At 61.3% G+C, this 57,671-nt stretch carries 48 protein-coding genes and 2 pseudogenes (1 of these 50 running past the window's edge); 27 read left to right on the plus strand and 23 right to left on the minus strand.

Annotated features, from left to right (window positions below; genetic code table 11):
- The coding region (locus tag OES25_11055) for a hypothetical protein (protein MDH3628177.1) at window positions 1–621 on the minus strand (621 nt) is incomplete at its 3' end.
- 122 nt (window positions 622–743) lie between these two features.
- On the opposite strand from OES25_11055, the gene OES25_11060 reads away from it, so the two are divergent.
- Together OES25_11060 and OES25_11065 are read left to right on the plus strand one after the other, a co-directional pair.
- The gene (locus OES25_11060) at window positions 744–1,904 is read left to right on the plus strand and encodes a PAS domain S-box protein (GenBank protein MDH3628178.1); all 1,161 of its coding nucleotides are present in this window, start codon (window positions 744–746) and stop codon (window positions 1,902–1,904) included.
- A gap of 13 nt (window positions 1,905–1,917) precedes the next feature.
- Window positions 1,918–2,520: a response regulator transcription factor gene (locus tag OES25_11065; GenBank protein ID MDH3628179.1), complete on the plus strand. Its 603-nt coding sequence runs from the start codon at window positions 1,918–1,920 to the stop codon at window positions 2,518–2,520.
- Here OES25_11065 and OES25_11070 read toward each other — a convergent pair.
- Window positions 2,517–3,797 (minus strand): radical SAM protein, encoded by a 1,281-nt coding sequence (locus OES25_11070; GenBank protein ID MDH3628180.1) that lies wholly within the window; start codon window positions 3,795–3,797, stop codon window positions 2,517–2,519. The two genes, OES25_11065 and OES25_11070, sit on opposite strands and share 4 nt — an antisense overlap.
- Before the next feature lie 123 nt (window positions 3,798–3,920).
- Between OES25_11070 and OES25_11075 the strand changes: the two genes are divergently transcribed.
- Entirely contained in the window at window positions 3,921–4,643 is a 723-nt protein-coding gene (locus OES25_11075; GenBank protein MDH3628181.1) for a hypothetical protein, read from the plus strand.
- On the opposite strand, the gene OES25_11080 is transcribed toward OES25_11075, so the two are convergent.
- Window positions 4,640–5,113, minus strand: a complete 474-nt coding sequence (locus OES25_11080; protein MDH3628182.1) for an isoprenylcysteine carboxylmethyltransferase family protein — start codon at window positions 5,111–5,113, stop codon at window positions 4,640–4,642. The genes OES25_11075 and OES25_11080 overlap by 4 nt on opposite strands.
- Before the next feature lie 72 nt (window positions 5,114–5,185).
- Here OES25_11080 and OES25_11085 point away from each other — a divergent pair, with 72 nt between their 5' ends.
- On the plus strand, window positions 5,186–6,661 hold the full coding sequence (locus tag OES25_11085) for a nitronate monooxygenase (GenBank protein ID MDH3628183.1): 1,476 nt from the start codon (window positions 5,186–5,188) through the stop codon (window positions 6,659–6,661).
- On the opposite strand, the gene rocD is transcribed toward OES25_11085, so the two are convergent.
- Window positions 6,653–7,852 carry an ornithine--oxo-acid transaminase gene (gene rocD / locus OES25_11090; GenBank protein ID MDH3628184.1) on the minus strand — a complete coding sequence of 400 codons (1,200 nt, stop codon included), beginning with the start codon at window positions 7,850–7,852 and terminating at the stop codon, window positions 6,653–6,655. The two genes, OES25_11085 and rocD, sit on opposite strands and share 9 nt — an antisense overlap.
- Window positions 7,853–8,007: 155 nt before the next feature.
- Entirely contained in the window at window positions 8,008–8,781 is a 774-nt protein-coding gene (locus OES25_11095; protein ID MDH3628185.1) for a serine protease, read from the minus strand.
- A 102-nt stretch (window positions 8,782–8,883) separates the two neighbouring features.
- Here OES25_11095 and OES25_11100 point away from each other — a divergent pair, with 102 nt between their 5' ends.
- Both OES25_11100 and OES25_11105 read left to right on the plus strand, forming a co-directional pair.
- Entirely contained in the window at window positions 8,884–9,405 is a 522-nt protein-coding gene (locus OES25_11100) for a hypothetical protein (protein ID MDH3628186.1), read from the plus strand.
- A 32-nt stretch (window positions 9,406–9,437) separates the two neighbouring features.
- On the plus strand, window positions 9,438–9,848 hold the full coding sequence (locus OES25_11105; protein ID MDH3628187.1) for a CBS domain-containing protein: 411 nt from the start codon (window positions 9,438–9,440) through the stop codon (window positions 9,846–9,848).
- A 5-nt stretch (window positions 9,849–9,853) separates the two neighbouring features.
- Here the strand turns inward: OES25_11105 and OES25_11110 are convergent, their stop codons facing one another.
- Entirely contained in the window at window positions 9,854–10,966 is a 1,113-nt protein-coding gene (locus OES25_11110; protein MDH3628188.1) for a putative porin, read from the minus strand.
- A 201-nt stretch (window positions 10,967–11,167) separates the two neighbouring features.
- Between OES25_11110 and OES25_11115 the strand changes: the two genes are divergently transcribed.
- From OES25_11115 to OES25_11185, 15 genes and pseudogenes are all read left to right on the plus strand, one after another.
- Window positions 11,168–11,743: a hypothetical protein gene (locus tag OES25_11115; GenBank protein ID MDH3628189.1), complete on the plus strand. Its 576-nt coding sequence runs from the start codon at window positions 11,168–11,170 to the stop codon at window positions 11,741–11,743.
- Window positions 11,733–12,128, plus strand: a complete 396-nt coding sequence (locus OES25_11120; protein MDH3628190.1) for a transcriptional regulator — start codon at window positions 11,733–11,735, stop codon at window positions 12,126–12,128. Before OES25_11115 ends, OES25_11120 begins: the two co-directional genes overlap by 11 nt.
- Before the next feature lie 26 nt (window positions 12,129–12,154).
- The gene (locus tag OES25_11125; GenBank protein MDH3628191.1) at window positions 12,155–12,880 is read left to right on the plus strand and encodes a di-trans,poly-cis-decaprenylcistransferase; all 726 of its coding nucleotides are present in this window, start codon (window positions 12,155–12,157) and stop codon (window positions 12,878–12,880) included.
- On the plus strand, window positions 12,877–14,385 hold the full coding sequence (locus OES25_11130) for a B12-binding domain-containing radical SAM protein (GenBank protein MDH3628192.1): 1,509 nt from the start codon (window positions 12,877–12,879) through the stop codon (window positions 14,383–14,385). Before OES25_11125 ends, OES25_11130 begins: the two co-directional genes overlap by 4 nt.
- Window positions 14,386–14,529: 144 nt before the next feature.
- The gene (locus tag OES25_11135) at window positions 14,530–14,892 is read left to right on the plus strand and encodes a helix-turn-helix domain-containing protein (GenBank protein ID MDH3628193.1); all 363 of its coding nucleotides are present in this window, start codon (window positions 14,530–14,532) and stop codon (window positions 14,890–14,892) included.
- Window positions 14,889–16,181: a type II toxin-antitoxin system HipA family toxin gene (locus OES25_11140; protein ID MDH3628194.1), complete on the plus strand. Its 1,293-nt coding sequence runs from the start codon at window positions 14,889–14,891 to the stop codon at window positions 16,179–16,181. Before OES25_11135 ends, OES25_11140 begins: the two co-directional genes overlap by 4 nt.
- A 190-nt stretch (window positions 16,182–16,371) precedes the next feature.
- A complete protein-coding gene (locus OES25_11145; GenBank protein ID MDH3628195.1) occupies window positions 16,372–17,184 on the plus strand; it encodes a hypothetical protein in 813 nt (270 codons plus the stop codon).
- Between the two features lie 623 nt (window positions 17,185–17,807).
- Window positions 17,808–18,005 (plus strand): annotated as a pseudogene (locus OES25_11150) (thrombospondin type 3 repeat-containing protein).
- A gap of 105 nt (window positions 18,006–18,110) precedes the next feature.
- Window positions 18,111–18,311 (plus strand): annotated as a pseudogene (locus OES25_11155) (thrombospondin type 3 repeat-containing protein).
- The gene (locus OES25_11160) at window positions 18,291–18,761 is read left to right on the plus strand and encodes an OmpA family protein (GenBank protein ID MDH3628196.1); all 471 of its coding nucleotides are present in this window, start codon (window positions 18,291–18,293) and stop codon (window positions 18,759–18,761) included. Before OES25_11155 ends, OES25_11160 begins: the two are co-directional and overlap by 21 nt.
- A gap of 150 nt (window positions 18,762–18,911) precedes the next feature.
- The gene (locus OES25_11165; protein MDH3628197.1) at window positions 18,912–19,097 is read left to right on the plus strand and encodes a hypothetical protein; all 186 of its coding nucleotides are present in this window, start codon (window positions 18,912–18,914) and stop codon (window positions 19,095–19,097) included.
- Complete coding sequence (locus tag OES25_11170) at window positions 19,094–20,332, plus strand: CsgG/HfaB family protein (GenBank protein MDH3628198.1); 1,239 nt, start codon at window positions 19,094–19,096, stop codon at window positions 20,330–20,332. Before OES25_11165 ends, OES25_11170 begins: the two co-directional genes overlap by 4 nt.
- Window positions 20,333–20,383: 51 nt before the next feature.
- The gene (locus OES25_11175; protein MDH3628199.1) at window positions 20,384–22,249 is read left to right on the plus strand and encodes an FG-GAP-like repeat-containing protein; all 1,866 of its coding nucleotides are present in this window, start codon (window positions 20,384–20,386) and stop codon (window positions 22,247–22,249) included.
- Window positions 22,249–22,722, plus strand: coding sequence for a TlpA family protein disulfide reductase (locus tag OES25_11180; GenBank protein ID MDH3628200.1), 474 nt, complete (start codon window positions 22,249–22,251; stop codon window positions 22,720–22,722). Before OES25_11175 ends, OES25_11180 begins: the two co-directional genes overlap by 1 nt.
- Before the next feature lie 31 nt (window positions 22,723–22,753).
- On the plus strand, window positions 22,754–24,913 hold the full coding sequence (locus OES25_11185; GenBank protein MDH3628201.1) for a redoxin domain-containing protein: 2,160 nt from the start codon (window positions 22,754–22,756) through the stop codon (window positions 24,911–24,913).
- Between the two features lie 57 nt (window positions 24,914–24,970).
- On the opposite strand, the gene OES25_11190 is transcribed toward OES25_11185, so the two are convergent.
- Window positions 24,971–26,128, minus strand: a complete 1,158-nt coding sequence (locus OES25_11190) for a hypothetical protein (GenBank protein MDH3628202.1) — start codon at window positions 26,126–26,128, stop codon at window positions 24,971–24,973.
- Window positions 26,129–26,287: 159 nt separating this feature from the next.
- Here OES25_11190 and OES25_11195 point away from each other — a divergent pair, with 159 nt between their 5' ends.
- Window positions 26,288–26,836: a hypothetical protein gene (locus OES25_11195; protein ID MDH3628203.1), complete on the plus strand. Its 549-nt coding sequence runs from the start codon at window positions 26,288–26,290 to the stop codon at window positions 26,834–26,836.
- Window positions 26,837–26,892: 56 nt separating this feature from the next.
- On the opposite strand, the gene OES25_11200 is transcribed toward OES25_11195, so the two are convergent.
- The 8 genes from OES25_11200 to OES25_11235 form a co-directional block, all read right to left on the minus strand.
- Window positions 26,893–27,414: an outer membrane beta-barrel protein gene (locus OES25_11200; protein MDH3628204.1), complete on the minus strand. Its 522-nt coding sequence runs from the start codon at window positions 27,412–27,414 to the stop codon at window positions 26,893–26,895.
- A 111-nt stretch (window positions 27,415–27,525) separates the two neighbouring features.
- A complete protein-coding gene (locus OES25_11205) occupies window positions 27,526–29,163 on the minus strand; it encodes a hypothetical protein (GenBank protein ID MDH3628205.1) in 1,638 nt (545 codons plus the stop codon).
- Window positions 29,154–32,843: a malectin domain-containing carbohydrate-binding protein gene (locus OES25_11210; protein ID MDH3628206.1), complete on the minus strand. Its 3,690-nt coding sequence runs from the start codon at window positions 32,841–32,843 to the stop codon at window positions 29,154–29,156. Before OES25_11210 ends, OES25_11205 begins: the two co-directional genes overlap by 10 nt.
- A 77-nt stretch (window positions 32,844–32,920) precedes the next feature.
- On the minus strand, window positions 32,921–34,780 hold the full coding sequence (locus OES25_11215; GenBank protein ID MDH3628207.1) for a metallophosphoesterase: 1,860 nt from the start codon (window positions 34,778–34,780) through the stop codon (window positions 32,921–32,923).
- Entirely contained in the window at window positions 34,780–35,184 is a 405-nt protein-coding gene (locus OES25_11220) for a cyclic nucleotide-binding domain-containing protein (protein MDH3628208.1), read from the minus strand. Before OES25_11220 ends, OES25_11215 begins: the two co-directional genes overlap by 1 nt.
- A gap of 16 nt (window positions 35,185–35,200) precedes the next feature.
- Window positions 35,201–38,044 carry a HEAT repeat domain-containing protein gene (locus tag OES25_11225; protein MDH3628209.1) on the minus strand — a complete coding sequence of 948 codons (2,844 nt, stop codon included), beginning with the start codon at window positions 38,042–38,044 and terminating at the stop codon, window positions 35,201–35,203.
- 19 nt (window positions 38,045–38,063) lie between these two features.
- Window positions 38,064–39,107, minus strand: coding sequence for a hypothetical protein (locus OES25_11230; GenBank protein MDH3628210.1), 1,044 nt, complete (start codon window positions 39,105–39,107; stop codon window positions 38,064–38,066).
- 10 nt (window positions 39,108–39,117) lie between these two features.
- Entirely contained in the window at window positions 39,118–41,703 is a 2,586-nt protein-coding gene (locus OES25_11235; GenBank protein MDH3628211.1) for a serine/threonine-protein kinase, read from the minus strand.
- 222 nt (window positions 41,704–41,925) lie between these two features.
- Here OES25_11235 and OES25_11240 point away from each other — a divergent pair, with 222 nt between their 5' ends.
- Window positions 41,926–42,264 (plus strand): hypothetical protein, encoded by a 339-nt coding sequence (locus tag OES25_11240; GenBank protein MDH3628212.1) that lies wholly within the window; start codon window positions 41,926–41,928, stop codon window positions 42,262–42,264.
- Here the strand turns inward: OES25_11240 and OES25_11245 are convergent.
- Complete coding sequence (locus OES25_11245; protein ID MDH3628213.1) at window positions 42,218–43,435, minus strand: SGNH/GDSL hydrolase family protein; 1,218 nt, start codon at window positions 43,433–43,435, stop codon at window positions 42,218–42,220. The two genes, OES25_11240 and OES25_11245, sit on opposite strands and share 47 nt — an antisense overlap.
- A 57-nt stretch (window positions 43,436–43,492) precedes the next feature.
- A complete protein-coding gene (locus OES25_11250) occupies window positions 43,493–44,785 on the minus strand; it encodes an FAD-binding oxidoreductase (GenBank protein ID MDH3628214.1) in 1,293 nt (430 codons plus the stop codon).
- 131 nt (window positions 44,786–44,916) lie between these two features.
- Between OES25_11250 and OES25_11255 the strand changes: the two genes are divergently transcribed.
- Window positions 44,917–46,623 (plus strand): PQQ-binding-like beta-propeller repeat protein, encoded by a 1,707-nt coding sequence (locus tag OES25_11255; GenBank protein MDH3628215.1) that lies wholly within the window; start codon window positions 44,917–44,919, stop codon window positions 46,621–46,623.
- Here the strand turns inward: OES25_11255 and OES25_11260 are convergent.
- From OES25_11260 to OES25_11280, 5 genes are all read right to left on the minus strand, one after another.
- Window positions 46,588–48,297, minus strand: coding sequence for a Na(+)/H(+) antiporter subunit D (locus OES25_11260; GenBank protein MDH3628216.1), 1,710 nt, complete (start codon window positions 48,295–48,297; stop codon window positions 46,588–46,590). The two genes, OES25_11255 and OES25_11260, sit on opposite strands and share 36 nt — an antisense overlap.
- On the minus strand, window positions 48,287–48,493 hold the full coding sequence (locus tag OES25_11265) for a hypothetical protein (protein ID MDH3628217.1): 207 nt from the start codon (window positions 48,491–48,493) through the stop codon (window positions 48,287–48,289). The genes OES25_11260 and OES25_11265 overlap by 11 nt, the downstream gene beginning before the upstream one ends.
- Before the next feature lie 4 nt (window positions 48,494–48,497).
- Window positions 48,498–49,244, minus strand: coding sequence for an SAM-dependent methyltransferase (locus OES25_11270; protein MDH3628218.1), 747 nt, complete (start codon window positions 49,242–49,244; stop codon window positions 48,498–48,500).
- A gap of 60 nt (window positions 49,245–49,304) precedes the next feature.
- On the minus strand, window positions 49,305–51,284 hold the full coding sequence (locus OES25_11275) for a CRTAC1 family protein (GenBank protein MDH3628219.1): 1,980 nt from the start codon (window positions 51,282–51,284) through the stop codon (window positions 49,305–49,307).
- A 103-nt stretch (window positions 51,285–51,387) separates the two neighbouring features.
- Window positions 51,388–54,192: a S8 family serine peptidase gene (locus OES25_11280; protein ID MDH3628220.1), complete on the minus strand. Its 2,805-nt coding sequence runs from the start codon at window positions 54,190–54,192 to the stop codon at window positions 51,388–51,390.
- A 69-nt stretch (window positions 54,193–54,261) separates the two neighbouring features.
- Here OES25_11280 and OES25_11285 point away from each other — a divergent pair, with 69 nt between their 5' ends.
- The 3 genes from OES25_11285 to OES25_11295 all read left to right on the plus strand — a co-directional run bounded on the left by OES25_11285 (window position 54,262) and on the right by OES25_11295 (window position 57,586).
- On the plus strand, window positions 54,262–55,545 hold the full coding sequence (locus OES25_11285) for an NAD(P)/FAD-dependent oxidoreductase (GenBank protein ID MDH3628221.1): 1,284 nt from the start codon (window positions 54,262–54,264) through the stop codon (window positions 55,543–55,545).
- Window positions 55,546–55,799: 254 nt separating this feature from the next.
- On the plus strand, window positions 55,800–55,952 hold the full coding sequence (locus tag OES25_11290; protein MDH3628222.1) for a hypothetical protein: 153 nt from the start codon (window positions 55,800–55,802) through the stop codon (window positions 55,950–55,952).
- Between the two features lie 59 nt (window positions 55,953–56,011).
- Window positions 56,012–57,586, plus strand: coding sequence for a beta-lactamase family protein (locus tag OES25_11295; GenBank protein ID MDH3628223.1), 1,575 nt, complete (start codon window positions 56,012–56,014; stop codon window positions 57,584–57,586).
- A 55-nt stretch (window positions 57,587–57,641) separates the two neighbouring features.
- On the opposite strand, the gene OES25_11300 is transcribed toward OES25_11295, so the two are convergent.
- Window positions 57,642–57,671, minus strand: partial view of an RNA-binding protein gene (locus OES25_11300; GenBank protein MDH3628224.1) — the 3' end only. 279 nt of this gene lie beyond the right edge of the window; only the last 30 of its 309 coding nucleotides appear in the window; the start codon falls outside the window, past its right edge; the stop codon is at window positions 57,642–57,644.

A 57,671-nucleotide genomic window follows, 5' to 3' on the forward strand; every position in this document is an offset into this window, starting at 1 on the left:
ATCATCCGAACGGGGCCAGATGTCATGGGCACCGTGGCAGTCGCTACAGGACGGTGCACTGACCAGTCCTTTCACCAGCAGTGCCCGTGCATGGACACTCCCCATGTATTCGTCGAGGACCGGTCCGAAATGGCAACTGCCACAGGACTGGAGTTGTCGGAGCTTCGAGACCGGCGAGTCACTCTCGTCCAACGGAATAATGGTATGCGGGTCGCCGTGGCACTCCTGGCACTGGACCAACTCGCCGTGGATACTCTCTGCCACGAGACCCTGTTCCGCGTCGTGGCAGTCGGCACAGACCGCACCGCTGGCCGCTGTCATTTCGTGCGCCGACTCGTGACAGGTGTCACAACTCAGGCCCTCATGGACCGAGCCCTCGAGATAGGCCGGCATCTCGTGACAGTTGGCGCAGCCCTCGTCACCCTGCAATCCGGCGAGGGTTCCCTCCGGGTGTGGGTAATCTTCGATCCCCTCGTGGCAGGCGGCGCAGGGCACGTCACCATGGATCGGAGACGGGATCGCATCATGGCAATCGCCACAATCGACGTCCTGGGCATAGGCCGGTAGGAACGAAGCCACACAGCAGAGGAGTAGGAAGGGGACTATCGTGGCGAATCGCATTGTGGATGCCTCGGGATTTGGACGGCTCAGCGGACAGCGTAGCGCACCCGACAGGCAATCGGGAATTCGGATTTCCCTTACGATCGACCTATACTTCGACGCTGAAGACCGTGGAGAGTCCGGTGCCCGAAGATCGATCCAGATCGGAGCAAGAGGATGCGGCCCGCTGGGCGGCCGTCTTCCACGCCGCTCTCCGGGGCGTGGTGACGATCGACTCCAATGGACGAATCCAGTCCATCAATCCTGCGTGCCTGAATATGTTCGGTTACGACGAGGGCGAACTGGACGGCCGCAACGTCCGCTGTCTGATGCCGTCTCCGGACGCCGACCACCACGACGACTACCTGAAGCGGTACCTCAGTTCCGGTAAGGGCAAGATCATCGGAATCGGTCGAGACGTGGTGGCCATGAAGAAGGATGGGACGACATTCCCGATCCATCTCTCGGTCGGAGAATATCGGTTCGAGGGCAACGTCGGTTTCGTCGCCCTGTTGCATGACATGACGGACCAGCGACGGGCCGAGGAGCAGCTCGCCGAGAGCGATCAGATCGTCCGGGCCACGACCGCCGAAGCGAAGATGCATCGCGAACGTCTGGAGCGCATGGACCGAATCAGCCTGGCGGGAGAGATGGCCAGCGGGATCGCCCACGAGGTGAATCAGCCGCTGAGTGCCATCGCCAACTACACCCGGGCGCTCCTTCACATGCTCGAGGTGGAGCAGCTGGGGTCCGAGGACTTACGCAGCACCGTCGAGAAGGTGCGTCTGCAATCTCAGCGAGCCGGCGAGATCGTGGGTCGGATGCGCGATTTCGTCTCCCGGCACCCGTCGGAGCCGGGGCCGACATCGCTCAACGAGGTGATCCAGGAGGTCTTGTCCTTCGCGGAACTGTCGGCCCACGGCCGCAGGGTGACGGTCGAGACCGACCTGTGCGAGGATCTTCCGGAAGTCCTCTTCGATCGCGTTCAGTTGCAGCAGGTTATCCTGAATCTGGTCAACAACGCCGTGGAAGCCTGCACGCTCGTGGGGCCGGAAAAGATCGTGATCCGGAGTTTAAGTGTGGACGGATCGACGATCGCGTTGCATGTCATCGATAACGGCGCAGGAATCGATCCGGTGACGGAGAGTCGTCTGTTCGAGCCGTTCTTCAGCAGCAAACGTAACGGCACGGGGATGGGGCTGGCAATTTCGCACTCGATCGTGGAGTCCCAGGGCGGGACGCTAGGGTTCACCCGCAACGCCGATCGGGGCGTCACATTCTTCGTGGAACTACCGATTCTATGAACCGGGGAGGCCGATGACGGAAGAGCCAATAGTCTGGATCGTTGACGATGACGAGGCGGTCTGCGACAGCCTGCAGCTTCTGTTGAAGACGGTCGGGTTGAACGCCCGCACGTTTCCCGACGGCAAGTCGTTTCTCGATCAGTTCGACGACAGCAACCCCGGTTGTGTCGTGGTCGACCTGCGGATGCCCGGCATGAGCGGCCTCGAGCTTCAGGATGCGCTCCATCAGAAACAGTCGTTGCTTCCCGTGATCTTCATTACCGGGCACGGCACCGTGGACTCCGCCGTCCACGCGATGCGCGCCGGTGCCATCGATTTTCTTCAGAAGCCGTTCAACGACGATGAGCTGTTGGAGACCATCCAGCGAGTTGTGGGGCAGGATCGCGACTCCAGACAGTCGCTTGGCGAACGGGAAAAGATCGTGGAACGCTACGCCACGCTGACCAACCGCGAGCGCGAGGTGATGGCGCTCGTCGTCGAGGGCAGTGCCAACAAGGTGATCGCATTCGACCTGGATGTCAGCGAACGAACGGTCGAGATCCACCGCTCACGCGTGATGAAGAAGATGGAAGCCGCATCCCTGCCGCATCTGGTGCGGATGGCCCTCAGTCTCTAGGAGGGAGTACTTGCGGCCTGCGACGCCTTCCGTTTCCGGAGCAACAGGTTCTGTTCCGTCATGAACTTGGCCCGGAACAGCTTCTTCTTGACGGCAAGTTTGAACTCCTTGCCTCGATACTGGTCGGGGTTATCCAACAGGTACCGTCCTTCCTCGGGAAGCATCACGAGGCTGACGTTGATGTTGGGTGCCAGTCCGATCGGGAGATCGTTCTCCATGCAGGCTTCGTAGAGGCGTCGGAACACCGGGACCATATCCTCGGTCGATGGAGGCGCCGTCTCGGCCAGATCGGTCCCAAGCAGCGGTCGAAAGACACAGACCGTTGGAATCGCGCCGTGGTCCGTGATCCAGTCGATGGCCTTGATCGAACTCTCGGGGCTCTCGAGGCCGGCGATGATCTCTCCGTTCGAGACCCACGGCTGATCCAGCAACGACTGTCCCATGCCCAGCTGCGCGCAGTAATCCACGGCCTTCAGGTAGGTATCCAGGCCGTACTCGCGGTGCTTACCGGGGCAGATCTCCTCGAAGCGTTGTTGATCGAAGATCTCGAAGCAGAACGAGACCCGATTGACACCCAGCTCCTTCAGTCGATCGTATCGCGACAGATCGGGATGCGGAGGCGTCTGCACACCGATCAGGACGCCGGTCTCTTCCTTGACCCGACGGATGTACGGCTCGAGGATGTCGAGGAACGTATGGCCATCGTAGTGACCGGTGTTGAAGTCCACGTAGGTCACGCCACTCTCGCGCCAGGCCGCGATGGCCACCTCGACGACCTCCTCCACCTGCTTCTCGTCGCCGTCGTCCTTGCCGAGATTCAACCCGACCGAACAGAACTTGCAGTTGTCCGTATCGAGGTGACCGGGGTACGAGAGCCAGTACTCACAGACACGCGCCGGATAGACCCCCAGGTAGGTTCCCTGCAGCGTACCGATGCGACGCATCAGGCGGCCATTGGTGGTCTTCCACTCGTACCACTCGGGTTGCGGCGAGAGCTCGACGCCGGCGACGAACGCGCCATCCCGATGGATCTCGTACTGGCCGCGGTTCTTCTTCAGTGTGTACGGAGATTTCTCGGTGAAGGACTCGGTGACGGGAACGTTGGTCCAGAGACCATCGGGGAGGATCAGCTCCAGGCCCGACCCCAGGCCGGCGCGGGTACGAAGGATCGGACGCCCGCCGTCGTCTGCGATGAAACACGACTCGTCGATCTGCATGCCCTTGCAATAGAGGTCGAGTTTCAGCAGCCCCGGGTTGCGCGCAGGATCGTCTATCATGGGAACGATCGTACGCCGTTGGGTTTCTCGGGTCCGTAAGAGATTCCCCCTATGTGGGCAAATAGGCCCGTGTTGCAACCTCAGAACGCTGCACGACGTAGGCAGAGGGTGAGGGGGCAGAACATGCGAAGCACGGTCCTGATTGCGAGCGCCGGCGTGATCGTCTGGAGAGTGGTCGCCTGGCTGCTGGTCTTCACGCAGGAGGGCGTCAGTTCCGGGGCGCTTCTGATGCAGTCGCTGCTCGCGACTCTGGGACTGGCGTTTCTCGTCTGTGGGTGGTGGGTGTTCTCGAAGATCCCCGGGACCGCCGGCCTGCTGTTTGCCGGCTTCTGCCTTTGTTCGGGGCTCCACTGGGGCGGACCCCTGGAGTTGGACGGCGGTTCGCTACGCACCGCGCTGATCCTGTTCTACATTCTGGTGAGCAGCATCTTGGGCGCGACGCTTTTACTGCAGTTCGCGTTGTGGTTCCCCCGCGAGTCGACCCTGGCGCGTAAGCGGTTCGTTATCGGGTTGCTCTACGCCCCACTCGTCCTGGCAACGCTGTTGGCTGTAGGCGCCCTTATAGGAGGAAGCGCGGACCTCGTCCTGCTGGTCCATGCCGTCGTATCGAACCTGTTTTCGGTCGTCGCCCTCGGGATCATTGCGTCTCATCTTTTCCGGTCCGCTCTCACGGGAGCCGGCAAGAAGTATGTCGGCTTGATGGTGCTCGGCATGCTCCTCGCGTGGCTCCCGTTCCTCATCGCTTCATCCATCGGTGTCGCGGCAGACCCATGGAACCTGACCGTCGTGGCGCTTCCCATCACCTTCGCAGTTGCGATATCTGCGGCCGATCGTGGTTTGATCTAGAGCCAGCGCCGCACGCTGCGCTTGTAGCTCAGGTAGGTCTCGCCGAACTTCCGCTCGAGGTAGACCTCCTCGTGCCGGATCGCCGTGTAGTAGACGAGCCACAGAACCGGTGGGATCAGGACGAGGATCCAGCCGTTCAGTAAGGCGATCCCGACGCAGGCCTGCAGCAGCGCCATGCTGACGTACATCGGATTCCGCGAGTAGCCGTAGATCCCCGTCGAGATGATCGCCGGGGTTGGCTTCCAGGGCTTGGGGTCCTGTTCGGTCTTCTTGAACGGCCCGGCGGCGGCCGCCATGATTCCGACCCCCAGCGCTGCGACGATCCCCGCGCCGGCGATACGAAGCTCCCGGCCGATCGCCATCGATAGCGGCGTGACAAAGGACTGCAGGAGCGCACCGATCGCGATTCCGGAAAGATAGGCGAACGGCGGTGGAAATCGAACGGCTGCGCCGTCTTTTTCATCACTCATCCAGCAATTATGCCAGACGCGAGGCGAGTAAGAGCCATCGACCTTTTTGTCCCGGGTCGCTATCCTGCAACCATGGAATCAGCGAGATCATCGCCGCTGGTCATCCAGGGCGGAATGGGTGTCGGCATCTCCGGCTGGGAGCTTGCCCACGCGGTTTCCCGTGCGGGCCAACTGGGTGTCGTCTCGGGGACCGCGTCGGATGTTTTGATGACCCGGCGACTCGAAGACGGTGACCCCGGGGGGCATCTGCGTCGCGCTCTCAAGACCTTCCCGATTCCCAGCGTCGCCGAGCGCTTGCTGACGCGCTACTTCCGACCTGACGGCCGCCCCGCGGGGACGCCCTATCGCGCGGTGCCGATGCTCCGTCAGCGCACCCGGATCGAACGAGAGCAGATGATCCTGGCCGCAGCCTTCGCCGAGGTGACCCTCGCCCGCGAAGGTCATGACGGTGTCGTCGGCATCAACCTGCTGACCAAGGTTCAGTTGCCGACGCTTGCCGTGCTCTACGGGGCGATGCTTGCCGGTGTCGACTACGTGATCATGGGCGCAGGCATCCCGCGCGAGATTCCCGGTGCCCTCGACCGGCTCGCCAAGCACGAGCCGGCGACTTTGCGTCTTGATGTCGCGGGAGCGGACGCCTCCGCCGTCAACGAGATCCGTTTCGACCCTCGTCGTCACGGTGTGGCCGTTTCGCAGCCACTCACGCGCCCGCGCTTTCTCGCCATCGTCTCCTCGAACTCCCTCGCGACCCTGCTGGCTCGCAAGGCGACCGGCCGCATCGACGGATTCGTCGTCGAGGGACCGACCGCGGGCGGACACAACGCGCCGCCGAGAGGAGAGGCCCGCCGTAACGAACGGGGCGAGCCGATCTACGGCAAGCGCGACGCGGTGGATCTCGCGGCCCTGCGTCGGCTTGGACTGCCATTCTGGCTGGCAGGTGGGACCGGATCTCCCGAGGCCCTCACCGCAGCGCTCGATGCGGGAGCCACGGGAATCCAGGTCGGCACGCTGTTCGCCTTCTGCGACGAGTCGGGGTTTGCGCCGGAACTGCGTCACGAGGTGATCGACGCCGCCCGCGCGGGCTCGCTCGATGTGGTGACGGATGCGTTGGCCTCGCCGACGGGCTATCCGTTCAAGGTCGCCGTCTGCGGCGACACGCCGGTCGAGGCGACGGAGCGCAAACGGGTCTGTGACCTCGGTTACCTCCGGACCGCCTATCGCAAGCGTGACGGGGGCGTCGGTTATCGCTGCCCCGGTGAACCGGTCGAGCAGTATGTCGCCAAGGGCGGCCTGGAGTGCGACACAATCGGACGACGCTGCGTGTGCAACGCGCTGCTTGCCAACACCGGTCACGGCCAGCTGCGTTCGGATGGCACGACCGAAGCTCCGTTGATCACGGCCGGCGACCAGGCGAAAACACTCGGCGCGTTCCTTGGCAGTCGAAAGTCCTACACGGCGGACGATGTGCTGGCTTATCTGCTTGCCGACGCTGATAGCACGACGGTCCCGAGAGACCGGGTGCCCACGATCGTTCCGGGATCAGGTTAGGACCTTCCGGATCCGCTCCAGCGCCCACTGTAGCTCCGACTTCTCGATCGTCAGCGGCGGTGCAAAGCGGATCACGTCGATGTGGGTCTCCTTGCAGAGCATGCCCTCTTCCTGGAGCCGTTCGCAGAAGCTGCGGGCCCCGCCGGCCTCGGACTTCAGCCGGACACCGATCAGCAGACCCTTGCCACGGACCTCGGCAACATGCGGGCTATTGAGGGCACGGAGTTCGTCCATGAACCAGTCGCCAAGCTCTGCGGCCCGCTGGACCAGCTTCTCGTCCTTCAGGATCTGCATCGCCTCCCGCGCGACCGCAGCCGCCAGCGGGTTGCCACCGAAGGTCGAGCCGTGGGAGCCGGGATCGAAGACGTTCATGATTTCCCGGTCGGCGACGATCGCCGAGACCGGGTACATGCCCCCGCCCATCGCCTTGCCCAGGATCAGCATGTCCGGCTTCACCCCTTCGTGATCGCAGCAGAACATCTTGCCGGTGCGGCCGAAGCCGACCTGGATCTCGTCGGCGACGAACAGCACATTGTTGGCTGCACAGAGTTCGCGGGTCTTGCGCAGGTAACCCTCGGGCGGGACGACGACGCCTGCCTCGCCCTGGATCGGCTCGACCAGGAAGGCGGCGGTGTTCGGAGTGATCGCCTTCTCGAGAGCGGCGGCATCGCCGTAAGGGATCGCCTTGAATCCAGGTGTGAAGGGACCGAAGCCGACCTTGTAGTCCTCGTCCGTCGAGAAGCCGACGATCGTCGTGGTGCGGCCGTGGAAGTTGTCGGAACAGACGATGATCTCGGCCTTGTCGGTGGGGATCTTCTTGACCTGGTAGCCCCAACGACGGACCGCCTTGATCGCAGTCTCCACGGCCTCGGCGCCGGAGTTCATCGGCAACGCCATCTCGAAGCCCGTGAGTTCGCAGAGGTCTTTAAGGAAGGGGCCGAGCTTGTCGTTGTGAAACGCGCGGGAGGTGAGTGTCAGTCGGCCGGCCTGCTCGGACATGACCTTGACGAGCCGCGGATGACAGTGCCCCTGATTGACGGCCGAGTAGCTGGCGAGGAAGTCGAGATACTTGTTGCCCTCGACATCCCAGACCCAGATACCCTCGCCTTTGGCCAGAACGACCGGCAACGGATGGTAGTTGTGTGCGCCGTAGTTGTCGCCGATTTCGATAAGAGTCTTGCTGTTGGCCACGGTTCGTCTCCTTGTCCTTGGGGTCCTGACCGACGGTCGGTCGGCGAGGTATCTTAGCGATTCCTCGCCGCGATTGCCTCCAGGGACGGGAGGTCGGCCAACGTCCGCGAAACCGTCGCTCAGGAGGCGTTTTCTTCGCCGTCCGCCGATGCACTTCAGGTGCTCCGAAGACAGTTCCTCAGCGAGCCCGCCGGCACGCATTGTTTCAGGACCATCTGCAATCGGGGTGGCGTGTCGTCTTCAGAGTGGTGGTAAACCGACTTCGTCTGCCGTGCCACGCCGACCACCGCGCCGTGTGCATCCAGGACCGGAGCCCCGCTCGATCCACGGGCAAAATCCGCGGTGACGGCCATGAGCCGGGTCCGGCCGTGGGACACGTAGCGCGACACGATGCCCTCGGTGAACGTGAACAACCTGCCCGCGGGGTGACTCAACACGTAGATCGGCGCACCGACCGGTGGCTCGTCTCCAAGGGGAAGCGGGACGAGATCGTCGATCGGCAGCTGGAGGATGGCCAGATCGCTGGACCGGTCCGCGCGTACGATGGACTGCACAGGATGGACCGAGCCGTCCAGGGTCATGATCCCCAGGGCCAGTTTCTCCGGATCGTCGGCGACGTGGAAGTTCGTGACGACCAGGCCGGACTTCGCGATTGCGAAGCCGCTGGCGATGTGGGTGTGTCGCTTCCCACACCGCGAACAGAGATAGAGCTTGCCGACCGCCACGACGCTTTGACATGCGGAACGGTAGATCTCCTCGGGGGCAGTCTTCTTCAACGGCGCCGCGGCCACGTCCACGCCGTGCCAGGTTTCCGGGATGCGCTGTAGGAGTTCTCCCGGCGGCGGCGCTTCGCCGGATTCCGCCAGCCATATGAGCCCCTCATTCAGCAGACGCTTCATCCGGCGGTCGTCGATCTCGATGGGTGGCATGCGGACACCGTAGCCGAGTCACTCCCGGACGGTCCAGTCCGGGGAATCTGATCTCGTAACCAGGAAGGGGACTATCCCGTATGATCGTGTGAGGAGGCACCCATGAAACGATCCGCGCTTGCCCTGCTGATGCTCGTCCTGTGTTTGACCCCACTCCATGCCGAGGACACCGTCGAACTGAAGAACGCCGGCGAGCTGAACGCCAACCTGGAACGCATCGCTCGCTCACTCGAATCGCTGCAGTCCGATCAGAGGATTCTGATGACCCTGCGTCGGGTAGAACTGGCAGAGCGTCGTCTGGCTCCGCTCCGTTCCCGGCTGAACAGTGCCGAGAGCGACGTGCGCAACACGCAGACTGAGATCGAGCAACTGAAGAGCTACGCGACCCAGCTCGAGAAGGAGATGGAGGAGGCGGTGCGCAAGGGAGCGGATCCGGCGACCATCCCCAACAGCGACCAGCTGGAACAGATCAAGAACATGATCTTGTTGGCGGAAGACCGGCTGGCCGAGGCCGAGCGACGGGTGATCGAGGCGGAAGACGACCTGACCAAACGGCGACGTCAGATCGACATCCTCGACGAGCAACTAGAGACGTTATTCGAGGGGCTCGACACGGGGCGCTGACGGCGGTAGCCTCTCCCTGGAGGAATTCAACGATGAAACACTTGGCAGTCCGCGATCTGATGACCGCGACGCCATTCTCGCTCACGGGAGATGCAACACTCTTCGAGCTCGGCGAGCTGATGGACGACAAGGGTATCCGGCATGTGCCCGTCGTCGACGACGACGGCGAGGTCATCGGTCTGGTCTCCCAGCGTGATTTCGTCCGCATGGCCCTGGCGCCGGCAGAATCGCTTCCGGTCAGCTTGCAGGTTGACGCGCTTCATGTCGGCACGGTGGCCGACGTGATGGTGAACGACGTCGAGACCGTGGATCCTGACACCAACATCGCCAGTGCGGCTCGAGTGATGCTGGAAAACAAGTTCGGCTGTCTGCCGGTGGTGGAAGGCTCACGACTGGTGGGCATCCTCACCGAGGCCGACTTCGTTCGTCGGTTCGCCGGCTGACGGCCCTAGAACCGCTTGTTGTAGTCGACACGCAGCCGACTGCCGTCCTCGACGCTGCTCAGCGCCTCTACCAGATAGAGCCGCGCGACGAGGTTGCTGCCCTCCCCCAACCCGTAGGCGAAGCGGAGTTCGTGTCCGCGGAAGTCACTTGCACGGGTCTGCGGCCCGTTGCCCCAACGCACCCAGTCGTCCTGAGAGAACGAGCTGTTGACGGCCAATCGCTCGATCCGGGCGACGTACCAGGCCAGCAGCCAGTCGCCCCGTTCCTTCGTCGCGCCCCAGTGGAGTGAGCCGACCCAGCCCGACGTCCGGTCGGCGTCGGGATCACCGGGGTAGTCCTGGCTGTTCTCGATCAGGTCGCCACCGACTCGCAGGGGACGACCGCCGGCCTTCAACTTGAGTTGGGCGCTGACGACCTGAAGACGGTAGTCACGCATGTCGTTGCCGTTCAGGAGGATCGTTCCCGAGCCGATTGGATCGGCGTCCAGATTCAGCAGACCGGCAGCGACGGTGACGTCGAGCCGCTCCCCGTCGTGGCTGTAGACCCCCTGGGCGCTGAGCAGGCTCCCGAAGAACTCGTTCATCCCCTCGGGAAGCGTGAAGTAGCCCCCCTGAAATCCGAGCGTGCCACGCTTGCCGATCGTCTGTTGATGACCGACACCCACGCCGGCCGGGGTCACGTCGTCGTCCCAGACCAACTCGTTTTGCTTCCAGAACGGAAGCGAGTTGCGGCCGGCCGACGCCCAGACGCCGTTCTTGAAGGTCGACTTCACGTACCAGCGGTCGAAGTTGAAATCGGTGGGACCGGTGTCGTTGTCGTCGAAGTCCAGCAGCGTCACGTGGGGCGACTGCTGGCTTAACTCGTTACCGCTGCGGAGTCGCATACCGAACTCCCAACGATCGTCGGGCTGATGGACGAATCCGACCCGAACCCGCACACGGAATCGTGTGCGGTCATCCCGCTCGACACCCATCGCGTCCTGCGAGTCCCAATCGGCCTCCAGCCGGGCCCGGAAGTCGGCGAAGATGCGAAACGTGTCGTTCTTGTAGAGGTCGGCGTGGGCCGGGGAGGCGAGAAGGATGAGAACCCACAATCCCAGTAAGCAGCGTCTTGCCATCAGTCTTCCTCGAGGCGGTAGTGAGCCAACATCCGGCCGACTCTAATCACTCGCGCATCCTTATTAACGGGACTGAATTGTAGCGCCTCCCGAGGGAATGACCAACGGTGGAGCGTGGGTTTGAGGGGGTTGATGGGTTGGGCTACTTTGTATTGAAAAGTACTTGACATAGTGCGGGTTCGGGCCCAATCTTTATGAGCGATGACCTCACTCCAGGCCCATGCGGAAGACAACCTCCGCTTCATCCGTAAGACGATGGAGTCCACCGCCGCCTTCACGGCAGTCCCGGGCTGGGGCGGCGTCTGGATGGGTGTCGTGGGTCTGTTGGCCACGGGAATCACGCTGTTTCCTGTGGGTCAGTCTCATTGGCAGGCGGTCTGGTTCAGTGCGGCAGCGGTCGCCCTGGGCCTCGGTTCGATCACGCTCCTTCACAAGTCCCGCAAGGCGGGCGTGCAGGTCTATCGTGGCGCCGGCCGCCGATTCCTGTTCTGCCTGACACCGCCGATCGTGGCCGCCGCCGTCCTCACTCTGGTGCTGCGACGCGTCGACGCCATCGAGTCGATCCCGGGCACGTGGCTGTTGCTGTACGGTACGGCGGTCGTCACCGCCGGCGTCGTGTCGGTCCGTATCGTCCCGCTCCTGGGTCTGTGCTTCATGACGCTCGGCGCTTGCGCGTTCTTCACCCCGTTCAGCTGGACACCGTTGTGGATGGGTGTCGGCTTCGGTGGGCTACACATCGTGTTCGGACTGATCATTGCGAGGCGTTATGGGGGCTAAGGAACAGCCGGCACAGAGCAAGCGCGGGAAAACCGCCCCGGCCAAGGAGCGCAAGCTCCGAGGGCTGGCCGGCTATCTTTCCGATCCCACGGCCAGGGACTTCGACCGCTTGATCTACGAGCGCGTACGGCTCGGTATCATGAGTGCATTGTCGGTCAACCCGAAGATGAGCTTCACCGAGTTGCGTGATCTGCTGGGGACCAGCGACGGCAACCTCAGTGTCCATGCCCGCAAGCTGGAAGAGGCCCACTACATCAACTGCAACAAGACGTTTGAGGGGCGTACGCCCCGCACCGAATACAAGGCGACGGCCAAGGGGCGTCGCGCGTTGGAGCGCTACCTGGATCACATGGAGTCGTTGATCCAGGCGACACGAAACAAGTAGCTATTTTTTTGTGGAGGCACTTTGTAATGCAAAGTAATTTATTCGATGCGATCCACGTTGCCCTGATCATGGACGGCAACGGTCGCTGGGCTCGTCGACTGGGTCGAGAACGTGTGGCCGGCCATCGGGAAGGTGCCCGGTCCGTCCGGAGGGTCGTCGAGGCCGCACCGGATCTTGGTATCGGAACGTTGACGCTCTATGCGTTCTCGTCGGACAACTGGAGTCGGCCGAAAAAGGAAGTCGATATCCTGATGGGGCTGTTCCGTCGCTATCTGCGCAACGAGCGGGCCCGCTGTATCCGCCACGGTGTGCGTATCAGCGTCGTCGGTCGTCGCGATCGGTTGGCTCCGGACCTGGTGCGGGAGATCGAAGTCAGCGAACGGGCGACGCGGCATGGCTCGCGACTCCATCTACGTATCGCCGTGGACTACTCGTCACGACAGGCGATCCTGCGGGCCGTTGCCGGTGGCACCACGGGCGAACCCCTGACGGAAGAGTCGTTCGGCCAGCGGATCAACGAAGCCATGCATTCCGATCCACCGGCACCGGACGTCGACCTGCTGGTTCGAACCAGCGGCGAGCAACGGCTGAGTGACTTCCTGTTATGGGAGAGCGCGTACGCGGAACTGCTGTTCACTGACCGGATGTGGCCCGAATTCGACGAGGACGACCTGGCCGATGCCGTCGAGGCCTACCATCTGCGCAGTCGCCGCTTCGGTGCGCTGCCGGAGATCCAGGTGGCCGCGCAATGAGCGACTTCCTCCCCCCCGCCATGCGTCGTGCGCCGGAGTTACCTCGCATCCGTGTCGCCGAGCCAAAGCCCCGGCATGCGTTGTTGATCAATCCGTTCTACCCGAAGGATCCTCACGCCAGCTTCGGCAAGCATGTGCTGACGCCCAGCCTGGCGCTGACCGGTGTCGCAGGCTCGACTCCCGAGAACTGGGAGGTGCGTTACTGGGACGAGAACCTGTTGCAGGGACCACCGCCTGCAGACCCGTTCCCGCAGGTCGTCGGCATCACGGTGCACTTGACGTTTGCCCGTCGCGCCTACGAGTTGGCCCACTGGTACCGCTCCCGCGGTGCGATCGTGATTCTCGGTGGCTTACACGTCTTGTCGTGTCCCGAGGAGGTTGCGCCCCACGCCGACGCGATCGCTATTGGCGAAGGTGTGCAACTGTGGCCGAGGATTCTGCAGGATATCGATGCCAACGACCTGCGACCGATCTACGAGGGCAGTTATCGCAGCCCGTACAAAGACGAGCCGCCCCCGCGACGGGACCTGCTGGCGCGGGACTCGTACCTGACGACCTCGAGCGTGATCGCCACACGTGGATGTCACAACCGCTGTGGTTTCTGTTATCTGTCCACCGAGGGTCTGCGCATGCCTTACCAGCTGAGGGATGTCGATCAGGTGGCCGACGAGGTCCGGGCGGACGGTCAGCCCTACATCGTTTTCACCGACAACAACCTGGGCTCCCGACGGGATTACCTGAAGCAGCTTTGCCGACGCTTGCGAGACCTGGAGATCATCTGGAGTGCCGCGGTCACGATCGACGTGACAGACGACCCCGCGCTGGTGCGCGAGATGGCGCTTGCCGGATGTACCGGGGTGTTCGTCGGTTTCGAGTCGTTGGAGTTAGGCAACCTGCGGGACGCCCGCAAGAAGACGCCGGCACCGGAGGACTACGCCCGTCGGGTGGCGTTGCTGCACGACCACGGCATCCAGGTCAACGGCAGTTTCGTGCTGGGTTTCGATCACGACGGCCCCGACGTGTTCGAGCGGACGGCGGACTGGGTCGAGGCCAATCGGTTGGAGTGCGCGACGTTTCACATCCTGACCCCGTATCCGGGAACGCCGCTGTACCGGCAGTTCGAGAGCGAAGGACGACTGCTGCATCGAGACTGGGAGTTGTACGACACGGCCAACGTGGTCTTTCGGCCGAAGCGGATGAGTGTCGAGCAACTGGAAGAGGGGTATGCGGGGTTGTACCGCCGGCTCTTCTCTCACGGGTCGATCTGGCGGCGACGTCCGGCAGACCTGCGGGCGGTGTCGGCCTACCTGGCGATGAGCTATCTGTACAAACGCTCGAATCGGATCTGGCACGCCCTCATCCGCAACCGGTTGACGGCGCGGATGTGGCGGCCGTTGATCGAGCTATCGCGGAGACGCCATCTGAACTTCCGTCGGCGTTTGGCGGAGCGACCGATGGCCTCGTGTGCGCGGCGGGCGGAGAGTATGGTCAGTGCGGGGGTCTGATTATAAAATCTGATTGGAGACAGGTTGTTTGCTAAATGGGCAATAATCACTGGCTAATCACATATTATTGTGTGTCCTAGTTGACATCCGTTAATACACGACTTATCATTCTTTATAGCCACTCGCAGCTATAAAGAGTCATAAATGCCGTACAAAGTGAATTTCTCCCTGGCCTCCAGCGACCAGATCGAATCGGCCCTGGCCCGGCGACTGGAAGCGATCCGCCTCAGCCGCAATATCACCCAGAGCCAACTGGCCCGTGAGGCCGGCGTCTCCCTCAGCACCATCAGTCGGCTGGTCCAGGACGGAAAGGGCATCTCCCTCGACAGCTTCATCCGCATCCTGCAGGCCCTGAAGCTCCACGGTCATCTCGAGGCCCTGCTTCCGGACCCCGCCGTCAACCCGCTGGAGCGAATCAAGGGTCGCGGCAAGCGACGACAACGGGCACGACCCAAGACGAAGGAGTCCGCGGAGTGGAGCTGGGGTGAGGACCCGGCCACACGATGACCGACGCCTACGTCGATCTCTGGGGCCGAACGATCGGCGCCGTCTCCTGGTTCGATGATCGCCAGCTGGCGGCGTTCCAGTACACCGAGGAGTTCGCCGGTAGTGGGATTCAGGTGGCACCCCTGACGATGCCTCTTCGCACGGCGCCCTACGAGTTCCCCGAACTGCCGAGGAAGTCCTTCAAGGGGTTACCCGGCATGCTGGCCGACTGCCTGCCCGACCGGTTCGGGAACGCGTTGATCGATGTCTGGCTTGCGCAACAGAACCGAGACGCATCGACGTTCAATCCTGTGGAACGACTGTGTTACACGGGCAAGCGGGGGATGGGTGCGTTGGAGTTTCAGCCCGCGTTGAAACAGTCGCCGACCACCGCAAGACGTATTGAAGTCGATAGCCTCGTCGAACTCTCCAATCGGATTCTGAACCAACGGAGCCGGATGGAAGGTCGCTTCGACGGGGAAGACGATTCCCGCGTGATCGAAGACATCCTCCGTGTGGGTACCTCCGCCGGTGGAGCCCGGGCCAAGGCGATCCTGGCATGGAACGAACAGACCGGCGAATTTCGCTCCGGACAGGTGGACGCGGGCAAACCGTTCACCTATTGGCTGATGAAGTTCGACGGAATCGAAGGGAACAAAGACAAGGAGATTGCCGACCCCCAGGGGTACGGAAGAATCGAATACGCCTACTACCTGATGGCGCAGGACGCGGGAATCATCATGATGCCATGTCGACTTCACGAAGAAGGCGGTCGGGCCCACTTCATGACCCGACGCTATGATCGCACCGACACCGGTGGGAAGTTGCACTACCAGTCGCTGGCTGCCCTCGCGCACCACGACTTCGAGAGTGCCGGTGCTCATTCGTACGAGCAAGCGATCCTCGTGATCAAGCGACTCGGACTCTCTACAGGCGATCGCGAACAACAAATACGACGTGCCTTCTTCAACATCATCGCCCGCAACCAGGATGATCACGTCAAAAACATCGGGTTCCTCATGGATCGCAAAGGTTTGTGGCGTCTCTCTCCGGCATTCGATGTTGTCTACAGCTACAACCCGCAGGGGAATTGGACATCGCAACATCAGATGAGCCTGAACGGCAAACGTGACGACTTCACGCGTGCGGATCTTCTCGCATTCGCAAAGATGGCAGGAATGAAGAGCGCCCGAGCAAGCCGACTCATCGACGAGATTCGCCTGGCGGTACGCGGTTGGCCTAAACGCGCAGAGGACGCCGGCGTCGATCCCGACAACGCAAAGCGAATCGCGTCATTCCATCGCCTATAAGGGACCGGCAAAAAGAGAGGGGCCCTATTCTTCTTCCTGAAAAGTAAATCCGTCCCTTTTTCGCCATTTCCTACGAACTGACCGTTCCCGCCGCACCTGGAGACGAAACAAGTTCGTCCGCAGTTGCCGCATTCGCCGTATCATCTCGACAAGTTCGCCCGTCTCCAAGGACGCCGAAACGAGTTGGGGGGTGATCGTGATTACTCAGTACACGTCGCGCGTCTTCGTCTTCGTAATACTTGCGCTGTTGCTCAACGCTTCTCCCGTTGTCGCATCGTTTCACTTCGCCCGAGTCGTCGAAGTGTTCTCGGGCTCCAACGAACATCCGAATGCGCAGTACGTCGTGATCATGGCCTACTCCGACTTTCAATCTCAGTTCAACGGAGTGGAGGTCACCGTCTACGACAGTTCTGGATCGCAACTCGTCAGTCTCGGAACGATGACACAAAACCTTCCCAGCAATACGACGAACCAGATACCGATCCTGATTGCGACGAACACCGCACGCACCGTGTTCGGAATCGTTCCGGATCACACGGCGACCGGGGCCCTTCCGACCGACGGGCTGGTCTGTTTTCGCAAGGCTGCATCGGTTCCGGACTGCGTATCGTTCGGAGCCTACACGGGTGTCACAACGGTCGGCGGCTCGGAAGCGGGGTCTCCCGCAGCCAGCGTGCCGTCCGGCATGGCGTACGTTCGAGACCTGGGCGGTGATTCAACCCTGCAGGCCCTCGACGACTCAAATGATTCGTCCGTCGATTTCTTTGCCGGAGTCCCGTCGCCCGGGAACTTCGCGGGCGCCCGTGTAAGCAACATCAGCGTCGACGGTAACGTCACACTAGACTGGGGCGTGAGCACGGTTGGTGGCTACACCATCCACAAGACTGACAACCCGGCGACCGTGCGGCTTTCGACCCCGGTGGCAGGGATCGCAGGCGTTAACTGGGTCGATCCCACGCCGAATCAGTTCCCCGGTTTGAGTTGCTACGTCGTCAAACCCTGACGAGCAATCCACCACAATTTGGGTTAGAGTCGGGGTCGACGAGACCCCGGATTTAGGACCGGGTCCCGACAAGACGCAAGAAGGGACTACAAATGAACAGATTCAATCGATTGCAGGCGATCGGGTTGGCGGTACTTATCGTCGGTCTCGGTTCCATCGGTGCACCCGCGATGTCCGGCGACGGCGAGGGCGGTGACATCGGGTTCGTGGGTGGGTTCTCATTCCCGTCGGACAACGCCACCGGGAACTTCTCGAAGGCGACCGACGCGGAGTTCGGCGTCGGTGTTCGCGGTGGAATCTTGTTCAGCAACCGCTGGGGCTGGTCGATCGACGGGTTGTACACCCCGACCAGCGGTCTCTCGCCGATCAGCGACAGCGACATGATCACACTACGCACCGGCATGGAGTACTTCCTGCAGCCGGACAGCGATCGTCGTTTCTTCTTCTCGTTCGGTGGCGGCCTGACCGACATCGACTACGACACGACGAACTCGAGCTTCGATTACGGCATGTACTCCTTTGGTATCGGGCAGCGAGTTCGTGTCGGAGATTCCAACAACTTCCGTTGGGAGCTTCGCGTCGATCGCAGTTTCGATGATGATTTGGGGCCGTTTAGCGGAAAAATGAATCAGGAGCATCTCCTCTTCGCCTACTCATGGGGTTCCGGTGGGAGCCCGACCGATAGCGACGGCGACGGTGTTAGCGATCGTCGTGACCGTTGCCCGGGAACGCCCCGCGGTGCCACCGTCGACGAGAGAGGCTGCCCCAAGGATAGCGACGGTGACGGCGTCTTCGATGGCATCGACGCCTGTCCCGATACGCCCAAAGGCTGGCCCGTCGATGGGCGTGGTTGTGCGCTGGATAGCGACGGCGACGGTGTCGCCGACGGTAAAGACGATTGCCCCGACACGCCGAGGGGCGCGACGGTCAACGACGTCGGTTGCCCCAAAGATAGCGACGGCGACGGTGTCTGGGACGGGATCGACAAGTGCCCCGACACGCGGAAGGGCTCGACGGTCGATGCCACCGGTTGCCCGAAAGACAGCGACGGTGACGGCGTCTGGGACGGGATCGACAAGTGTCCGAATACGCCGAAGGGTGCGACCGTGGACGCCACGGGTTGCCCGAAAGACAGCGACGGCGATGGCGTCTGGGACGGCATCGATCGCTGCCCCGACACGCCGGCCGGCGCGGAAGTTGACGAACGTGGCTGTCCGAAGCTGTTCGAAGACGAAAAGAAGTCCCTGGTCCTTGAGGGTGTCAATTTCGAGACCAACAAGGCGGTGTTGACTTCAAACTCGACGACGGTGCTGGATCGAGTCGTCTCCTCTCTGAAGGAGTGGCCCGAGGTTCGTATCGAGGTCGGTGGACACACCGACTCCAGCGGTGCCGATAGCTACAACCAGACCCTCTCCGAGGCTCGTGCGAGAGCCGTACTCGACTACCTGGTCGAGCACGGTGTCTCGGCAGCCAGCCTGTCGGCCAAGGGTTACGGCGAGAGCAACCCGATCGCCGACAACGGCACCCGCGCCGGTAAGGCGACGAACCGACGGGTTGAGCTGACTCGTCAGAACTAGTTCGTATTCGTTTACGCGTAACGATGAAGGCCCGTCGGGATCTCCCGGCGGGCCTTTTCTGATCCGCGCCTAACCTCTTAGACCTTTCCCTGGCGAGGGCCCCTGCGAGGCGCAGGGAGGCACCCGCAACCGCTGGCTATCGGACGTCACGTGTCCGTTCAGCATAGCGGCCTGGCAGCCAAGAAGGATGTCGAGCGCGTGAAGGGCGACTGGGCCGAGCGGTTCCGCGTGTTGGCCGAACTGCTCAAGTGGCGACTCGATGCTGAGCCGACCTCGACTTGGGATAGGATATGGGCCACGATTCTTGGCACTTGGGACGAGGAGGATGACCGATGAACATGAGGAAGATCATGACCAAGGGAATGGCCGCCGTTGCGGCTCTGTTGATGGTCGTCGCGATCGCGACTCCCGTTCGTGCCGAGATGTTGGCTCACGCCGTGACGGAGAAAAACGGCACGGTTCCGCTCCCTGAAAGTCTGGACGCAATCGCACAGAGTCAACCCACCGATCTCGTTCAGTTGGAGTGGAGTGACTTTGGCGGCAAGCGCTCGCGCGTTCGAGTCCTGACGACCGAGAACAAGACCGGTTCCGGCGACTACTCCGCGAAGGTCAGTGGCACGGGGCCCAACGGCGAACAATACAACTGGACCTACGACGTCAACACCGACTACGGCAAGGTCCCGATCGAGGGGTTGGATGCCATGCTGACCGACATCCTCTTGCAGACCGGTCGATTCGACGTCGTCGAACGCGAGAGTCTGGGCGCAATCCTCGGCGAGCAGGATCTTGCGGACGGCGGTCGAGTCGCCGCACCCAGTGCTGCGAAGAAGGGTAAGGTCCTCGGAGCACAGATGGGCATCAAGCTTGTGATCAACGCCTACGAACCTGAAGTCAAGAGCAAGAAGCGCGGCCTCGGTGGTATCGGGCGGATGATCGGCGGCAGGGCCGGTGCGGTTGCGGGGCGTGTCAACTGGCAGAACGCCGAATCCCGAGTCGGCATTACGGTGCAGATCATCAACATGGAAACGTCACAGATCTTCGGCAGCAAGCAGGTGGATGTGCGATTGAAGGCACGCAACATCGGCTTCGGCGCCGGGGGCTGGGGAATGTCCGGCGCCCTCGGCGGCTTCATGAGCAACTACTCGGCAACACCGATCGGCCAGGCGATGATCGCCGCCGTCAACGTCGGCGTGCATCACATCGTCAAGGGAATCGGTGCGCAGGTCCCGGAAGGCGTCGTCGCCGACGTCTCGCCCGGCAAGGTGATGGTGACGATGGGCAAGGGGCAGGTAGAGACGAACGACCTGATTCGCGCGGTTGCCCTTGGTAAAGAGATCTTCCACCCGGAGACCGGTGTTCTTCTCTCTCGAGACGAGGTCGTAATCGGTGAGCTTCGCATCACTGACGTCCAGGACGGGTTTTCATTCGCGACCCCGATCGACGGCACCGACCTGACGCGGCTTGCGGCAGGCGACAAGGTCGTCGCAACCCGCGCACCCGCGGCCTATGAATACGGGCCGGACTGGGATCTGCGTGGCGGAATCAAGAAGGCAGTCGGCAAGAAGAAGTGACACGGAGAATCCAGGCTCTACATGCGGCCGGATTCCTTATCATGGCGGACAATGCAGCGCTCCGGATTCATCCAGGTCTTTCTCCTCACTGTCACGGTTGGCGGCGTGGGTGCCGGCGGCCAACTGGCGGTCACCACGATTGAACCCGCGGCCCGAGTGCTGGCCGCTCCGGTGGATAGCGCGATCGTGGTGCACTTCGACCGGCCGGTGAAGCCTGCGAGCATCACGTCCAACAGCTTCTGGGCCTTCGGTCGTTGGAGTGGCACGGCCACCGGTAGTTACAGCTTTTCGAACGGCGACCAGACCGTCACGCTGACACCTGCTCAACCCTTCTCCGCAGGGGAGACCGTCATGGTCGTCCTGTCCGATGACATCGAGGCCGCCGACAACACGTTCCTGCGAGACCCCGGTTACTCGTACCAGTTCTGGACACGCTCGCAAGCGGTGGGGATGAGCTTCACCGAGGTGGATCGTCTTACGACCCGCACCACTCCCGCCGCCGGCACGCAGGCTTACGGTGGCTTCGCTTCGGACTTGAACGGCGATGGCTTCCTGGACATCACCATCGTTAACGAGATCACCGCGGATCTCCGTGTCTTCCTGAACAAGGCCGACGGCACCGGTGAGTTCTTCGCCTTCCTGCAGCCCACATCTCCCGCCGGCAATCAGGCCAGCCCGTCGGAGCCGACCGACTTCAATCGGGACGGTGTCGTGGATGCCGCCGTCGTCAATATCGGCGACGGTACGGTGTCGGTCCTCATGGGTATCGGCAATGGACGATTCAATCCGCAGCAACTGGTGACGGTTGGTTCCTTGCCGCGGGGGATCGCGGTACTCGATGTGGACGGTGATGGAGACATCGACATCGCCAACACCAACTCGGCCACCAACGAACTCTCCGTCATTCTCAACAACGGAAGCGGTCTGTTCGGAACGGCTACGTTCTTCGCCGCAGGCATCACGCAACCCTGGGCGATTGCCGCCGCCGACATGAACGACGACGGGATCCTGGATCTGGTGGTCGGGGGGCGAGACTCCGAGCGGATCATTGTTCATACCGCTGACGGTGCCGGCGGGTTCACGGCGGGCACATCGATTGCCGCCGGTGGTAGGGTCTGGATGTTGGTCCTCGGCGACCTGAATCGAGACGGCCACGAGGACGTCGCGACGATCAACAGCTTCGACGCCAACGGTTCGATCCTGTTCGGGGACGGGAGCGGTGGTCTCTCGTTGCCGACAACCTACGTCGCGGATCCATTCGGACTCTCCGATGACCTGGGTGACATGAACGGGGACGGGGATCTGGACTGGATCACTTCCAGCTTTCTCGGCAACTGGAGACTCAATCTCAATGACGGACTGGGCAACTTCACGTTTGCTCAGGAGTTCGTCGCGACCCAGGCGTCGTCATGTTCGTTGATGCTGGACTTCGACAACGATGGCGATCTGGATCTGGCGCTTATCGACGAGAGTATCGATGAGGTGATCCTGATGAAGAACGGCGGGCTCGCCCCTCCGCCCTCGGTTCCGGATGGCTCTTCCGGTAGTACGCCGCTGTCGGCGATCCGACTCAATCCGAGTGGAACGAATGTCGAGGTCGCCTGGGATCGTTCGATCTGTCTCGACGCCGGGGATTATCAGATCCTCTACGGCGGAGGTTCGACCCTGTCGTCGTACACGGTCGATGGGAGTCAGTGCACGATCGGCACATCGTCACCCTACGTCTGGACCGGGTCCCCCGATCCCACCACGGATCCGCTGGGTTGGATCTGGTTTCTCCTGGTGGCCACCGACGCGGGCACCACCGAGGGGGGCTGGGGAAAGGACAGCGCGGGTCTGCCCCGCGCCGTCGGTGGTTCCATCAGCGGCGAGTGCGGGATGACGAACCGCGATCTCTCCAACACGTGTGCTCCGTGATGATTAGAGCCATCCTGATGACTGCCGTGTGGGTCGTCGCCGTTTCCGTGACCGGCGCGGAGCCGGCACCGGAACTACGGGCCACCACCCTCCACGACGGCGAACTGGATCTCGCCGAACTCAATGGCAATGTGGTCCTACTCCAGTTCTGGTCCACCTATTGCGCCACCTGTATCGAAGAGCTTCCGACGCTGAAGCGTCTCCACAAGAAGCATGGCGCCGCGGGTCTGGAGATCATCGGGGTCGCGTTGGATGAGAAACCGCGGCTTGTCCGCAAAGTCATCGCCCAACAGGGAATCAACTGGCCCCAGATCTGCGACGGCTCCGGAATAGACTCTCCCATCGTCGCGGCGTATGACGTCAAGAGTACGCCACGCTACGTTCTTATCGATCGAGCGGGCAACGTGGCCGATTTCTACGTTCGTCCCAGCGAGTTAGAGCAGGCGCTGGACACGATCTTGTCCGCCGACTAACCTTCGGCTTCCTTCTTCAGGAGATCGACCCATGCGCATCGTCTTCTTAGTGCTCGTCATACCTGTCCTCTTCGCGAGTTCCCTGGCCACCGAGGAAGCAGCACAAGATGACCTGAGTCGTCTCGGCCACTCGCAACACGGTGAGGCGTTCGACGAGGGCCCGCGCAGCAAACCGTGGAAGATGGAAGGCATCGGCGTCTCGCATTTTCCGATCTCAAGCAGAGTGCCCGAAGTGCAGATGTGGTTCGATCAGGGCAACACGCTTCTTCACAACTACTGGTACTTCGAGGCAGAGCGCGCGTTCCGCTGGTGTTTGAAGCTGGATCCCGGAAATCCGATGGCCTACTGGGGATTGGCCAGGGCTGCACAGGATCGCCAGTGGGAGTTCCTTCAGGAAGCGCTCAAGCAGATCGATCGCGCGGACGAGCGAGAACGAATGTACATCGAGGCCTGGGCCGAAGCCTACAACCCGGACATGCCCTGGCCCGAACGCAATGAGAAACTGATCGAGGGTCTCGAGAAGATCATCATCAAGTACCCCGACGATCAGGAAGCGCAAGCGATCTTGTTGAACCACAGCCTCCGTTCGTCAAGTCGCATCCACAACGAGCTTCTCGCCCAACAGATCCTGGAGAAGAACCCCCTCCACCCCGGTGCGCACCACTATCGCATCCACAACTGGGACGGGCCGGAAGGCGCCAAGGCACTCGACTCGTGTGCGGTCTTCGGAAAGCTGGCCCATGAGTCGGGACACGCCAACCACATGCCCGGCCATATCTACAGTGGGATCGGCATGTGGCACGAGGCGGCGATCTGGATGGACTCGGCGACTCGTGTCGAGAAGGCCTACATGCAAAAACGGCTGACGCTGCCGTTCAACGCGTGGAACTACGCTCACAACCGAAACTATCTGGGCTATATCCAGGAGCATCTTGGTATGCCGTCGGCCGCCATGGACGGTGGGCGACAACTGATGGAAGCACCGCTCGACCCGACCCACAACAACCCAGACGAGGGCGACTTCAACACGTACCGGCAAGGACTCCGAACGCTGATTCGCGCATTGGTGCAGTTCGAGCGTTGGGACGAGATCCTGACGGAGGACAGCATCCCGTGGCGCGAGCGACCCAGCGACAAGCTGTGGAAGCAGTACATGGATACGCTGGCGACGCTCTACAAGGGCGACCTGCTGAAAACCGACGAGATGTTGCGTGAGTTGAAGGGGATGGAAGAAGACGTCAAGGAATCGTTCGACGCCGACTTCTACCAGATCCACTGGCGCGAGATCGAGTCGCTGTTGTTGCTCGAGCGCGGCGAGACCGTGGACGGACTGGCCTTGCTGACCGAAGCGGCCCAGCTGGAGCTCACGAAGCGGCAAGAGTTCAATGATCCGCCGGCCTACCCGCGGATGCTCTACAGCGTACTGGGGGAACAGTACCTCGAGTTCGGGAGTCCATTGCTGGCGATCGAGGCGTTCGAAATGGTCCTCGAAGAAGTAACGAATGACGGGATCGCGCTCTCGGGTCTGGCACGCGCGCATCATGCTCTCGGCAACACGGAAGAGGCCAAGCGTTTCTACGGTCGCCTGTTGCACGTCTGGTCCGATGCCGAGCCGGGGCTTCGATGGATGGAGGACGCCGCGGCCCTTGGTCTCAAGGCGAAACCGATAGACGAGTCCGCCGGCAAGCAGAGGAGCTACCAATCAGTCGTGCTGGATGACCTGGGGCCCGAGCGTTGGGAGCCCTACCCCGCACCTTCACTACAAGGCTTCGATCCAGACGGCGATGAGGTGACCCTCGAGGAATTCCGCGGACGACCGGTCCTGCTGATCTTCTACCTGGGTGAGCAGTGTCCTCACTGCGTCGAGCAACTAGTCGCAGTTCAGAAACGATTTCCCGACTTCGAGTTCTCGGACGTCGCGGTCCTTGCCGTGTCGAGCGATAGCCCGGACGACAATGCGGGATTCCTGGAGAGCGGTGACATCTCGTACACGCTGGTCTCCGACGTGGACTACAAGAGCGCTCGGCGATTCGGTAGTTTCGACGACTTCGAGGAACTCGAGTTGCACTCGACATTCCTGATCGATCGGAAAGGTAAGATTCGCTGGTCCCGGATCGGGGGTGGCCCGTTCATGGATATCGATTTCCTGCTGGACGAGATCGAGCGGATCGATGATCCGCCCAAAGAGTAGGGCCGGCACCGTCATCTAGACGGCACCGGCCCCGAGAGTCACAACCCTTGGGTTCGTTCAGTCGAAGCAGAGTGCTTCGGGAGCCCAGGCACAGAGGGCTTCGAATAGAGCTTCCGGGTCAGCGATCTCACAGTCTGGATCGTTCAGAACGTCGATCGAGTCCCCGATGCAGGTGACTTCTTCGCGTTCGCCGGTCGGTTCACCGTCTTCAAACTTTGTTGCCAGTACGAATCCCGTGCCGGGGAGGTAGTACTTATTCTCGGAGTCGCCAGGATCGCGGGGGTTGAGTTCAAACGTCTGTAGGCAGGCGCCTCCGCAGGGGAAGGCTTCCACATCTCCGCCTTCGTCCTCTGAAGGCGTCGCCGCAAGACTCAGATACTTGACATAGTCCTCGGCTTCGTCCGATGCCATCTCCTGTCGATCGCCCTCGCCGACGATGGGCATGGCGCGAAGAAGGTAACCGGCCAGCGCACGATCCGTCAGGTGGGCGAAGGAGCCGTCCGTGTTGTCAATCAGGCCGTCTTCGACCTCATACGTATTCTCGCCGCAGTAGATGATGTCTCCGTCCAGGTTCTGGGCATACCAGTCCTGAGTAACCTCGATAGCCTCGTACTCGATCACGCCTTCGTCGTCCTCGCCTTCCTCGAATGCGAAGTCTCTGACAACGCGGCAAGGGATCCCGCCAACATCAATGACCTCATCGGTCGTCGTCAGCACAACGATCTCATCCTCGGCGTGGATGACATGGGTATGACCTTCGGTGAGGGGCCAGTACGGGTTGGGATCGACGCTGTCACCGATGTCGTTGGGATCCACAAAATCAGCCGGATCGAAGTCCGGTAGGAAGGGCTCCTGGCCCAGAAGATCGCAGAGGTCGCGTCGGGCCTCGAACACGTCGGCGCACTCCTCGGACATCTCGTCGGCGGCCTCCCGGGCCTCGGCGCGACACTCGTCCTTATTTTCGGGATCCGTCACGTAAATGCAATCGGCGCGGTGGACAAGATAGTCATCCCGTCGATCGGCGGCGCAAGCCCACTTGAGTAGGTATGCATGCGTGTTGCACGCATGACTGCTGTGAAAACTTCGCTCCATCACGCTCGAACCCCCTCGATTCTCGAGGGAAAGTGTCGTCGCGCGGTCTGCGGCGGTGGCTGACACCAGGACGATGGTCATCGATACAACCAGAAAAACAAGAATTCGAAAGCGCTTATTCATGGTTCCTCCTCTCGCTATTGACACGGCGTTGGCCAGGTGGGTTCCAGGCTCGTTTCGTACCCGGTTAGACGCGAAGGAGTCCGATAATCCTTCGGAACTATCCACGAGTTATGAAATTCGTAGCGAGACGCGAAAACCGATCGTATTCGAACAGGTAACGTGAATACCTCCCGACTCTCATGGATGTTGATGGCCGGCTTGCTCTGCGGAAGTCTTGCCCTGGGGAACTCGCTGAGCCGAGGCACGACAGCGCCGGACGCGCAATGGTCCGAGCCGCGAGCGAAGCCCACACTCTCCGCCGTGTTGACACTTTCGGATCAACCCGAAGAAGTACTTCGCGGATGGGCGGGACAGACAGCCAGTGCACCGGGTAGAAGCGTCGATTCCATCGGTCGCGGAAAACCCATCGTCGCGTTCGTCTACTTCACGGGTTGCCGTGCAGACGCCAGCGGTCTTTGCAACGCATCGGCCGACTTCACGATTCTCAGACCCGATGGAAGCGTCTACGAGAGCTTCAGCGATCGAGACCTCTGGAAGGGGAAGCCCGCACCGCCAGGCGGAACGTTACGACTGTCCGCGGAGTACGTCGGAGTGATCATCGAGCCCGACGATCCACTGGGCCGGTACGAGGTGCGCGTATCCGTCCACGATCTGAATGACGGGACGACGCTTGAACTGAAGCAGGCGTTCACGGCCACCGGCAGATAAAGAAAAGGGCCGGCGGATGAAGCATCCAGCCGGCCCTCTTCAGTTTTGCAAGCGAACTAGAACTTGAAGATACCGCCTACGGACATCATGTCCATGTCTTCAAATGTGTCGAACGTCTCATACTCTGCTCGGATATGGACCGAGTCCGTGACCTTGAAGCTGACACCCGCACCGTAGGCCAGCTCGGTCTCGCTAGTGGATGCGGTGATCGTCCCCAGCAACGGGTCCGTGAGGGTCGCGTCAAGATCAAGGAATGCGTAACCGGCCTTCGCAAACATCGAGAACCGCATACCCATCGGAAGGCGGGCAACCCCGAACACGTCCATCGACGACGCATCGAGGCCGATCTGCGTTACGCCGACGGTCTCATTGATACTGCCGAGGTCTCGATAACTTCCCTCGACCGCGAGAAACTTCATGAAGGCGTAGCCGCCGACAAGTTTCCAGCTCGACTCTTCAGCCGAGGCACCGGCCGACGTCGCATCAGACTGACCCAGACTTGCACCTATATATGCTTCGGCCGAGGCGGCCGACGTCAGCAGCAACAAGCAGGCCGCCAACATGACAAGCTTCTTCATCACAGTACCTCCAACAAGAGTGTCTCTTGCCCTCGAGTTAATTAGAATCCGTTGCCGTTAAACCTTGGTTCGTGGGCCGGAAGAGGCAAGAAGCGTCGAAAAGGACCGGATTTAGAGGCCACCGCAGGACGCGGCGCAGGGGTCGGTGGTCGTCTGTGGGTGGCAGGAGGCGAGGGCATCCGGTCGCTCCCCACAGGCCCCGTCCCGCCCGTAGCTTCCCTCGGCCGTACCCAGGACGGGTACGATCAGGAAGAACTCGCCGGCCGGCGCCCCGACAGGGATCGATGTCGTCGTCCCACTGATATCGCAACTCTCGATCGTGAGGGAGTTGTAGCCGACGGACAGATCGCCTCGGTAGACACCGTATCGATCGCCACCGCCGCAATCTTCGCCCCAGGTGAGTTGGAGTGCCGACCCGATCTTTTCGACTTGCAGCGTATCGACGCGACCCGGTACGCCTGACGTCAGCGTCCCAGTCAATGCAACGCTCAGCGTCTGGCTGTTGGCGTAGGTGACGTCCAGTGTGGCCAAGGCCCCTTCCGCGACGCCGTTGTGCTCGACGACGATTCCGTGGTCGGTCGCCGTGCGAATGAGAAAGGGGTTGGCAACATCGGTCACAATCGAGAAGTCGTCCGCATCGCTTCCACCGAGATCGACACTATTGACGAATACACCCTCGTTCCCGGCGGAATGTGTCAGAACGATAGTCGACGGTGTCACGCTACTAACCGTGGCGGCGATCGGACCCGAGAGTTCACCCGCGACACTCGCAACACCGACAGGTAGGTCGACGTTGTAGACCTCCATGTTCCGCTGGTTGCCGCCACCCTGATTGGGTGATCCTGCGGTGACATAGACACCCTGACCCGAGACGACCGCCTGGGTGCCATGACGCGCGTAGTTGAGAGACGCACGCGTGCTCCAGGTGTCCGCGCCGGGGTCGAACCCCTCGACGGTCGTATACGCCTGACCATTGCCCTCACCGCCGATCACCAGAATCTCGCCGGCGAAGGCCGCAACGGCGGACGCGGCACGCGGCGTGGGCAGATTGCTCATCGCGCCGAGTCGGGACCAGCTACTCGTGTTGAAATCGTAGACGTCGATTTCGGCAATCAGCGGCGCGAACGTGCCACCGGGTCCGCCGGAGAGCCGCCCGCCGATGGCATAGAGCTTGTCACCGAAAACGCTGGCGTGGAAGTGATCGCGCGCTCCAGGCGCGTCGGCCAATGGCGTCCACGTTCCGGAGTGCGGATCGAACTCGTCGAACCAGGCGACATACCCGCCATTGTGACCGATCGTGTTGCCGGCGACGACATAGAACTTGTCGTTGTGGATCACAAGACCGGTGGAGCCGCGTCGTCGCCCCACGGGGATCGACGGACCTTGCATCCACAGATCGCGCGCGGGGTCGAAGACCCAGATGTCGTCGGCTGGACTCTCGCTCGGGAAGCTGTTGGTCTTGAACGCCCCGATGACCCAGATCAGTCCGTCGTATTCCGTAGCCTGAAAGTGATTGAAGGGGATCGGCGCAGAGGCACTCGTGCTCCAACTGTCGGCTCCATAGTCGTAGGTGTCCAGGGTCTGTGCGTTCTCGCGGCCGCCAAATAGGTAAAACCGTTGTCCGGCCTGAACGAACGAACACTCGTGTCGTGCGGTGTAGCTCTCGTCTTCGCTCTTGTCGATCCAAACGGGACTACCGCCCATCAGAAGATGGCCCGTGAGACCAAGAATCAACGCGGTCAGGGGCATGATGCGATAGCCAGGTCGATGCCGGCATCGCGGGAGCCCTGCTGTCCGGGCGACGACCCGTCATAGGTGCCGTCGCCGGCGCAGTTGGTTCCGCGGATCAGATACCAGAATCCGTTCCCTGAGGCCGGAGCTGCTAACTCCAAAGCAGACGTTCCGGGGACACTGTCGCCCAGACAATCGGTCGTGGCGGAGCCGAAGTCACCGCCTCCGTTGCGAAGAAGCGTGAGGTCTCCGCGAACGATGTCGTGCTGGAATGCCCCGGGCGCCGCAGTCCAGCTGAGGGCCGTGCCACCGGGCTGACCTGCCAGGGTCAGCGTCGTGGCGTCTCCCGGAACCGCGACCGAACAGGTCAGGATCTCGATCCCCTTGATGGCCGGGTTCTGAACCACGTGCTGAAACTCAATCTGCAACCCATCGCCGTCGGTGACATCTACGATCGCCGAGCGAACAACCGCCGCACCGCTGCCGCCTGCGGATGCGACTTGATCGAAGTCATCGAAGATCAGCTGTCCTTCGATCAGAATATCGAACAAACGCTCTCCGACCTGGGTCGAGCCGGTCCAGGAATTGGAGAACAGAAGGTTCACGACGTAGTTGCCGTCGGTCGCATCGAAATCGTATAGAAGCTCCGGGGCGGCCGCGTCGTCCCAGCGCTCCGACTGCAGGATCGCTTCCGTGGCGGTATCGCCGTCGCAGCCGGGTCCGAAGATCGAGTCCAGATTCGCGATTGGGCAACCGTTGGCCAGATTACAACTGGAAGCATTTCCTGTATTGAAACCGAAGTCCGCGATCCAGGTGTCACCGTTGCAATCAACCTGGGTGCCGGAGCCGCCGGCACCGACACTGGAGTTGATTCGTATCGCCTGGCTGGTCGTCCCGTCGATGGCCACACTGCCGAAACAGAGATTCCGCGGATCACCCAGGCAGGGATCGCCGGCGTCGTCGATGCCGTCGTTGTCGTCATCTGCAGGGATCGGGACACACGCTCCGACCATACAGGTCTGGAATGGTGGGCAGGCCAGTGGCCCATCGGTGACGCACTGCCCGAGCCCATCACAAGAATCAACGGTGCAGGAGTTTCCATCGGCATCGCAGCTTACGAGGGATGAGTCGGCCGAAGTTTCGCAGAATCCGCCGTTACACTGATCGACGGTACAGACATTGGCGTCATTGCAATCAACATCCACCACGCACTCGATACCGGCCGGCCCTGCCGTGACCTCGAAGAAGTCCCAGGTCGCGCCGAACGGTACACCGGATCCGACCGACGTCGAGATCAGCCCGATCGCCAGGCCCTGATCGTCGAGAGGATTTAGCCAACTCGCGGGGATCGCCAGGGGAGGTCCCAGGTCAATCAATGGGCCCGCATCGACGGAGACCGTCGGCTGGACCGTCAGCGCCGTCGGGTCAACGGTGAAGTAGAGATCGATGAAGATCGAATTCAGCACGTCGCCCACCACACCGACATCGAACGTCGAGGTCGCGTCGACCCCGCCGATCTCGGAGGTGACGGCCAGGCCTCCGGCGCCGCTCTGTGCATCGAAGACGACCTTGACGTAGTTGTCCTGATCGCCGGTTCCGACGAACAATCCGAAGGACTGCGAGTTGATCGGGACCGACGGGGATCCGCCGACCTGAAAGTACGGTGACAGGAGGCGGGTCTGGATCGAGAAGGTGCTGCTGTTGGTATCGACATCGATTCCCAACTGGAAACCGTTGTCCTGGTCGTTGGACGATCCAATCGCGTCGCCGGAGGTTGCCGCTTCCACGGTAAACAGTCCCGCCGCGCCCCCTGCCGCAAGCACCAACTCGTCGTACTGGTCGAGATAGTCCGTGGCCCCGTTGATCATCAGCCCCGTGAATCCCAGGCCGAAGAATCCGCTACCGGGGTCCGCGTTGAAGAACGGGTAGTGGACCGGTAGCGCCGTCGTCGTACCGTTGTCGGCGTCGATCGCGAACGGATCGTCTACGTCCAGGATGCCGTCATTGTCATCGTCGGGGTCATTGAGGTCCGATTCGGAATCGCCGTCGTTGTCGTTGGGCTTGCTCCCCCCGGAGCATGGATCGGTACCGTTGTCGATCTCGTCGGCGTTGTCGAAGCCGTCAAAGTCTTCGTCCAGACTATCGTCATAGTCGCCGCTGCAATTGTTGAAGTCGACGGGCTCAAAAACGACCACCGAGTCCGCCCCATAAACGGCGGCCCACACCGTGCCGGGGAAAGGATCGCCGTCGCCCTGTGCGGTGACATCCAGTGGCTGGCCACCGAAGCCCGTGAACAACGCCGTCTCCGGTACCAGCAGGTCATCTCCCATTGCGTTAAGCTGGAACCGATAGATGTTTCCGTTAAACGATGCAGAGAGAAGATCGCCCTGCATCACACCGGAAAAGTTCGTCGCCGTGTATTCGGTGATCCCGTTGGTCGAGGCGCCGATCACAGCCAGGGAGTTATCGTCCACGCCGGGTTGTTGGTAGTCACACTGGATCGAATTCCCCGTCCCAAGCGGGACCGGTGGAACCGGAAAATCGAGCTGCCAGTCGTACTGTTCGACTAGTGTCCAGGTGCCTTCGATGTTCTCGTAGATGTAAAGACCGGAGTCCTCCGGGTTGGCTCTCGTCGGATGCGGATGGCCGCCGTAGTAACCCGGGCCAGATACGTAGTGCAGTCCGTCACCGTAAGTTGAACTGCCGGTCTCGTTCGTTTGGTTGGTACAGGTTGATGTGCCTTCACCGACGGGTATACCGCCCCAACCACCGTTGGGACCATTGTCTACCGTGTACAGCTTTCCCGCCTGCGTAAGAACGACGTCGTACGGATTGCGAAAACCGGGTGCGTAGACCTGGACCGGTCCACCGGGAACGATGATCGCCTGATTCCGCCCGTCGCTTCCACCGAACGGATCTTCCGGTTCGGGATCCCCGGGGCGCAGCGGGTCATCCAATGTCGGGAGGTCGTACTTGTAGCTCTGGCCCTCTCCGTCAACCAGTGTCGGTAACGCCTCGATGACGTTAAGATCGATCGAGAGAATTGCGGCCGACAACGCGTACTCCGGTGTCTGCGCAAAGTTGTTGCTGGGCGCGCCCATGTTGTTGTGGCCACCCATTGCCAGATAGAGAATCCCTGTCGACGAATCGAGATCGATTCCATTGGTGGCATGGTTTTCTTCGGAGCGGGGGAGACCGCGAACCAGGTGAACCCGATCCCAGCTAGTCCCGTTCCACGTCAGTCGACTGAGGACACCGGAGTTGGTATCCAGGTTGGAGTCGTTTCCACCACCCCCGGCTCCGATCCGTGGATCGGACGACGTGACATAGAGCACCGGGTTGGTCGGAGTGCCCGCCGTCATCAACCCCGTCACCTGACGGTTGGTCAGGGTGCTGCCTCCGCCATCGTCGTTGTGGTTCAGAGTACTCTGGATGTCGGCGATCGTCTCGGTGGCGGTCACCTGATAGCTGCTGGGGCCGACTCGCGAGATCGTGTAGGCATGGATCAATCCGTTCTGTTGCGAGACGTAGAGTCGCCCATCGGGTCCGAACTCGATCGATGTCGGATTGTTGACTGTGGCCCCGGACAGACCGCTGGAGGAGAAACTGATCTGCGCCAGCGCGCCCGGAATGCTAAGGGCCAGACAGAGAAAACCCACGAACCCGATCACGGCCCGACACGCGTGGCGCCTGATCATCTGGTTCCCCCCCTGTTTTGATTCTTCGGTGGAACTTACGGTCAATTAGCGGAGTTGGCAGCGCCGAATGGAGCGGGTCACGGGATGTAGACGTTCTTGTCCCCGAATCGCTTCCGATCGCTCTCGATCTTCGCCAGAATCAGATCGCGACGCTTCATGATCGCCTTGATGCGGGTCCTGTCCAGGAGTCCATCCAGTTCGGTCAGGAGCGTCTCGTCGCTGAGGTTCTTGAGTCGTTCGTGAACCCGGCGTGGCAACCATACCGTCACATCCATGAACGTCTTCGGCAGTTTCTTCGATTGACGAAACGCGCGGGAATGATCGATCAGGTACAGCTCCCAATCGTGGGTCCACAGCAGGTTGCCACGATTGCGGTCCGTGTTGAAGATCAACGCATCGAAGAGATTTAGCATCGACTCGCCCTGAGTGATGAGACTCGGATCCTCCGGCTTCAGATCGTGAGCAATCCGATGTTCCTCCGTGATGCAGTCCTCGATCCACTCGATCACCGCCCCCTCGTCCGTTCCGATCTTTCGGTGAACGGCCACCGGGACCATGTTCATGCCGAGCAGCTGATCGAGAACATAGGCCGCCCGCTCATACCGGTAACTATCGGTAAAGTTGAACTCCACCTTGTCGGAGAACTTCTTGATTCCGCGTTCCTCGATCTCGACGGTCTTCTGAGCCGCCGACAGGCTGACGCCATCCCACTCGAGACGTAGCTTGTTTGCGCCGGTGACGCCGACGCCGATCGGTCGGCTTTCGACAACGTCTCCGTTCAACAACGCCTGCTCGAGCCAGCCCTGATCGGGTCGGGACATCGTCGTCGCTCGACCGATGTAGATCGCTCGTGTTCCACCCTGCGGCGTGATCTCAAGAGTCGAGACTTGCCCGTCGTAGGCCGGCCCGGCGCCCGTGTCGATCGCAAAGACCCGATCGCTGAAACGGCCGTCGATGAGACCGTCGGGTGTTACCGAGTGGCCGACTACAATCCGCTTAGCCCCAACCGCATCGAGGATCTTCGTGACCGTCTCTTCGTAGGCACCCTGTGCCTCCAGGGCCAGGCGCCGATCCCAGACCGGGCCGTCGCCACGGAAGATAGCGGCCTCTCGCAACGAGAGGAATCCTTCGACGAGCTCCTTCCTTGCGGCGCCGCGACTTGAGGCACTCTCCAACCAGGCGCTAGCCGTCTTCCATGCATCCCCGTATGGCACCAGTGCGTGGACGATCCCTCCCGCGGCCAACTGCTTCCGTAGATCGAGATATCGGCGAAGATCCCGCCGCATGTTCTCGTTCAGTGCGTCCACGCCGGTCGTCGCATCGCGGAGGCTGAGTCCCCCGTGGAGGAAGACGCTATCCAGGATCTGTGCAACGAGACGCTTTGATGAGAGCCACGCCCCGTACCGACCCTCCGGCGAGAACGCCCGACGATGGGCAAACCACCCTGCGGGGAAGTCGCTCTCGAACTTCGCGCGTTGCTCCTTCTCGGCCAGTCTCTGAACAGCTGGCAGGGTTCGGAAACTCTGGAATCCGGCGTCGCGCTCGGCCGTGGTCTCTTCGGCGGCGAAGGCGGTGAATTCACCCTCCCGGACATAGCGAAGATCACCGACGATGTTCATGATCTCGTGATTGCCGAGAAGAACGACGAGTCGCCCGGCAGCCTGCTCCTCGAGTTTCATCAGGAGATCCAGTACCTCCCGAGAACGCTCGCCTCGATCCACATAGTCACCTGTCTGCACGAGACACGATTGCCCCCCCGTCCAATTGCGGTCGCTATCGATCAGACCGATTTCCTGCAGGATCGAGATGTGCGCGTCGACCCCACCGTGAATGTCTCCGATCGCGAACACACGATCGCAATCCGGTTCGTCCGCAACGACAGCGGCAGACCACCAGACGAGCACCAGGAGAAGAAGCAACACGACACGTCGGGTCATCACTTGGCCTCCGAGAGAAACTGGCGAAAGAGCGCCTTGACGATTTCGATGTCATTGGCGAGGAGGTCAAAGAAATCTTCGACATCGATGGAGAGCAGCAGAGTGTCCGTCTGGGCGACGGCACCGACGGTCCGCAGCCGACCCGTCAGAACATCACGAATATCCAGTGTCTGGAGCGGCAAGGCTTCGCTCACTCCCGACGGGCCGCGCAACTCGACCGTGCCCCGCACGATGCAGTGCAGACACTCGGCCGGTTGATTAGCCTCGATGATCGTGACTCCGGATTCCACCGAGCGTTCCGTTGCGATCGACGCGATACGCAGAACCTGCTCTGCCTTGCAGAACGCAAATAGATGGGCGCTCTGCAGAAATACGACCTTTTCGATCTGGGTAAGCTCCGGCACGGTGGGTTCTTTCTGGTTAGCTATCAGGCTCTGCGCGACGGGTAATCCATTGCGCAGTCTCCCTGAGAAGTGGCGATGTCTGATTCTTTAAATGCAATTCAATCGCCGGATAGAGTGCCGACAGGCCCTCGCAGTGCACCGTATACATCGCGGCGACCGCCAGGGACTCGCCATCGGCACTTCTGGCCACCGGATGCTCGATCATCTTGCGAAGAGTGTCAACACGAGAGGGCGTCGATCCGACCCTGTCCTCGGTCGGTTCATCGCCGATGACAGAGAAGATGATGCGGCGCAGCGGGCGTTCGAGAGCGTTCTCCAGGAACTCCAACGCCTGCGCACGACTTGACCTGGCGGGACTGATGACGCCGCGATGGGCAGCCTTGATATCGGCGGCCGGGTGGATCAAAGCCAGGAGCCCGAAAATGTTCCGAACGCTATCCGCCATTCTCTCGGTGAGGAGTCGCCCCAACAGGTTGGGACCGTCGTCACCGTTGATGTGAAACAGTGGACCGTGAAACGATCCTCCCTTGTGGATCTGCAGCGAACACAGATCCGTGAGGCTCACTCGGTATCGTTCGGCCTCGTCCCGGACGGCAGCGACGACCGGCTGCCGGTCGTCGCGGGAGAGATCCTCCCGGGTCACGGAACTCAGAGCCTCGACGATCTTCCGTCTCAGGAAGACATCATCGAGGATCGGCAGACTGTTGATCAACGACACCCGAGCTCGCGGCGAGGGGATGAGGGCGATCGTCTTCGGCAGCGCACGACGAACCCACAGAGATTCGTCGCGGTCCTCCATGAAATGGATCAGCGTCGGAAGGACCGATTCGCCGAACGACACCAGGGCCGAGCGACTGACATGCTTGAGCCGTCGATCCTGTAAGAGCGAGACCAGAATCGGCGGGAAGACCTGAACGAAACCACTTCGTTCTACGATGTGACGCGCAGCGAGGATGGCAGCGCGAGCCACCCGCCGGTCGCGGTCGTAGAGGAGACGCACATGTTGCGGGCGGAATCGCTCGCCGTGGACCCCTCCGATCGCCCGTGCCCCCTCGACGCGAATGATGGGGTCCGCGTCGTCGGCCAACGTATCAATGATGACGCTGGCTCGCTCTCGAAGATCATCATCCCCGTCGTTGTACGCGCAGACGGCGGAAGCCGCGCGGACGCTCGCTTCGGAATCCCGCAGATGGATGCTTGCGATCTCGCTGGCGCCTTTCTGGGTCAACGCTCCGAGAGTACGAATCGCCCGGGCTCGCACCTGCGGCGAGTCATCGCCAAGACGTTGCTCGACCTGACTGACGGCGTCGGTCCGCCTCGATTTCGCCAGTGCGTCAAGCGTCGCAAGCCGGACGTCGACATCGTCGTGGAGTAGCAGCAGCGGCATTACGAGGTTCCCGCGGTCATTGGCACCGAGAATCTCGATACTGTGTTGAACCTGACGTGGGTCGGTGCTGGCAAGTGACTGGGTGAGAACCTGAAGCGTCGTTCCGTCCGACACATCAATCGGCAGCGCGGTATCGATCGCTCGTCGCTTCAGGCAATCTCTGAACAGAGTCACGTACTCTCGGCGCGTGCTTACGATGACGATCAACCAGATTACGATCAACACCAGACTGATCCAACCCGCACCGACGACCGTGACGACACCGAGGGTGACCGGCAGAAGTAGGATCCCGCCCAACGCCTTGCCGGAACGCTGGACGAAGACGTCGATATAGGCTTTTGCCTTGACCCGGTCAGCGGCCGGAACAGGGAGAAAGAGCAGCTCGCGGGTTGTCTGGTCCAGAGAGTAACGGATGCCCGCCTCGCCAATCTTGAGAAGTCGGCAAACAGTGAGCATCGCCGCCGGAAGCAAGCTGGCGGCAACGAACAGTCCGGCAGTCCCAAGGGCAAGCGTCACCGGAAGAATTCCCATGGCAACGCCGAGACCGAGTCGCCGGTGGATTCTGGCGGCAAACAGGAGTTGCACGATCAGCGCCACCGAGCCCATCAGCGTGTAGAAGTTGCCGTATCCTCCCGTCAATGCTCCCAGACGATTGGCCTCGTCAAGATCTGCGGTGGCCACGTCCATCGCCCAGTTGAACTGCAGGTCCACCACACTGGCGACGACGATTGTCAGCAACATGATCGCGGAGATCAGACGTAGATGTCTGGACCCGAGAACCACGGACATGCCGCCGCGGGCTTGCTCGAACTTGGCAGCGACCGAGTTGCTCTGGGGCACGTCGGATTCAGGTCGAAAGCGGTGTTGAAGCCACAGCACCAGACCGGCGGTCATGATCAGGAATGCCGCTGCTACCAGTAACGCGAACCGCGTATCCACGAGGCGTGTCGCGACTCGGGCAAACTGACCACCGACGACCCCACCCAGGAGACCACCGGCACCGATGAAACCAAAGAGTCTCTTGGCCTGTCGTGGATCGAGAACATGATGTGAGTAAGACCAGAACTGGCTGACGTTCAAGACGTAAACGATCGAGATCCAGACATAGAACGCCACCCGGATCCACGCGGCGTCGTACCCGTACAACCACCAGAATCCGACCATGGTTGCCGCGACGATGACCGATGTCGAAGCGACGAGCGTCTGACGCTGGACTCGGTCGGCAACTCGACCATAGACGTACAAGATCGGTATTGTCGCGAGGGCCAGGATCACGTAGACGAGCGGAAGTTGTTCCGCGCCGAGCTGATCGATGAATGTCGCCTGGCGAACACTCTTGCTGACGTACTGGAAGGTGATGATCAGAAAAAAATACGCAAACAGGGTGACCGCGATCGCGCCCTCGCCGGGCCGCATCTCGACACCAAATCCGCGCACCAGTTTCCGGAAACTCTTTGATAGACGCCCGCGCATCGGGCGATGATAGCAGGGATCAACTCTTCCGATTGGAGGCGTTGCCGGCGTGCAACCAGGTGCCGTCGATCTCCTTCACCAACATGATCCAGGCCCACTGGCTGTCGAACGTCTCGCCGCTGGCCTTCTCCGTTCCGACGGCACGAACCTCGACGGCAATCCAGCCGATGCCGTCGCCGGCAGAGAACTCGATCTGCGGCTCGGTGAGATCGTGATAACCGGTGTAATCGAGCGCGTCGAAGACCGAGCTGAAACGCTCTTTCGTCTCCTCGGGAGTCGTAGTCGTGAGCTCGCCTCGACCGGCGATGACGTTTTGCGCGGTCATGAGGCTACCCATCAAATCCGCATCACCGAGGCAATGCGCAAGAAGCAACGTTCGGTGCAGTCGGTAAATCTGGACCCGGTCGAGGTCGGGCGCCGGAAGCTGATCGTAGAACCAGTCGGCGGTCTCGGTTGCCAGTTCGATCTTGGTGTATGTGTAGTCGAAGGTCTGTTGGCCGTCATAGATCTGAACGAGGTAGGGGAGGTTCTTATTATCGAGCTCCCGCCAATCGGAAAACCGCATCTCGACACGCATCCCGTCCGGCGCTTCGAGAAGTAATCCGGCCGGACTCGACACACTCTCTCCCTCGATGAGGTGCAGCAGACCGCCATGGGGGTAGTCTCCGGTTAGACCCGAACGCTCGGCGTCGTTGAACCGAATAGTCTCCGTGGGACGGACGTTCTCGACCTGTTGTTCGAAGTGCAGTAGCAACGCATGCACCTGATGTCCCATCGCGAACCCGCCATGGAACGCCTCGCCGGGACTAGCCGTTCCGTCGGTGCTGGTCCAGGCGACCGGCCCCTCGACGGCGACCACCGACAGCTCATCGCCCAGAAAACGGATCGCGGCCCCACCGGCCGAGTGGAAGACGGTCTCGGTCTTGTAGTCGGTGCCGTCGGAGACGTGAACGTCGGCGGCGGTCCTGATCGCGTCGGTCGAGCAGGCGTCGGAGGCGCTGCTGAGTGAACCAACAAGAAAGAGACCGAAGGCGACGCAGAGAGCCAGATGTTCTTGCTTCACGATTGGATTCCTAACCTTTCTTTTTCCGTTCAAGCTCCGCGCGCTCGTCGGCATTCGCCTTGAGGTACTCGTGATCCGCATCGACTAGCGACTCCAGTAGTTCCTGTGCCTCGTCGTACAACACTTCCGCCTGCGCGTAGCGCCCATTGTCACGCATCACGTTGGCCAGGTTGTACAGCGTAACTCCGATCATCGGACTGCGCTCCGACGGCGTGTCTCGCCAGGTGGCGATCGTGTCGACAAGGAGAGGTTCCGCCAGCTCCGGCCGACCGGTCGTGCGATAGATCTCGACCAGGTTCATTAGTGAGTTCAGAGTCTTGGGATGCAGTACACCCATGGTGTTCTGTTTGCTCTTCAGAACCGAGACGAGAAGCGGCTCGGCCTTCTCCGGTTGCCCCGATGCGCCGTACATGTAGGCCAGATTTCCTGCCCAGCTGAGCGTGTCGGGATGGTCGGAGCGGCCAAGTTTCTCTTGTCGTGCGAGAACGTCGAGCCAGACGGGCTCTGCCTTATCGAACAGACTCTGCCGCGCGTAGAGGATCGCGAGTCCGTTGAGCGCGCCAAGCGTTTCAGAGTGATCGGGTCCGAGGATTCGTTCGTTGGCCTCAACCGACTGGATCATGAGAGGCTCGGCCCCGGCCAGATTCCCCTGTCTTCGCTGAGATTCTCCAAGGTTGTAGAGCGGGTAGAGGGTCCCCGGGTGATCGTCACCGAAGACCCGGCGGAAGGTCTCGAGCGCTTCATTTAGTAGCGTGTCTGCCTCTTCAAATCGGCCTTGCCTTATGTATAACTGACCCAGGTTGTTCATCGAGTTCAACGTCTGTTCGTACTCGTTCCCGAATACCTGTCGTTCGGACGCAAGCGTCGATTCCAGTAGGGCCTCCGCTTCGTCGAGCCGTCCGGCTTGAAGATAGAAAGAGCCGAGATTCCCCTGCGTCATTAACGTGTCGACATTTTCCGCTCCCAGAACGCGTTGCTGAGACTCCAGAACCTCGCGCATCATCGCTTCCGCGTTATCCCACTCACCCTGTCGGCCGAGGACCTGACCGAGGGTCGAGGTCGCGCGCAGTGTCTCTTCGTGTTCCGACCCACGCAGCGTCGTAAGGTGATCGACCGCCTCCTCGAGAAGCGGGACCGACCGATCCAACAAGCCTAGCTGGAAGTACAGCTCACCCATCGTGGCCATCAAGGTCGCCTGCACTTCCGGTTGACTGCCCAGTTCCGACGAGATCCGCGCCCGCGCCTGGTCCAGCAGTTCACGGGCGGTGACGCTATTTCCTCGGGCAACCGACGGATGGGACACGTCGAAGACACCCACCATGAATTGGGAAACCTCACGGTGCGTCGATTCCGCCTCCAGGGCGCGTCCGAGATTTCGCTGAGAGTTTCCGTACAGGACAGTCATGGCGATCGTGACACCGATCAAACCCACCAGAATCAACACCGCCATCGCCGCCGATAGCTTGTGCCTCAGGATCCACTTGCGGAGTTGGTAGACCGCACTCGGGGGCCGGGCAAGGACGGGTTCGTTGCGCAGATGACGACCAAGGTCGGCGGCCAGTTCCGCAGGCGAGCTGTACCGCTGGTCCCGATCCTTCTCCAACGCCTTCAACGTGATCACGTCGAGATCGCCGGACACCAGCCGCTGGAGGGCCGAGGCGTCCAATCGCCTCAGGTTGGCCGGATCGATCGCCTTGGCGCCGGCCTCACTGATTCGCGTACTGGGACGCGAAGGACGATCCTCCCGGACCCGGCGAAGTACCTCTCCGAGGGCCGCCTCGCGAAGCTCCTCCCGCTCCAGTGGGAGGAAGCCAGTGATCAGGTTGTAGAGCAACACACCGAGCGAGTAGACGTCCGATCGCGTGTCGACGTCGATCAGTTTCAGCTCGGCCTGTTCGGGACTCATGTATTCGGGTGTACCGATCAGGACACCAATCTCCGTAAACAGCGAACGCTCTGTCAATCGCAGTTCGATCGCCTTGGCGACACCGAAGTCGATGACCTTGCAGAGCGGTTTGCCGTCCTGCTCTGCCACGAGGACGTTCGAGGGCTTGATGTCGCGGTGGATCACGCCCTTCTGATGGGCATGCTGGATCGCGTCACAGACCTGAACAAACAGATCCAGTCGTGCGGGCAGTGCGAGACGATGGCGATCGCAATAGTCCGTGATCGGCTCGCCCTCGATGTAATCCATCGCGAAGTACGGAAGTCCGGCATCGGTCTTCCCGGCCTCGAGGACCCGGGCGATCGACGGATGGTCCATGAGCGCCAGCGCCTGGCGCTCGACCTCGAAGCGCGCAACGACCTGCTCGGTATCCATGCCGTGCTTGATGACCTTGATGGCGACCTGGCGCGAAACCGGTTCCGATTGTTGCGCAAGATAGACGCGGCCCATCCCGCCCTCGCCGAGGAGTCGGATGATCCGGTAGGGCCCGATCATGGTGTTCTCTTCGAGTTCCGTTTGATTCGAATCCGCCGATCTCGGGAGCTCCACATCCGGAGTATCGAGTGCGAGTTGCATCAAACAGGTGGGGCAGTCGGCGGACTCCTTGGGGATGGGCCCGCCACAGTTAGGACACTGGTACTCGCTTTCCATCCGTGTTTCCTCTCCAGGAGTCTAGTTGAGGGTCGCGTCCCCACCTAAGTCAACATCTCTCATGACGCAGGGCCTCGTCTTTTGCACCTATATACCCACGTTTCAGGGTAGACGGGGCTTCTGTTCAAAGACGAATCCCGACGTCCGCGAGGACCCGCCGACGGGCCGCAACGATCATGCTACGATCCGACCATGAGACTAACTCTAGAGGGAGCCCGGATCATGAAGAAGTCAATGATAATGCTGTTCATGCTTGTCTGTCTGGTTGCGTTTGGTTGTGGTTCTGGTGACGACGCCGGATCGATAGGAGACGCTGCGGACGCCGTCAAGGATGCCGCCACCGACGCCGTCGATGACGCCGCCGATATGGCCGAGGGAGCCGTGGACGAAGCCACCGAAGAGATGGCGGACAGCCCGGTCAAGAAGTGCCTGGAACTTGCCGCTGCCCAGAGCTGGGAAGATGCGCTCGCCGCTTGTAAGGAAGCTGCAGAAGAGATGCCCGATGACATGAGTGTCAAAGCGGCTCTTGCGCAGGCCGAAAAGGCTGTGAGCAGTCACTGAGTTGAGGATCCGCGACCGACAGTCGGTCGCGGATCGCCTCGGCGGCAATTTCACTCCCGCGTTCGTTGATATGGCCGTCGGAATTGAAGTGTACCCAAGCCGCTTCGTCGTCTGACTCGCGGCCCGCGATGTGCCGCTCGTACGGCTCCTCCAGAAAGACCGTGTCGATCGCTCCTCGATCCACGATCTCCCGCAAGCGTCGCGAAGCCTCGCCGCGTTCGACGTGCTCCAGTCGCCCCAGACCGGCCTCCCAGATATCCGCGAACATTCGATCGCCGGTCGGTATGACGACCAGCAAGAACCGGCGCCCATCGCTCTCGACCTGATCCCTGAACGTCGTTAGAAGTGCCTCCGTAAGACGCCAGGCGCGCTCGACATCCTTGCGACCCTCCGTCGAGTAGGCGTACTGACGACGAGGTGGACCCAGCACCCGGGACTTCTTGCGAAGGTTCGCCTTCAGGATACGAAAGCTGTGCTTCTGCCAGACGTAAAAGCGGCTGTTGCGGCCGAGCCATGCCGAGTACGGGTTGATGCGTGCCGAGAGTGCGCGTTGACGCAACCGACCCTCGGAATCCAACTCCATGTAGATGCGAGGGCTGCTGCTCAACTCGTGAGAGTTGTCCGATAGGTCGTTCCCGTCGAAGAACGCCAGAACGACGATATCGGGGTCATAGCGAGAGGCGATCTTTTGATAGACAACCATCTCCTGAGCCGTGCTTCCACCAGAGACGCCATAGTTGAACACCTCCCACCGTCGATGGGTGTCCCCATCCTCCAGCAAGGTCTCCAATCTGGAAACGAGGGTCTGCTCTTCCGGCGTCGCGATGGCGGCGATATGAGAATCGCCGATTACGGCGACGCGGCAGGTGTTCTCCGGCTTCAGGGGCTCCCGATCCGGCCCGCGGAAGCCGTCTCGATTGAAGCGTAGGGCCACGACGCGATCGCCCTCGGGAACGAATCGCTCGGTCTCGTGATTCCGGCGATAGCGATTGCCGATCTCGCGATCGCGGACCCGAATCGGCGGGCCGATGTCCGAAAGTAGACGAGTCGCGACCTCGGCCAGCAACAGCATGATCGTGAGCGAGCCGGCAAGAAGCAGCGCGATTTGCGCCACGCGACGCAGGCGACTGCGGAACGATCGACGGGCAGGGGCTGACTTGGCGTCGCTCACGGCGCAAGTCTACAGGAGAGACCCGACAACGATCTTGGAACCCGCAAAACTGTCCCACTAGCCGATGACCGTTCCGCTGGAAGCGTTACCCGCCCGGAGACGCGAGAGGAACCCTGAGTCCACCGTCGTGCCGATCCGTGGCAGGTCCAGAATCAGCGGTGTCTTGTCCGTGTCCCGCCCGTCCCGCTGCGCCTCCACGAGTCCCGCGACGAGCTCTCCCAGAATCGGCGCCGTCTTGAACGAAGAACCGCTGGATCCGATGCAGACGAAGTAGCCCGGAAGATCCGTCCGGTCCACGATCGGGTACCAGTCCTTGACTGTCACATCGTAGAGTGCACCCAGGCCACGAGCCGGCCCGTACGCGACCTCGGGAAAGCGCTTCATCAGCCGCCAGCACTGTCGCTCGCGATAGAGATCGGACGTTCCGTGATCGAAGTCGTCGGGGTCGTCGATCCACTCGGGTTCGTCACACGCGGGCTCCGTCGAGCCGACGAGAACATCCTTGCCGCCACTTTCCGGTCTGAAGTAGATCCCACCGTCCAGGTCACCGACGATGGGGAGCGCCGCCTCGTCCCCGCTGGCGGCGAGCGGGTTTCGCAGGACGTGTACCTCTCGTCGTAGTGCCCGTGTCTCCAGCGGCAATGTGACACCGGCCATCCGATTGACATGGCCCGAGTGCGGGCCGGCGATATTCAGGACCACATCGGATTCGTGTCGCTTTCCGTCACTGGATGTGACGGAGAACGCCCCCTCCGATGTGCGCTCGATGGCGGTCACCTCGGTGTTCAATACGAACCGGACGCCCTCCCGCTCTCCCGCCATACGAAGGTTCAACGTGGCCACGCCGGGAGAGACGACGTAGCCGGCATCCTCCTCGAAGACCGCACCCTCGAGCCGTCGTCCCGTCTCGTCGAAGAACCTGTCGTCATCGGTGGGTTTTGCCGGGTGGTTCGATTGGGTCGCCAGGAACGGGAAACGGGCGCCGATGTCATCGGGCGACAGAAGCTCGACCGCGACACCGACACGTTTCATCGCGGCAATCGTCTGGTGGACCGATTCATCGATCTTGGGCGGGATGAACATCATCCCCGGACGGATGAATCGCGCCAGGTCGTCGTCGATGGGACCCAGAAAGTTCTGCCAGTCGGCCCATATCGATGCGGACTCGTGGGCCATGGCGATCATGCCTGGCTGTGAGTAGAAGCGACGGACGATTCCGCAGGATGAGGAAGTCGAGCCATGACCGGCATCGCCGTTCTTGTCCAGAACCACGACATCCCAGCCGCGGCGCTGCAGCTGGAACGCCACCGAACAGCCGATCACGCCGGCACCGATAATGAGCGCTCTCATGATCTGACCTCCGCCTCTCAGCTTAGCGCACCGTCAGACGGAACCGGGAGTGGAACTTGGTGTCCAACCATCAACCACAGTAAAATGGAAGCGTCTATTGGAGCTCATGAACTCAATCCCGGGAGTCCTCGATGACCAAAACTATCGCAATCCGTCGCGCACTGGCCGTCTTCGCGTGTTGTTCCTGTTTGTTCTTGACCCACGCCGGCGACTGGACTCAGTGGCGCGGCGCGGCGAGAGACGGTCGCGCCGCAGAGACGGGGCTCTTGCAGACCTGGCCCGAGAATGGACCGGAACTTACTCAGAAGATTGCGGGGCTGGGTTCGGGTTACTCCAGCGTCGCCGTGGTTGGCGACCGCGTCTACACGTTGGGAGATCTGGCCGATGGGCAACATGCGATGGCCATCGACACGGCCAGCGGCAAGATCCTCTGGAAGACTCTCGTAGGACCGATCCACGAGGACAAGTACATCGGGTCCCGCTCGACACCGACCGTCGTTGACGACCGTCTGTATCTGGTGACCACCGAGTCCGATGTCTTCTGCCTGGGAACGACCGATGGTTCGATCCAGTGGAAGCGAAATCTTGTCAAGGAGTTCGGCGGATCACTGATGAAGGCGATGGGGCAGTACGACTGGAAGTACGCCGAATCCCCGCTGGTCGACAATGGTCGGGTCATCGTCACTCCCGGCGGCAGCGATGCCCTCGTCGTCGCACTGAACGCGAAGACCGGCGAGGAGCTCTGGCGAACGCCCGCCGGCACGTTCGGCGAGAGGGGAGCCGATGGAGCGGGTTACTCGTCCGCCGTGATCTCGGAGGCCGGCGGTGTTCGACAGTACGTCCAGCTTGTCGGCCGCGGTGTGATCGGGATCGAGGCCGATAGCGGTAAGGCGCTCTGGCGATACAACCGCGTGGCCAACGACATCGCGAATATCCCAACTCCGATCATCGACGGCGACCATGTGTTTGCCTCGACGGGCTATGGCACCGGGTCGGCACTCTTGAAGATCGGAGAGAACGAGGGGGCGTGGTCCGCCGATGAGGTCTACTTCCTCGAGGCGGATACGCTTCAAAACCATCACGGGGGTCTCATCCTCGATGGCGGTACGATCTTCACCGGAACCGGGCACAACAAGGGTTTCCCCATCGCCGTGGATCTGAAGTCCGGCGATGTGAAATGGGGGCCCGCAAGAAACGAAGGAAGTCGCTCCGCTGCGATCGCTTTCGCCGACGGCCGTCTCTATCTTCGTTACGAGAACGGGCTGATGGTGCTGGTCGAGGCGACTGCGGATGCGTACAGGGAACATGGTTCGTTCATGATTCCCGACGTTCGTCAGTTCAGCTGGTCGCATCCCGTGATCGCCAATGGAAAGCTCTACCTGCGTGAGCAGGACAACCTGTTCATCTACGACATCAGGAAAAAACCCACCGCGTCCGCGGCCACCCTGAAAGACCAGGTTTGGCAAACCGAGGTCGCGTTTGCAAAGACGATGTCCGATCGAGATCACGATGCGTTTGCGTCGTTCCTTGCGGACGAGGCGATCTTCTTCGTCAACCAACGAATACTGCGTGGGAGCGACGCGGTTCAGGCGGCCTGGAAGCCGCTCTACGAGGGTCCTGACGCGCCGTTCTCGTGGAAGCCGGAGTTGGTCGAGGTGCTGGACTCCGGAGACCTGGCCCACAGCTCGGGCCCGGTCATCGATGCGAGCGGCACCGTCATCGGCAGCTTCAATTCGATCTGGCGACGAGAGTCGACCGACACCTGGAAGGTTGTCTTCGATAAGGGCTGCAACGCCCCACAGTCACCCGTAGTAGAGAACGAGGCAGGTGACAAGTAAGAGCAGGATCCAGAGCATCGAGGTGCTGGTGGCCCACGACCGAGCAACGGCGCCCGCCGGACCGTAGTGCCTCTCGACACTCGAGAGGGTTCCTTCGACGCGGGCCGTTACCATCGCCGACATCGAACGCTGCGTGTGACTTACGACCCGGGCGATACCGCGCACCATGGCGGGCAGCCACTTGCGGTAGACAATATCGGTGTCCAGGTTGACGGATGGAATCTCGCGCGGGTAGAGACCGGTTCGTTGCAGCGCCCAGAACGCCAGAATCGCGAAAAAGAGCAGCTGTAGCTGGGGAACAACGTGCGCGACGGTGAACGGATTGTAGGGCGCGTAATCCACCGGGAACGGCAAGATGCTGTAGAGCGGTGTTGCGTTGACTCCGATGAATACACACAAGACCGCAGTCGCGCCCATCGCCACCAACATGTTCCAGGGTGCTTCCTTGCAACGAATCCCGGAATCGTGGGAGAAGAATGCGAAATACGGGATCTTGATTCCCGAGTGCTCCAGTACGCCTGTCGAGGCGAACAACAGGAGCATCGAGGCCAGCAAGAGATGGTTTTCGCCGACGGCCGTCAGCGTTAATGATTTCGCCACGAACCCGCTAAACAGCGGAAAACCCGAGATCGAAGCGGCCCCGACGATGCAGAAGACGGTCGTAAACGGCATCGATCGATAAAGCCCCCCCAGCTTGGACGCCTCAACGGTCCCCGTGCGATGCAGGACCGCACCCATCGACATGAACAGCAACGACTTGTAAAGCAGGTGGACGAACGCGTGCGCCACCGTACCGTTGAGGGCCATGTTCGACCCGACACCGATCCCGACGACCATGAACCCCAGCTGGTTGTTGAGGCTATACGCCAGCACGCGTCGCAGGTTGTTTTCGATGACGGCGTAGAAGATCGGGAAGATCGTCATCGTCACTCCGACCCAGATCAGCGCGTCCATGCCGTGGAAGCCACGGGCTAGTGCGTAGATCGCAAGCTTGGTCGTAAACGAGCTGAGGAAGACCGTTCCGGTGATCGTCGCCTCGGGGTAGGCGTCCTGCAACCAGTTGTGCAGGAACGGGAACGCACACTTGATCCCGAATGCCACCAGGATCAGGTTGGTTCCCAGGGTGCCGGGTCCCAGATGATCGAACGCAAGCGAGCCCGTCGCCCGAAAGTGAAAGACGGCGCCGGCGAGCAACAGCACTCCTGACGTCACATGAATGATCAGGTAGCGGAGTCCCGCACGATACGATCGCTCACTGCGGCTGGCCCAGATGAGGAAGACCGACGAGATGGCGGTCAGTTCCCAGAAGACGAACAACGTGATCAGATCGCCGGCAAACGCTGCGGCGATCGCGGCCCCCGCATAGACGAGGCCTGCAACGTGCTGGACGCTGTCGCGGACATGGAGCGAGTAGATAACGCTGAGGAGCAGGACGATGTGGAAGATCAGGCCAAATATCAGGCTGAGTCCGTCGATACGAACCGGCGTAAGTGGGTGATCGAAGAGAACGACGGTGAGATAGGGACCCGGAGTTACCGACCACAACGAAAGCAGATGCAAGAGGCTGACAACCGGAAGCGCAACGAGATACAGCTGCTGGAGTCGACCACGGAACAGCGGAACGAGAAACGCTCCCAGAATCAGGATCGACGCCGGCGGGAGGCTATCGATCATAGTAATCCTCGTCACGCATCAGAAGTTTGCGCAACTGCTTGCCAACCAACACGAGACCGAAGAACGTGGTGAAGCCGAAGAGGGCGTGGAAGCCGAAGATGTTCTCGAAGCTGAAGTGGCCGTGCTTATGGTAAAAGAAATCCGCACCGAGCACGACGACACAGACAGCAAACAACAGCCAGAGGATTCGATTCACCGGGTCACTCCCGTGGCTTGATGAATCTCCAGACGAAGCGATCGGTTTTGTCTCGGTTGATCGCATCGTCGGCAAAAATATTCCAGTCTCGCGTGTCGTCCGGGTTGCTCAGAAGATCCGATTCGCCATCGAGTACGAACCCTGCGGCGAGGATCTCCGCCATGACCAACTCGGCGTCGACTCGGTGTAACCCCTCGCGCGGATCGACCGCGTCGCGATCTCCCGACCCCGCTTCCGCATGATGGTCGATGACGCCGAAGATGCCGCCGGGCACCAGAGCGTCATGAACTCTTCGAAGAAACTCGGCTCGATCATTCTTGTCGCCGTCGGGGGTCGGAAGCCAGTACAGGTCGTGATAGAAACGGACGAAGACCGCAGCATCGAGGCCTGCGGGTAATTCAAGTTCATCCAACTCGGCATCGAGTCGTGTGATGTTGTGAACCCCGGCGGCCTCCAGTCGCGCGATGCGCTGACTCAGCGGCTTCTCCGCAAACCGCGTGAGAACGAAGTTGTTGTTCTGCGCGATGACGGATCCACTCGAGCCCACAGCCGACGAAAGCAGTTCCGTGTAGTAACCCTTCGCGGCCTGTAGGTCGACGACGCTCATGCCGTCCACGATTCCGAAGAACTTGAGGACCTCAATCGGCTTCCGGTCGGCGTCGCGAGCCAGGTCGTCCTTCGGTCGCGAATCAGCTCCGGACGCCAGTCCCACGCCAAGAATGAGTAGCAGCAACAGTAGAGGCGTTCGCATGTCGTGGGCTCCCGTTTAGAAGCCACAAAATACCACGTTGTATCGGTGCCGGGTAACGAATCAGGGGCAACTACGTACGGTGCGAGCCGCGCCTCCACTTGTCATGCCCCCATCCCCATGGCCACATAGATTCGTGGCACGGGTGAGGTAGTAGCGAATCGAGCCGGGTAGAGCCGGATCCATATCCACGGTCTGAGTATCGACGCCGGCGGACTCGAGGCAGCTAGCGGCTCCAAGAAAGTCGTCGGCGACCGATGTCGCAATCGTATCGAAGGTCCAGGAGAGAGACCCCGGCAGCGGCGGAGCGCCCCACTCGAGGGTCGCTGGATTCGATGCCGTCATCACGAGCGAGCCCGTCGCTTGCGGAAGACTCCAAGCCTGGTCGTCGAGTGGAAGACAGTCCTGGGAATCGATCGTGCCGTCGTTGTCGTCATCGGGGTCGGCGAAATCCGCGACGCCATCGCCGTCGGCGTCGGGTCCCGTGGTGACCAACAGGACCTGATTGGGATTCACGTTGGTTCGTTGCGTCGTGGTGCCATCGGGCCATTCGACGGTGACCTGATCGACGATCAGAACGTCCCCGACTCCGAAAAACGCCTCCGCCGGTTCCTGGCCGAGGAAACTACTACCCGCGCTGATCAACCGCATCATCTGCTGGCTGCCGACGGTAATCCGAACCACCGCGCCGATCGCTCGATGATTGGTTCCCGACATCCGTGGTTGGACCACAAGATACTTGTTGGACGCCGCCAGCGTGCTCTGGTTGTCCAGGAGTCGGAGATCGGCGGGTGCCGGACCACCCGGCGCGCAGGTCTGCAGTAGATCGAGATCGCCGTCACGATCGTGATCGAACGCCACCAGGGCGCTGCCCCAGAAGGCATCGTTGAAACCGCTGGTTGCCGAGACATCGGTGAACGCCAGTGGGGTTGTTGCCGAGTTCAGGAAAACCCGCGACGTATCCGAGACAAACGACCCCTGGTCGTACCCGTTGGTCGCGACCAGGTCGAGCCAACCATCGTTGTCCACATCGACGGCCGTCGTGCCCCAGCCCCAGCCGCCATCGTCCACACCCAGAGACGCGGCAATCTCGGTGAATGCCAGGGTCCCGACGGTGGAATCGTTGCGAAGGAACACGTTGTGAAGACCGTTGATCTTGATGTTGGTCACGTAGATGTCGAGGTCGCCGTCATTGTCCCAGTCCGCCAGACTCACCCCCATGTCGTTCATGTCGTTGTCGGCGCCGGCGCTGACCGCCTGATCGGTGAAGTTTCCATTGCCGTCGTTGATCCAGAGTCGATTTGTGGTGAAGTCGATCGCCGAGTAGATGTCCTGCGAACCGTCCCCATCGAAATCATGGATCATCGCCTGCCAGTGCCCGGCAAAGAACTGGGAAATACCGGAGCTGGCGGTCACGTCGGTGAACCCACCCATCCCATTGTTTCTCATAAGAACGGTCGGTCCTTCCCATTCACGAAACAGAAGGTCGAGAAAGCCGTCGCCGTCGAAGTCTCCCGCACTCACGCCCGCCGAGTGGCTATCCGGATCGACGGGAAACAGTCCCACCAATCCCGAGCCGGTGGTTACATCGGCAAACGATGCGTCGGACACCTGGCGGTACAGCCGAATGCGTTTCGTCGTCGCACATTCGTCCGGCAACTTCCAGCAGTCGGCGGTGACGACGAGGTCGAGGAGATGATCGCCGTCGTAGTCGACCCACAGCGCAGACCGGCTGCTGGCAGTGGAGTCGAGACCTGCGGCGAAGCCGATCTCCTCGTAGATGCCCGGTCCTAGGTTCCGATAGAGCTGATCGGCGACTCCCGCCGCGGAGGGAACGAAGATGTCGATGTCGCCGTCGTTATCGAAGTCCGCGGCGGCAATGCCGCCGCCCTGTCCCTCTTCCTGAGTGTAGCTGCCGATGCCGCGGAGGCCACCGACCTCGGTGAAATCCGCCTCGGCATGGGCCACCGTGATAAGCGCACCCAAGATCAAATAGCAGGTACACACACCCAGCCGCCGTTGCCGGCGGAGGCGTCTTTCCATGGTCTCTCCCCCCCAGGGACACCCGATTGCCTTATCTGTATAAGGTAAGCGAAAACGCCGATCTGACCGCTGGAAAATTCCGCGAGTTCAAGAAACGCAGCGATCAGGGGCAAGTCGTCGCCGTATCGATCTGCACGGACGCGCAATGACCCGACGGGACACCGCCATCTCGGGGAGAGCCGTCGCTTCGGGCCCCCCACCGTCCCTCGAGCCCCTCGACCGTCCCGGAGACGACGAGGAACCAGAGGTTGCCCGCCGCGACATCGTTCCAGGTCCTTTCGCCCGATGGCCCCAGGTCGCAGAGCGAACCGTCTACCGTCGGAACGCCTACAGAACTCAGGTCCCCGTACAGCAGATGAAACCTGGCCGCTCCGCAAGTCGATGAATCGTAGGTGACGTCAATGGAGCTTCCCGACACGTCCGCGCGGTCGGCCAGGAGCGGTGTTCCGACGGTACCGTCCGGCACCGGTGGGGCGGTCGGATCACCGACGGCCCCAGTGATAACCAACGCATATCCCTGCGTCATCGAGTCGAGATCGCCCGGCACGCTGGCCCCGACGACGGTCACCGTGTAGTTCCCGGCGGCGGGGGATGGCAGCCACAGGCCCTCGACGTTGTTGACGGCGTCGCTCCCCGCAGCGTAGGCAAGCGATCGAACGTCCCCCACGGTATGGATGTCATCGACCGTCCATCGATTGCCTCGATAGAGCGTTCCGTGAGGTCCCGTAACGACCAGGTCCAGGTTATTGATCAGCGCCGCGCCGGCAGCCGGGACTCCGGGTGGGTCAGTCCAAACCAACGTCATCTTGAGCGGCTGACCCGAGGAGATCACGCGATGGGTCGAGCGATGAAACGTACCGGTCGTCAGTCCTTGGCTGTTGGGAATGTCGATCAACCGCAGTCGCCGCGAATCGCCGGCAAAGAACAGGGCATCGTCAAGAACAGGACGACCCCAACCCTGAATGATCGATGGAGCGTCAGGCAGTGCGCCGTGATCGGCAGGCGTACCTCTCCGCTCCATCTTCCTGCCGGTGAGGTTCCGTGCGCTGTTGATCAGGATCGCCTTCATCAGCGCCGCGCTCGGATTGTATGAGTCCGCAGGCGTCGCGACTCCGGTCGGATAGAAGCCATCGACGAAGTACTGCCGGGTCAGGGCGCCGAGCCCCGAAACGATGGGCGTCGACATGCTCGTTCCGAGGAGTAGCTCGACGCCGCAGGTTGCGGCCGTGTCGATCACGTAGCATCCACCAAACCCCGTCACGCACACTTCGGCAGGATCGCCGACGCACATCGGATCGTTTTCATCGGAGATGTACTGATTGGGAAAACGATTGGAATAGACGAAATAACCGGGGGCCACGACGTCGGGCCGCATTCGGCCGTCGGAGGCGGGCCCGACGCTACTCAAGCGTGTCATGTTCTCGGGATCCAATCCCCCGAACACATCCATGAAGTCGGTGTTCCAGTTCTCCGTCGCACCGACGACCACGCAGTTCTTGCATTGCGCCGGCCCGTTGATTCCTGTGGTTCCGTCGTTCCCCGACGAAAAGACAACGAGGAAGTCCTCGTTGTTACGCACGGACCGGTCGATTCTCTCCTCCGTGAAACTGTACGTTGGGCTGCTGGTACCCCAGGAGTTATTGGAGATTCGTGCGCCGGCGTCGTACTGCTGCTGCAGGAGATCCTCGACCGATACGATGCCGATCGAGACGCCGCAGTTCGAGTCGACGGCGACGCTGATGTCCTCAAGGATCAGTCGTGCGGCCGGCGCGATGCCGTCACCGTGGTCGTGACCTGCCGAACCGGGGCCGACCAGGTTTGTGAGGTCGTCACCGGCAAGCGTCGCCGCGACATGCGAGCCATGCCGGAACGCATCATCCGACGTGTAGGCGGTGGGAGTGATGCCATTGAGGGCGACGATCTTGCGATGAAGCGGGTCCGTCGCCAATGCCCCGGGAGGGAAGACGGTCTGGGGCGACACGCCGTGACTGATGTCGTTGAAGAAGCAGGTCCCGGTCTCGAACCCCGTATCCGCCACTGCAACGATCTGGCCCTCACCGTGGAGCCCCTTGTTCCAGATGGTCGCGCTTTGCGCGTACGGTCGTGGCGACGCTTCGATCGCTTCCAGCGGGCCGTTGACTCGATCATAGGACTGCACGATCCACGCCGACTGATCGTTGTGAAGCTTCGCGTCGTAGACGAGTTCGACGAACTGGACGTCGGGATCGCGAGCCAGGGCGGCGATAAGCCGATTCAGACGATCGGTCGGAATGCGGAGTCGAATACGGTATGGGGCAGCGGACTCGACATGGGTCACGAGTGCACGATCGAATGCAGTCGCGATGGCATCCAGGATGGCTTTCGGCGTCGCGTCGGCAAACAAAGAAACATCCAGCTGGATGGCCGACTCTGCAGAACCCAGACGAAGGAGTTCCTCGAGGTCGTCGCCGAACTTGAGTTCGGCCGAGAAGTCGGCGACGAATCGCACACCGGGTCGTGTGTGCAATGCATTGTGATCCATGCCGTTCGGAAGACGAACGATCGCCGCATTGTTGGGAATCGCGCCGAGAAAACGGACGCCGGCGCGTTCGAGTTCCTGTCGGCGTTCCGGCGTCCATGGCGAGTCGTACTGAATCCATAGCGGCGCCCGCGACCCACTCAGGGCCCGAAGGGGAGGGCCATCGGGGATCCGTTGTGTCAGATCCGGTAGACCGTCCCTGACGGGGTCGAATGCGGCAACCCTGAATCGCACTCGCCCTTCGTCCACGGCATTGTCGTGAGCGACCCGAACCATTGAGTGACGTTTGGCTATCTCGGCGGCGTCATCGGCAAAGCTACCTGCGGCGAAAGCAAGTAACAGCGCGAGCATGATGGTCGACCGGAGTCGACCCCTGGCAACCGTCGTCATACCGGTATCGTACCGTCACCGAACGATTTTCACTTCGGATACGCAGAAATCTGAGAAAATCGAGGCCTGATGCATCGTGTCGTAATCATTGGGGGTGGATTTGCCGGGCTCAATGCCGCCCTCGGCCTGCGTCGTGCACCGGTCGAGGTCACGGTTCTGGACCGTCGCAACGTGCATGTCTTTCAGCCATTGCTGTATCAGGTGGCGACCGGTGGCCTCTCGCCGGGTGACATCACCTCGCCCATCCGGCATGTGCTGAAGGACCAGGCGAACGCGCACGTGTTGTTGGGGGACGCAACGGGAATCGATCTCGATGCGCGTCACGTGCAAACCGATGGCGACGCGATCCCGTACGACACGTTGATCGTCGCGACCGGCGCCGGGCATCACTACTTCGGTCAGCCTCAGTGGGAGCGGTCGGCACCGGGACTCAAGACGGTTGAGGACGCCATCGAGATGCGACAACGGATGTTCGCCGCGTTCGAGGAGGCCGAGCGTCTCGCCCGGCGTGGGCAGTCGATTGCGTCACTCCTGACCTTTGTCATCGTCGGCGCGGGACCGACCGGAGTCGAATTGGCAGGCGCGTTGGGGGAACTATCACGCGACACGCTTCGTCGGGATTTCAGATCGATCGATACGTCCGCCGCGAGAATCGTCCTGGTGGAAGGTACGTCGAGGGTCCTGCCGGGCTATCCGGACTCACTCTCCCTACGGGCTCTCAGGTCCCTCGAACGATTGGGCGTCACCGTTCGTCTCGATACGCGAGTCTCGGAGGTGACGGACGAAGCCGTGGCCCTGACTCACGATGGGGTGACGGAGACCCTCGAGACTCGCTGCGTGTTATGGGCGGCCGGGGTCCGTGCCTCGCACCTCGGAAAAGATCTGGCGGGTGAAAAAGATGAAGGAACCGATTCGGCGGGACGCGTGAAAGTCCTACCGGATCTGACCGTACCGGGGCATCCGGAGATCTTCGTCATCGGAGACCTGGCCCATGTCGAAGGAAAGCAAGACACGCCGGTACCCGGTGTCGCCCCCGCCGCCATCCAGCAGGGCAAGTACGTCGCGAAGATCCTGCGGCGTCGGCTGGCAGGCAAATCGACGGCACCGTTTGTCTACAAGGACAAGGGGAGTCTGGCGACCATCGGTCGTAAGTCCGCCGTGGCAGACTTCGGGCGCCTCCGATTCTCAGGGCTGGTCGCGTGGATGTTGTGGCTCGGTGTGCATTTGATGTTCCTGGTGGGATTCGAGAACAGGATCCTGGTGTTCACGAAATGGGGGTTCTGCTACGTTACGCGGAACCGTGGCGCCCGATTAATCCTCGGGCATTCGATCGATGAGCGTTCGCGGCACTGAAAGCATGACGTGAGGTGTCGTCATCGCCAGCACCAATGAATTCGGCCAGCCGGTGGGAGATCCCATCGGGGGTTGGGAGCCCGCGCGAAGACCCTCGGGACAAAGACTCGAAGGTCTGTCGGTAGAACTCGTCCCATTCGAACCGGCGTCTCATCCCGCACCGCTCTACGACGCGATCGTCAAGGATGGCGAAGCTTCCACGTGGACCTACATGTCGTACGGTCCCTTCAAGGACGAGCAGGCGTTCTCGGCACATGATCTTCAAGGGACGAAATCGAGACACCGCCTGGTACGCCATGACCGATCAGGACTGGCCCGATCGCAAAGCGATGTTCCTTCGCTGGCTTGACGACGAGAACTTCGACTCCAGGGGTCAACAGCGGCGTCCACTTTCTGCATTCATTTAGGATCGATGTGGAACCATCTCCGCCGGACGGACGTAGGATGGGCAGGGGGCGGTACGTTCATGCGCAAGTTCATCTATCTCCTGATCGCGATGGCCGTGATCGCGGCCTTCGTGCTTCTGGCAATTCGCGAGAAACGACTGCCCACGACGCTGGACGGTCTGTATGCCAAGCTTGAAGAAGGTGGCCATCGGATCGGGATCAACAGTCCCTTCAGCGGTGTCGCGCTGGTCGCGAAGGATGACGAGGTCCTGTTCAAGCAGGCGTATGGATACTCGGACGTCGATGGCCGGCAGCCGCTCACCGTGGATTCGCGGTTCATCGTCGGCGCCGGCGCCAAGCCGCTGACCGCCGTCCTCGTCTTGCAGCAGGTCGAGGCGGGCACCCTGGAACTACAGGGCACGGTCTCCGACTATCTCCCCGATTTCGCCCACGAGTCCGGCGACACCATCACGCTTCATCAACTGTTGACGCATACCTCGGGATTGCCGCGTGGCGCCGAGGACTGGGACCAGTTGCACCTCGACCACACGCCGGGAACGACGTTTCAGTTCAGCAATGCCGGATACGATCTTCTGATTACGATCCTTCTCGAGGTGACGGGCTCGGACTACGGGACTCTGCTGGAGGAGGGCATCACTGCACCGCTGGGTATGAACGACACGGCTTTCGCGATGGGTGACGCGCTAACAGAGCTGGCGGTTCCCGGGATGCATTTCAACATGCATCGGTTTCCTGCGTCGGTCTTCGCCACCAACGACGGGTCCTACGAGACCATCAGAATGCCCGTTCACGGTGCCGTGATATCAACGGTGACGGATCTGCATGATTTCGTGATCGGATTGCGGGACGGGAATTTGCTATCGGCGACGCTCACCGCGAAGGTGTTTGAGCCGGCACTTGAGGGGATCACCTACGGCTGGAGACGCAACGAAGCCCGGCTGTTCACCCACCATCCTTCCGCCCCGTTCTTCATGCACGAGGGGATCCTGGCCGGGCATGCCGCGCTGATCACCCTCTACGATGAGGGGACGACGATGATCATCCTCTCGAACGTTCGCCCCCTTCGCGGGACGGAGCTCCTGGAGTTGACCTACCTGGCCGCGCACGGAGTCAACGAACTCGAAACAGAGATTGGCCACCCGAGTTTGAGTCACCCCAGGGCCTTCGAAGAGGATGGCGGTGTCGACGCATTCCTTGCGTACTACCGCGAGATGTCCAAGCGGGCCGGGTATTCGATGAGTCCAGACAATTCGTTTTGCGCCCAAGTCGTCCGACTGTTGGTGCAGAACGACAAGTTCGATGAGGCGACCGAGTTCGTCGACACCATCGTGGCCGAGTGGCCGCCAACGTCGCCGGAGATGTTGAACGATATTGGTTACGCGTTCATGCTTCCCGGTCAAGCTGAAATTGCCAAGGGCTATCTTCAACACAACATCGAGCTATTTCCGGACGTCGCGAACGGATACGACAGTCTGGGCGAGGCGTACCAGCGCACCGGCGACTACACGCGCGCCCGTGAGCAATACGTGAGGGCGCTGGACGTCGCCCGCGCCAACGGCGACGATGGCCTCGGCTTCCACGAATGGCGGCTTCGGAACCTGGATACCCTCGACGCCGACGATCTCGAAGACTAAAAAAAGGGCGCCCTTGCGGGCGCCCTTTGCAAGCTTCAAATGAAGGCTCGGTAGCTTAGTAGCCGCCGAATCCACCACGGCCACG

The sequence above is a fragment of the Acidobacteriota bacterium genome (assembly GCA_029861955.1).
Lineage (GTDB): Bacteria > Acidobacteriota > Polarisedimenticolia > Polarisedimenticolales > Polarisedimenticolaceae > JAOTYK01.

Coding starts and splice junctions, on each gene's coding strand:
- OES25_11280 (MDH3628220.1), bottom strand. CDS start 54,192: ATGACGACGGTTGCCAGGGGTCGACTCCGGTCGACCATCATGCTCGCG.
- OES25_11095 (MDH3628185.1), bottom strand. CDS start 8,781: ATGCCACCCATCGAGATCGACGACCGCCGGATGAAGCGTCTGCTGAAT.
- OES25_11270 (MDH3628218.1), bottom strand. CDS start 49,244: ATGCGAACGCCTCTACTGTTGCTGCTACTCATTCTTGGCGTGGGACTG.
- OES25_11210 (MDH3628206.1), bottom strand. CDS start 32,843: ATGATCAGGCGCCACGCGTGTCGGGCCGTGATCGGGTTCGTGGGTTTT.
- OES25_11130 (MDH3628192.1), top strand. CDS start 12,877: ATGAGCGACTTCCTCCCCCCCGCCATGCGTCGTGCGCCGGAGTTACCT.
- OES25_11110 (MDH3628188.1), bottom strand. CDS start 10,966: ATGGCAAGACGCTGCTTACTGGGATTGTGGGTTCTCATCCTTCTCGCC.
- OES25_11070 (MDH3628180.1), bottom strand. CDS start 3,797: ATGATAGACGATCCTGCGCGCAACCCGGGGCTGCTGAAACTCGACCTC.
- OES25_11255 (MDH3628215.1), top strand. CDS start 44,917: ATGACCAAAACTATCGCAATCCGTCGCGCACTGGCCGTCTTCGCGTGT.
- OES25_11185 (MDH3628201.1), top strand. CDS start 22,754: ATGCGCATCGTCTTCTTAGTGCTCGTCATACCTGTCCTCTTCGCGAGT.
- OES25_11105 (MDH3628187.1), top strand. CDS start 9,438: ATGAAACACTTGGCAGTCCGCGATCTGATGACCGCGACGCCATTCTCG.
- OES25_11260 (MDH3628216.1), bottom strand. CDS start 48,297: ATGATCGATAGCCTCCCGCCGGCGTCGATCCTGATTCTGGGAGCGTTT.
- OES25_11175 (MDH3628199.1), top strand. CDS start 20,384: ATGCAGCGCTCCGGATTCATCCAGGTCTTTCTCCTCACTGTCACGGTT.
- OES25_11235 (MDH3628211.1), bottom strand. CDS start 41,703: ATGGAAAGCGAGTACCAGTGTCCTAACTGTGGCGGGCCCATCCCCAAG.
- OES25_11120 (MDH3628190.1), top strand. CDS start 11,733: ATGGGGGCTAAGGAACAGCCGGCACAGAGCAAGCGCGGGAAAACCGCC.
- OES25_11100 (MDH3628186.1), top strand. CDS start 8,884: ATGAAACGATCCGCGCTTGCCCTGCTGATGCTCGTCCTGTGTTTGACC.
- OES25_11215 (MDH3628207.1), bottom strand. CDS start 34,780: ATGACCCGACGTGTCGTGTTGCTTCTTCTCCTGGTGCTCGTCTGGTGG.
- OES25_11275 (MDH3628219.1), bottom strand. CDS start 51,284: ATGGAAAGACGCCTCCGCCGGCAACGGCGGCTGGGTGTGTGTACCTGC.
- OES25_11285 (MDH3628221.1), top strand. CDS start 54,262: ATGCATCGTGTCGTAATCATTGGGGGTGGATTTGCCGGGCTCAATGCC.
- OES25_11085 (MDH3628183.1), top strand. CDS start 5,186: ATGGAATCAGCGAGATCATCGCCGCTGGTCATCCAGGGCGGAATGGGT.
- OES25_11250 (MDH3628214.1), bottom strand. CDS start 44,785: ATGAGAGCGCTCATTATCGGTGCCGGCGTGATCGGCTGTTCGGTGGCG.
- OES25_11205 (MDH3628205.1), bottom strand. CDS start 29,163: ATGCCCCTGACCGCGTTGATTCTTGGTCTCACGGGCCATCTTCTGATG.
- OES25_11170 (MDH3628198.1), top strand. CDS start 19,094: ATGAACATGAGGAAGATCATGACCAAGGGAATGGCCGCCGTTGCGGCT.
- OES25_11125 (MDH3628191.1), top strand. CDS start 12,155: ATGCAAAGTAATTTATTCGATGCGATCCACGTTGCCCTGATCATGGAC.
- OES25_11200 (MDH3628204.1), bottom strand. CDS start 27,414: ATGAAGAAGCTTGTCATGTTGGCGGCCTGCTTGTTGCTGCTGACGTCG.
- OES25_11075 (MDH3628181.1), top strand. CDS start 3,921: ATGCGAAGCACGGTCCTGATTGCGAGCGCCGGCGTGATCGTCTGGAGA.
- OES25_11190 (MDH3628202.1), bottom strand. CDS start 26,128: ATGAATAAGCGCTTTCGAATTCTTGTTTTTCTGGTTGTATCGATGACC.
- OES25_11295 (MDH3628223.1), top strand. CDS start 56,012: ATGCGCAAGTTCATCTATCTCCTGATCGCGATGGCCGTGATCGCGGCC.
- OES25_11140 (MDH3628194.1), top strand. CDS start 14,889: ATGACCGACGCCTACGTCGATCTCTGGGGCCGAACGATCGGCGCCGTC.
- OES25_11290 (MDH3628222.1), top strand. CDS start 55,800: ATGATCTTCAAGGGACGAAATCGAGACACCGCCTGGTACGCCATGACC.
- OES25_11135 (MDH3628193.1), top strand. CDS start 14,530: ATGCCGTACAAAGTGAATTTCTCCCTGGCCTCCAGCGACCAGATCGAA.
- OES25_11180 (MDH3628200.1), top strand. CDS start 22,249: ATGATTAGAGCCATCCTGATGACTGCCGTGTGGGTCGTCGCCGTTTCC.
- OES25_11065 (MDH3628179.1), top strand. CDS start 1,918: ATGACGGAAGAGCCAATAGTCTGGATCGTTGACGATGACGAGGCGGTC.
- OES25_11240 (MDH3628212.1), top strand. CDS start 41,926: ATGAAGAAGTCAATGATAATGCTGTTCATGCTTGTCTGTCTGGTTGCG.
- OES25_11225 (MDH3628209.1), bottom strand. CDS start 38,044: ATGCGCGGGCGTCTATCAAAGAGTTTCCGGAAACTGGTGCGCGGATTT.
- OES25_11080 (MDH3628182.1), bottom strand. CDS start 5,113: ATGAGTGATGAAAAAGACGGCGCAGCCGTTCGATTTCCACCGCCGTTC.
- OES25_11115 (MDH3628189.1), top strand. CDS start 11,168: ATGACCTCACTCCAGGCCCATGCGGAAGACAACCTCCGCTTCATCCGT.